The sequence below is a fragment of the Streptomyces sp. NPDC051020 genome (assembly GCF_040683105.1).
In the GTDB taxonomy this organism is placed as follows: Bacteria; Actinomycetota; Actinomycetes; order Streptomycetales; family Streptomycetaceae; genus Streptomyces.
This window is the reverse complement of sequence record NZ_JBFBCG010000012.1, coordinates 55,472-111,478: the sequence shown is the minus strand read 5'-3', so window position 1 is coordinate 111,478 and position 56,007 is coordinate 55,472. Positions and strand designations below refer to the sequence as shown.

At 69.9% G+C, this 56,007-nt stretch carries 53 protein-coding genes and 1 pseudogene (1 of these 54 running past the window's edge); 33 read left to right on the top strand and 21 right to left on the bottom strand.

The genetic code is table 11. The annotated features are described in order from the left end of the window. Positions 1–38: 38 nt before the first annotated feature. Complete coding sequence (locus AB0N06_RS09580) at positions 39–1,049, top strand: EamA family transporter (protein ID WP_366134127.1); 1,011 nt, start codon at positions 39–41, stop codon at positions 1,047–1,049. Between the two features lie 158 nt (positions 1,050–1,207). Further along, the gene (locus AB0N06_RS09575) at positions 1,208–2,164 is read left to right on the top strand and encodes a DMT family transporter (protein WP_366134126.1); all 957 of its coding nucleotides are present in this window, start codon (positions 1,208–1,210) and stop codon (positions 2,162–2,164) included. Between the two features lie 41 nt (positions 2,165–2,205). On the opposite strand, the gene AB0N06_RS09570 is transcribed toward AB0N06_RS09575, so the two are convergent. Beyond that, positions 2,206–2,901 carry a pyridoxamine 5'-phosphate oxidase family protein gene (locus AB0N06_RS09570; protein WP_366134125.1) on the bottom strand — a complete coding sequence of 232 codons (696 nt, stop codon included), beginning with the start codon at positions 2,899–2,901 and terminating at the stop codon, positions 2,206–2,208. A 35-nt stretch (positions 2,902–2,936) separates the two neighbouring features. Between AB0N06_RS09570 and AB0N06_RS09565 the strand changes: the two genes are divergently transcribed. Then, positions 2,937–4,268, top strand: coding sequence for an aminotransferase class I/II-fold pyridoxal phosphate-dependent enzyme (locus AB0N06_RS09565; RefSeq protein WP_366134124.1), 1,332 nt, complete (start codon positions 2,937–2,939; stop codon positions 4,266–4,268). Positions 4,269–4,343: 75 nt separating this feature from the next. Here the strand turns inward: AB0N06_RS09565 and AB0N06_RS09560 are convergent, their stop codons facing one another. Continuing rightward, positions 4,344–5,300, bottom strand: coding sequence for a DMT family transporter (locus tag AB0N06_RS09560; protein ID WP_366134123.1), 957 nt, complete (start codon positions 5,298–5,300; stop codon positions 4,344–4,346). Between the two features lie 74 nt (positions 5,301–5,374). Here AB0N06_RS09560 and AB0N06_RS09555 point away from each other — a divergent pair, with 74 nt between their 5' ends. Beyond that, positions 5,375–6,304 carry a LysR family transcriptional regulator gene (locus AB0N06_RS09555; RefSeq protein WP_366134122.1) on the top strand — a complete coding sequence of 310 codons (930 nt, stop codon included), beginning with the start codon at positions 5,375–5,377 and terminating at the stop codon, positions 6,302–6,304. A gap of 24 nt (positions 6,305–6,328) precedes the next feature. On the opposite strand, the gene AB0N06_RS09550 is transcribed toward AB0N06_RS09555, so the two are convergent. Further along, positions 6,329–6,799, bottom strand: coding sequence for a pyridoxamine 5'-phosphate oxidase family protein (locus AB0N06_RS09550; RefSeq protein WP_366134121.1), 471 nt, complete (start codon positions 6,797–6,799; stop codon positions 6,329–6,331). A 143-nt stretch (positions 6,800–6,942) separates the two neighbouring features. Here AB0N06_RS09550 and AB0N06_RS09545 point away from each other — a divergent pair, with 143 nt between their 5' ends. After that, on the top strand, positions 6,943–7,590 hold the full coding sequence (locus tag AB0N06_RS09545; RefSeq protein ID WP_366134120.1) for a cysteine hydrolase: 648 nt from the start codon (positions 6,943–6,945) through the stop codon (positions 7,588–7,590). 131 nt (positions 7,591–7,721) lie between these two features. Here the strand turns inward: AB0N06_RS09545 and AB0N06_RS09540 are convergent, their stop codons facing one another. Together AB0N06_RS09540 and AB0N06_RS09535 are read right to left on the bottom strand one after the other, a co-directional pair. After that, entirely contained in the window at positions 7,722–8,168 is a 447-nt protein-coding gene (locus AB0N06_RS09540; RefSeq protein WP_366134119.1) for a Rieske (2Fe-2S) protein, read from the bottom strand. A gap of 65 nt (positions 8,169–8,233) precedes the next feature. After that, positions 8,234–10,390 carry a prolyl oligopeptidase family serine peptidase gene (locus AB0N06_RS09535; protein ID WP_366134118.1) on the bottom strand — a complete coding sequence of 719 codons (2,157 nt, stop codon included), beginning with the start codon at positions 10,388–10,390 and terminating at the stop codon, positions 8,234–8,236. Positions 10,391–10,809: 419 nt separating this feature from the next. On the opposite strand from AB0N06_RS09535, the gene AB0N06_RS09530 reads away from it, so the two are divergent. Both AB0N06_RS09530 and AB0N06_RS09525 read left to right on the top strand, forming a co-directional pair. Next, positions 10,810–12,240 (top strand): amino acid permease, encoded by a 1,431-nt coding sequence (locus AB0N06_RS09530; protein WP_366134117.1) that lies wholly within the window; start codon positions 10,810–10,812, stop codon positions 12,238–12,240. Positions 12,241–12,551: 311 nt separating this feature from the next. Beyond that, positions 12,552–14,192 carry a cytochrome bc complex cytochrome b subunit gene (locus AB0N06_RS09525; protein ID WP_366134116.1) on the top strand — a complete coding sequence of 547 codons (1,641 nt, stop codon included), beginning with the start codon at positions 12,552–12,554 and terminating at the stop codon, positions 14,190–14,192. 9 nt (positions 14,193–14,201) lie between these two features. On the opposite strand, the gene AB0N06_RS09520 is transcribed toward AB0N06_RS09525, so the two are convergent. Then, positions 14,202–14,591: a cytochrome c oxidase subunit 4 gene (locus tag AB0N06_RS09520; RefSeq protein WP_366134115.1), complete on the bottom strand. Its 390-nt coding sequence runs from the start codon at positions 14,589–14,591 to the stop codon at positions 14,202–14,204. After that, complete coding sequence (ctaD, locus tag AB0N06_RS09515) at positions 14,588–16,222, bottom strand: cytochrome c oxidase subunit I (RefSeq protein WP_366134152.1); 1,635 nt, start codon at positions 16,220–16,222, stop codon at positions 14,588–14,590. The genes AB0N06_RS09520 and ctaD overlap by 4 nt, the downstream gene beginning before the upstream one ends. 490 nt (positions 16,223–16,712) lie before the next feature. Here ctaD and AB0N06_RS09510 point away from each other — a divergent pair, with 490 nt between their 5' ends. The 7 genes from AB0N06_RS09510 to AB0N06_RS09480 all read left to right on the top strand — a co-directional run bounded on the left by AB0N06_RS09510 (position 16,713) and on the right by AB0N06_RS09480 (position 22,856). Continuing rightward, the gene (locus tag AB0N06_RS09510; protein WP_366134114.1) at positions 16,713–17,612 is read left to right on the top strand and encodes a HipA family kinase; all 900 of its coding nucleotides are present in this window, start codon (positions 16,713–16,715) and stop codon (positions 17,610–17,612) included. Beyond that, on the top strand, positions 17,609–17,992 hold the full coding sequence (locus AB0N06_RS09505; protein ID WP_366134113.1) for a DUF3037 domain-containing protein: 384 nt from the start codon (positions 17,609–17,611) through the stop codon (positions 17,990–17,992). The genes AB0N06_RS09510 and AB0N06_RS09505 overlap by 4 nt, the downstream gene beginning before the upstream one ends. Positions 17,993–18,194: 202 nt before the next feature. After that, entirely contained in the window at positions 18,195–18,956 is a 762-nt protein-coding gene (fabG, locus tag AB0N06_RS09500) for a 3-oxoacyl-ACP reductase FabG (RefSeq protein WP_366134112.1), read from the top strand. Between the two features lie 20 nt (positions 18,957–18,976). Then, a complete protein-coding gene (locus AB0N06_RS09495) occupies positions 18,977–19,732 on the top strand; it encodes an SDR family oxidoreductase (protein ID WP_366134111.1) in 756 nt (251 codons plus the stop codon). Between the two features lie 118 nt (positions 19,733–19,850). Beyond that, on the top strand, positions 19,851–21,431 hold the full coding sequence (locus AB0N06_RS09490) for an ABC transporter substrate-binding protein (RefSeq protein ID WP_366134110.1): 1,581 nt from the start codon (positions 19,851–19,853) through the stop codon (positions 21,429–21,431). 77 nt (positions 21,432–21,508) lie between these two features. After that, positions 21,509–22,192, top strand: a complete 684-nt coding sequence (locus AB0N06_RS09485; protein ID WP_366134109.1) for a uracil-DNA glycosylase — start codon at positions 21,509–21,511, stop codon at positions 22,190–22,192. A 190-nt stretch (positions 22,193–22,382) separates the two neighbouring features. Further along, positions 22,383–22,856 (top strand): hypothetical protein, encoded by a 474-nt coding sequence (locus tag AB0N06_RS09480; protein WP_366134108.1) that lies wholly within the window; start codon positions 22,383–22,385, stop codon positions 22,854–22,856. 100 nt (positions 22,857–22,956) lie between these two features. Here AB0N06_RS09480 and AB0N06_RS09475 read toward each other — a convergent pair whose 3' ends face one another. The 3 genes and pseudogenes from AB0N06_RS09475 to AB0N06_RS09465 all read right to left on the bottom strand — a co-directional run bounded on the left by AB0N06_RS09475 (position 22,957) and on the right by AB0N06_RS09465 (position 24,937). Next, positions 22,957–23,403 carry a hypothetical protein gene (locus tag AB0N06_RS09475; RefSeq protein WP_366134107.1) on the bottom strand — a complete coding sequence of 149 codons (447 nt, stop codon included), beginning with the start codon at positions 23,401–23,403 and terminating at the stop codon, positions 22,957–22,959. 130 nt (positions 23,404–23,533) lie between these two features. Further along, a pseudogene (locus tag AB0N06_RS09470) lies at positions 23,534–24,045 on the bottom strand (DinB family protein). Between the two features lie 235 nt (positions 24,046–24,280). Further along, positions 24,281–24,937, bottom strand: coding sequence for a TetR family transcriptional regulator (locus tag AB0N06_RS09465; protein WP_366134106.1), 657 nt, complete (start codon positions 24,935–24,937; stop codon positions 24,281–24,283). 76 nt (positions 24,938–25,013) lie between these two features. Here AB0N06_RS09465 and AB0N06_RS09460 point away from each other — a divergent pair, with 76 nt between their 5' ends. The 3 genes from AB0N06_RS09460 to AB0N06_RS09450 all read left to right on the top strand — a co-directional run bounded on the left by AB0N06_RS09460 (position 25,014) and on the right by AB0N06_RS09450 (position 27,742). After that, positions 25,014–26,225 carry an FAD-dependent monooxygenase gene (locus tag AB0N06_RS09460; RefSeq protein WP_366134105.1) on the top strand — a complete coding sequence of 404 codons (1,212 nt, stop codon included), beginning with the start codon at positions 25,014–25,016 and terminating at the stop codon, positions 26,223–26,225. 177 nt (positions 26,226–26,402) lie between these two features. After that, positions 26,403–27,302 carry a Gfo/Idh/MocA family oxidoreductase gene (locus AB0N06_RS09455; protein ID WP_366134151.1) on the top strand — a complete coding sequence of 300 codons (900 nt, stop codon included), beginning with the start codon at positions 26,403–26,405 and terminating at the stop codon, positions 27,300–27,302. Between the two features lie 92 nt (positions 27,303–27,394). After that, positions 27,395–27,742: a hypothetical protein gene (locus AB0N06_RS09450; protein WP_366134104.1), complete on the top strand. Its 348-nt coding sequence runs from the start codon at positions 27,395–27,397 to the stop codon at positions 27,740–27,742. Here AB0N06_RS09450 and lnt read toward each other — a convergent pair. From lnt to AB0N06_RS09435, 3 genes are all read right to left on the bottom strand, one after another. Then, entirely contained in the window at positions 27,737–29,359 is a 1,623-nt protein-coding gene (lnt, locus tag AB0N06_RS09445) for an apolipoprotein N-acyltransferase (protein ID WP_366134103.1), read from the bottom strand. The genes AB0N06_RS09450 and lnt overlap by 6 nt on opposite strands. A 108-nt stretch (positions 29,360–29,467) precedes the next feature. Then, a complete protein-coding gene (locus AB0N06_RS09440) occupies positions 29,468–29,968 on the bottom strand; it encodes a nuclear transport factor 2 family protein (RefSeq protein ID WP_366134102.1) in 501 nt (166 codons plus the stop codon). A 102-nt stretch (positions 29,969–30,070) separates the two neighbouring features. Then, entirely contained in the window at positions 30,071–30,934 is an 864-nt protein-coding gene (locus tag AB0N06_RS09435; protein WP_366134101.1) for a universal stress protein, read from the bottom strand. Between the two features lie 480 nt (positions 30,935–31,414). Between AB0N06_RS09435 and AB0N06_RS09430 the strand changes: the two genes are divergently transcribed. Continuing rightward, positions 31,415–32,239, top strand: coding sequence for a hypothetical protein (locus AB0N06_RS09430; protein ID WP_366134100.1), 825 nt, complete (start codon positions 31,415–31,417; stop codon positions 32,237–32,239). Positions 32,240–32,341: 102 nt separating this feature from the next. Further along, on the top strand, positions 32,342–33,178 hold the full coding sequence (locus tag AB0N06_RS09425; protein ID WP_366134099.1) for an SDR family NAD(P)-dependent oxidoreductase: 837 nt from the start codon (positions 32,342–32,344) through the stop codon (positions 33,176–33,178). A 333-nt stretch (positions 33,179–33,511) separates the two neighbouring features. Here AB0N06_RS09425 and AB0N06_RS09420 read toward each other — a convergent pair whose 3' ends face one another. The 3 genes from AB0N06_RS09420 to AB0N06_RS09410 all read right to left on the bottom strand — a co-directional run bounded on the left by AB0N06_RS09420 (position 33,512) and on the right by AB0N06_RS09410 (position 36,247). Next, complete coding sequence (locus AB0N06_RS09420) at positions 33,512–33,820, bottom strand: thioredoxin family protein (RefSeq protein ID WP_366134098.1); 309 nt, start codon at positions 33,818–33,820, stop codon at positions 33,512–33,514. A gap of 606 nt (positions 33,821–34,426) precedes the next feature. Continuing rightward, positions 34,427–35,299, bottom strand: coding sequence for an undecaprenyl-diphosphate phosphatase (locus tag AB0N06_RS09415; RefSeq protein WP_366134097.1), 873 nt, complete (start codon positions 35,297–35,299; stop codon positions 34,427–34,429). A 234-nt stretch (positions 35,300–35,533) separates the two neighbouring features. Further along, positions 35,534–36,247 (bottom strand): TVP38/TMEM64 family protein, encoded by a 714-nt coding sequence (locus AB0N06_RS09410; protein ID WP_366134096.1) that lies wholly within the window; start codon positions 36,245–36,247, stop codon positions 35,534–35,536. A gap of 49 nt (positions 36,248–36,296) precedes the next feature. Here AB0N06_RS09410 and AB0N06_RS09405 point away from each other — a divergent pair, with 49 nt between their 5' ends. The 5 genes from AB0N06_RS09405 to AB0N06_RS09385 all read left to right on the top strand — a co-directional run bounded on the left by AB0N06_RS09405 (position 36,297) and on the right by AB0N06_RS09385 (position 40,309). Then, complete coding sequence (locus tag AB0N06_RS09405) at positions 36,297–37,013, top strand: DNA alkylation repair protein (protein ID WP_366134095.1); 717 nt, start codon at positions 36,297–36,299, stop codon at positions 37,011–37,013. An 83-nt stretch (positions 37,014–37,096) separates the two neighbouring features. Beyond that, positions 37,097–37,264: a hypothetical protein gene (locus AB0N06_RS09400; RefSeq protein WP_366134094.1), complete on the top strand. Its 168-nt coding sequence runs from the start codon at positions 37,097–37,099 to the stop codon at positions 37,262–37,264. Between the two features lie 93 nt (positions 37,265–37,357). Beyond that, on the top strand, positions 37,358–38,527 hold the full coding sequence (tuf, locus tag AB0N06_RS09395; protein WP_366134093.1) for an elongation factor Tu: 1,170 nt from the start codon (positions 37,358–37,360) through the stop codon (positions 38,525–38,527). A 68-nt stretch (positions 38,528–38,595) separates the two neighbouring features. Continuing rightward, positions 38,596–39,441 carry a patatin-like phospholipase family protein gene (locus AB0N06_RS09390; RefSeq protein WP_366134092.1) on the top strand — a complete coding sequence of 282 codons (846 nt, stop codon included), beginning with the start codon at positions 38,596–38,598 and terminating at the stop codon, positions 39,439–39,441. Between the two features lie 22 nt (positions 39,442–39,463). Continuing rightward, entirely contained in the window at positions 39,464–40,309 is an 846-nt protein-coding gene (locus AB0N06_RS09385; protein ID WP_366134091.1) for a fused MFS/spermidine synthase, read from the top strand. Here AB0N06_RS09385 and AB0N06_RS09380 read toward each other — a convergent pair. After that, positions 40,271–41,575 (bottom strand): MFS transporter, encoded by a 1,305-nt coding sequence (locus AB0N06_RS09380; RefSeq protein ID WP_366134090.1) that lies wholly within the window; start codon positions 41,573–41,575, stop codon positions 40,271–40,273. The two genes, AB0N06_RS09385 and AB0N06_RS09380, sit on opposite strands and share 39 nt — an antisense overlap. Before the next feature lie 68 nt (positions 41,576–41,643). Beyond that, the gene (locus AB0N06_RS09375; protein WP_366134089.1) at positions 41,644–42,675 is read right to left on the bottom strand and encodes a hypothetical protein; all 1,032 of its coding nucleotides are present in this window, start codon (positions 42,673–42,675) and stop codon (positions 41,644–41,646) included. Between the two features lie 166 nt (positions 42,676–42,841). On the opposite strand from AB0N06_RS09375, the gene AB0N06_RS09370 reads away from it, so the two are divergent. Both AB0N06_RS09370 and AB0N06_RS09365 read left to right on the top strand, forming a co-directional pair. Beyond that, entirely contained in the window at positions 42,842–43,279 is a 438-nt protein-coding gene (locus AB0N06_RS09370) for a DUF4442 domain-containing protein (protein ID WP_366134150.1), read from the top strand. Positions 43,280–43,434: 155 nt separating this feature from the next. Next, the gene (locus tag AB0N06_RS09365) at positions 43,435–44,094 is read left to right on the top strand and encodes a DedA family protein (RefSeq protein WP_366134088.1); all 660 of its coding nucleotides are present in this window, start codon (positions 43,435–43,437) and stop codon (positions 44,092–44,094) included. A 43-nt stretch (positions 44,095–44,137) separates the two neighbouring features. On the opposite strand, the gene AB0N06_RS09360 is transcribed toward AB0N06_RS09365, so the two are convergent. Next, on the bottom strand, positions 44,138–44,668 hold the full coding sequence (locus AB0N06_RS09360) for a gamma carbonic anhydrase family protein (RefSeq protein ID WP_366134087.1): 531 nt from the start codon (positions 44,666–44,668) through the stop codon (positions 44,138–44,140). Between the two features lie 144 nt (positions 44,669–44,812). On the opposite strand from AB0N06_RS09360, the gene AB0N06_RS09355 reads away from it, so the two are divergent. Beyond that, entirely contained in the window at positions 44,813–45,550 is a 738-nt protein-coding gene (locus AB0N06_RS09355; protein WP_366134086.1) for an acyltransferase, read from the top strand. An 81-nt stretch (positions 45,551–45,631) separates the two neighbouring features. On the opposite strand, the gene AB0N06_RS09350 is transcribed toward AB0N06_RS09355, so the two are convergent. Next, entirely contained in the window at positions 45,632–46,498 is an 867-nt protein-coding gene (locus AB0N06_RS09350; RefSeq protein ID WP_366134085.1) for a DMT family transporter, read from the bottom strand. Positions 46,499–46,590: 92 nt separating this feature from the next. Between AB0N06_RS09350 and AB0N06_RS09345 the strand changes: the two genes are divergently transcribed. The 6 genes from AB0N06_RS09345 (at position 46,591) to fxsT (ending at position 55,857) form a co-directional block, all read left to right on the top strand. Beyond that, positions 46,591–47,163 (top strand): XRE family transcriptional regulator, encoded by a 573-nt coding sequence (locus AB0N06_RS09345; protein ID WP_366134084.1) that lies wholly within the window; start codon positions 46,591–46,593, stop codon positions 47,161–47,163. Positions 47,164–47,266: 103 nt separating this feature from the next. Then, entirely contained in the window at positions 47,267–47,398 is a 132-nt protein-coding gene (locus AB0N06_RS09340; RefSeq protein ID WP_366134154.1) for a hypothetical protein, read from the top strand. Between the two features lie 341 nt (positions 47,399–47,739). Next, positions 47,740–47,934: a hypothetical protein gene (locus tag AB0N06_RS09335; RefSeq protein WP_366134083.1), complete on the top strand. Its 195-nt coding sequence runs from the start codon at positions 47,740–47,742 to the stop codon at positions 47,932–47,934. A gap of 21 nt (positions 47,935–47,955) precedes the next feature. Next, entirely contained in the window at positions 47,956–50,385 is a 2,430-nt protein-coding gene (locus tag AB0N06_RS09330) for an FxsB family cyclophane-forming radical SAM/SPASM peptide maturase (RefSeq protein WP_366134082.1), read from the top strand. Between the two features lie 155 nt (positions 50,386–50,540). After that, the gene (locus AB0N06_RS09325; protein ID WP_366134081.1) at positions 50,541–51,914 is read left to right on the top strand and encodes a TIR-like protein FxsC; all 1,374 of its coding nucleotides are present in this window, start codon (positions 50,541–50,543) and stop codon (positions 51,912–51,914) included. After that, positions 51,898–55,857 (top strand): FxSxx-COOH system tetratricopeptide repeat protein, encoded by a 3,960-nt coding sequence (fxsT, locus tag AB0N06_RS09320; protein ID WP_366134080.1) that lies wholly within the window; start codon positions 51,898–51,900, stop codon positions 55,855–55,857. Before AB0N06_RS09325 ends, fxsT begins: the two co-directional genes overlap by 17 nt. Before the next feature lie 91 nt (positions 55,858–55,948). On the opposite strand, the gene AB0N06_RS09315 is transcribed toward fxsT, so the two are convergent. Then, a protein-coding gene (locus tag AB0N06_RS09315; protein ID WP_366134078.1) for an alpha/beta hydrolase crosses the window boundary here: on the bottom strand, positions 55,949–56,007 show its final stretch. The gene runs 805 nt beyond the window's last position; the window shows 59 of its 864 coding nt (coding positions 806–864); its start codon lies off the right edge, out of view — the gene reads right to left on this strand; the stop codon is at positions 55,949–55,951.

Below are 56,007 nucleotides of genomic sequence, written 5' to 3'. Positions count from 1 at the left end.
GGGGTGACGCTCATGACGGCAGCTGTCATGATGTGCCGATGCACGCGTCTCAGGGGAGAAGCGCCGGCCTGGGACTAGCCCTGGCCTCGGCGTTCGCATTCGGTGGTTCCGGGGTGGCGGCCAAGCCGCTGATCGAGGCAGGGCTCGACCCGCTCCATGTGGTGTGGCTACGGGTGGCGGGCGCCGCCCTCGTCATGCTTCCCGTGGCGTGGCGTCACCGGGATCTCGTACGCAGCCGTCCCGTGCTGCTGCTGGGCTTCGGGCTGCTCGCCGTCGCGGGCGTCCAGGCCTGCTATTTCGCCGCGATCTCCCGTATACCCGTCGGTGTCGCGCTGCTGGTCGAATATCTGGCGCCCGCGCTCGTCCTCGGCTGGGTCCGGTTCGTGCAGCGCCGTCCCGTCACCCGGGCCGCCGCGGTCGGCGTCGTTCTCGCGGTCGGCGGTCTCGCCTGCGTGGTCGAGGTGTGGTCCGGGCTGAGCTTCGATGCGGTCGGGCTGCTGCTTGCCCTCGGTGCCGCCTGCTGCCAGGTCGGCTACTTCGTCCTCTCCGACCCGGGGAGCGGGGACAAGGCGGCGGGCGCGGAGCCTCCGCACCCGGTCGGCGTCATCGCGTACGGACTGTTGATCGGTGCAGCCGTCCTCACGGTGGTGGCACAGCCCTGGGGGATGGACTGGTCGGTCCTCGGCGGCAGCACCGGCATGAACGGCACGGAGGTTCCCGCCTGGTTGCTGCTCGGCTGGATCGTGCTGCTCGCCACCGTGATCGCCTATGTCACCGGCGTGATCTCGGTGCGGCTGCTGTCTCCTGCGGTGGCGGGTGTCGTCGCCTGCCTGGAGGCGGTCATCGCTACCGTGCTCGCCTGGGTGCTGCTCGGGGAACATCTCGCAGCGCCGCAGCTCATCGGCGGCGCCATGGTGCTGATCGGTGCGTTCATCGCCCAGTCGTCGACGCCCAAGGCCCCCTCCGGCCCCGTCGCGTCGGGGGTGGGCGGGGGCAGCGGCCGGGGCGCCGTCGAGGGCGAGTTGTCCGCCCGCCGCGCCGCCACGTAATGTGCCGATCATGCATCTCACTGTGCTTCCGCCGCCTGCCGCCTAGCGCGGGCCGCCACTCCTGACGAAGACCGGGCTCGGGAAGTCCCCGAGCGGATCGTCGCTGCCCGCGTGCCGAGCCGAGCGACCACTATCTGTCTTCCTCAGGAGAAGTGCACGTGCCGAATCCTGCTTCCCGCCTGCCCGTTGGGCGAAGCCTGTTCTATCTGATCGTCGCCGGGGTGGCCTGGGGGACCGCGGGGGCTGCCGCCTCGCTGATCTTCCGGGTCAGCGATCTCGGCCCTCTCGCCCTCTCGTTCTGGCGCTGCGTCGGCGGTCTCGTGCTGCTGCTCGCCGCGCTCGTGCTGCGGCCACGACGCGCGGCCGTCTCCGCCGAGTCGCGGCGGCGCCGCCTGCTGCGCATCCTCGGGACCGGCGTCGGCCTCACCCTGTTCCAGAGCGCCTACTTCGCGGCCGTCGAAGCGACCGGTCTCGCGGTCGGGACCGTCGTCACCCTCGGCGCCGGGCCCGTACTCATCGCCGTCGGCGCGCGGCTGACCATGGGGGAGCGGCTCGGCGGCGGGGGGCTTGCCGCGGTGCTGGGCGCGCTCGCCGGGCTCGCTGTGCTGGTGCTCGGCGGTGAAGGCGCTGTGGTGCGTCCTGCCGGAGTCGCACTGGCGCTGCTCTCCGCCTCCGGATACGCCGCCATCACCTTGCTGACCCGGTGGCTCGGCCGCGACGGCGGCGGCTCGGACCCGCTCGCCACCAGCGCGTGGGCCTTCGGGATCGGTGCGCTCGGGCTGCTGCCGATGGCGGCTGCGGAAGGACTTGTGCCGCACACCGCGGACGCCGCCCAGGTGGTGTGGCTGCTGGTGTACGTGGCGGCCGTCCCTACCGCGCTCGCCTACGCCCTCTACTTCGCGGGCGCTGCGGTGGTGCGGGCCGCTACGGTGTCCGTGATCATGCTGCTCGAACCGGTGAGTGCCGCGGTCATCGCCGTCGTCGTGCTCCGGGAGCAGCTCACCGCGGCCACGGTGGCCGGCACGCTGCTGCTCCTCGCGGCGGTGGCGGGGCTTGCCGTCGCCGAGACGCGCAGTGCGGCTAGTGCCCGCCGCCGGGCGGCCGTTCCCGCCTGACGGTGCCGGGGGCGGCCACCGGTGGTGGCCGCCCCCGGGCATCAGAGAACGGTCAGATAGTCCGGCACCGCGATGGCCGGATCGAGGTCGTCCGACGGCTGCGGCGCGCGGTAGCCGCGGGCCAGCGGAACGACGCCGGCCCAGTGCGGCAGCGCGAGATCGTCCGGATCGTCGTTCGGGCCTCCGGTGCGCACCTTTGCGGACACCTCGTCGAGGTCCAGCCGGATCACGGCCGTCGCGGCGAGTTCCTTGGCGTTCGCCGGGCGGGAGTCCGCGGTCCGGCCCGGGACGACATGGTCGACGATCGCGTCGAGCGCGGTACGCCGCTCCTCGGGGTCGGTCACCGTGCGGGCGATGCCGTGGACCACCACGGAGCGGTAGTTGATCGAGTGGTGGAAGGCGGAGCGGGCCAGCACCAGCCCGTCGACATGCGTCACCGTGAGGCAGACGGGCAGGCCGGGGGCCGTCTCACCGGCCTGCCGAAGCGGCCGCGAGCCGGTCGAGCCGTGTACGTACAGCCGCTCGCCGATCCGGCCGAAGAGTGTGGGCAGGACGACCGGTGCGCCGTCGCGAACGAAGCCGAGATGGCAGAGGTAGGCCTCGTCGAGTATCGAGTGGACCAGCTCCCGGTCGTACGACGCCCGCTCCCTGGAGCGGGTCGGGACGGTGCGCTCGGTCGGTTCGTACGGGGCTGTTGCCTCCGGGCCCGTGGTCTGCGGCGGTGCGGTGTCCGGCATGGCCAACTCCATTGCACTAGTGCATAATCATGTTTGTGCTAGAAGAGTATCGGATCGTCGGGCGGCGCGCCTCGGAGATTGCCGCGAGTGTCGAGCGGGCGGTCGGGTCGGGCGCGCTTGCGCCCGGGCAAGTGCTGCCGCCCATGCGCGAGTTGGCCACCCAATTGGAGGTCAATCCGAATACGGTCGCGGCCGCCTACCGCACCCTTCGCGAGCGCGGGGTGATCGAGACGGCCGGTCGCCGGGGGAGTCGGGTGCGTCCGCGCCCCGCCAGTACGGCGCGTGGCTCGCTCCGGGTCGAGGCGCCGCCCGGGGTACGCGATCTGGGAGAGGGGAACCCTGATCCGGCGTTGCTGCCACCACTGGACGAGGCGTTCGCGGCGGCCACGCGGGCGTATGCGGAGCGGCCGGGGATGTACGGAGAAGCGCCGGTGGACCCGGAGTTCGCCGCACTGGCACGCGCCGCCCTCGACGCCGACGGGGTGCCCGCCGGGCCCGTGGCCGTCACCTCCGGATCCTTGGACGCGATCGAGCGGGTGCTGGTCGCTCATCTCAAGCCCGGTGACGCGGTCGCCGTCGAGGACCCCGGCTGGGGCTCCCTGCTCGATCTCGTGCCGGCGCTGGGTCTGCGTCCCGTGCCGATCCCTGTGGACGACGAGGGGCCATCGCCCGACGCCGTCGAAGGGGCGCTCAGCGCCGGTGCCCGTGCACTCGTGGTGACGGACCGGGCGCAGAACCCGACAGGTGCCGCTGTCGGGGCGGCGCGCGCCGAGGAGTTGCGCCGCGTTCTCGCCGGTCACCGCGGAGTGCTGCTGATCGAGGACGATCACGGGCATGCCATCGTCGATCTGCCGCTGCATCCGCTGGCGGGTGTCACGGACCGGTGGGCGTTCGTGCGGTCGGCCGCCAAGGCGTACGGGCCCGATCTGCGGGTTGCCGTGCTGACCGGGGACGCGGTCACGGTCGACCGGGTCCTGGGGAGGCAGGGGCTGGGGCCCGGCTGGGTCAGCAGGCTCCTGCAGCGGGCGGTGGCGCACCTGCTGACCTCGGGTGCCGTCGACATCGACGCGGTCGCTCGGTCGTACGGGGAGCGGCGGGACGCGCTCGTCCGGGCGCTGAAGAAGCGCGGTGTCGAGGCGTACGGCCGCAGCGGCATGAATGTGTGGGTGCCGGTGAGTGACGAGACGGGGACCGTCGCCCGGCTGCTGGGCGCGGGCTGGGCGGTGGCGCCCGGGGCGCGGTTCCGGGTCGCCGCACCGCAGGGGGTCCGGCTCACCGTGTCACCGCTCACGGCGGCCGACATCGAGCCGCTGGCGGATGCGGTGGCGGCAGCGGCGGGACCGCTCCGCCCGATGAATTACGGCTGAGCCGGGTGGTGTTCGGTGGTGCGGGGGGAGCGGTTCGGACTCGGACGCGGTGGTCCGATGGGGCGGGGCGAGCGGTCAGGGCTTGGGTTTACGGGCTCTGCTCTGGGTCAGGGCGGCGCCCGTCAGGACGATCACGGCGCCGACCGGGGTGTTCCAGGTCAGCTGTTCGCCGAGCAGGGCGACCCCGGCCGCGGTGGCGATGACCGGAATGAAGTACGTGACCATCTGTGCGGTCGTCGGTCCGACCTCCTCGACCAGGCCGTACTGCATCAGCACCGCAAGGCCCGTACCGAGCGCCCCCAGCGCGAGGACGGCGAGCGTCGGCAGCAGGGGAAAGCCCTCCGGGGCCGACGTGAACAGAGGGGTGACCAGGGCGATCTGCACGGTGCCGAGGAAGAGCTGGCTGCCGGTCAGGGCGAGGGTGGACGACCCGCTGCCCGCCAGGGTCCGGCGGACGTAGATCCAGCCGACCGGGTAGCTGAGGGAGGCGAGGAGCGCCATCGCCGTGCCACTGAAGTCCAGCCCGGAGAAGCCCTGCCACGCGCCCAGTACCGTCAGCACGCCGAGGAAGCCGAGGCCGAGTCCTGCCACGCGGCGACGGGTCGGCCGGTCCTCGGAGAGCGCGACGAGGGACAGCGCCATCCCCCACAGCGGCGAGGTGGCGTTGCAGATGCCGGCCAGTGTCGACGGGATGGTCTGTTCGGAGTAGGCGAAGAGCGAGAACGGCAGCGCGTTGAGGAAGAACGCGGCGACGGCGAGGTGGCCCCAGGTGCGGGCGGCGCGCGGCAGCCGCTCACGGCGCACCACCATGGCGACGGCCAGCACCGCCGTCCCCGACAGCAGTCGGCCGAGCGTCACCTGGAACGGGGCGTACGCCTCGGTGCCGACCTTGATCAGGAGAAAGCTGAATCCCCAGATGAGCGACAGTGCCGCGAAGCGGATCCGCCAGTCCAGTGCGGGGCGGCGTGCGGAGGAGGGAGCGGGAGCACCGGTCGCCCGGGTGGGGGCGGCGGTCGCGGTGGGCGCGGTCATGAGGACAACGATGACGAATTCAACCGCGTAGGACAAGTGAGACTTTGTGCCCGTCTTCGCGTAGCATCACTTACATGTTGAACCTCGAGCGCCTGCGCACCCTGGACGCTCTCGCCCGCTTCGGTTCAGTGAGCGGCGCGGCCGAGTTCCTGCATGTCACCACGTCGGCAGTCTCCCAGCAGCTGGCCAAACTGGAGCGCGAAGTGAGGCAGCAGCTCCTCGCCAGGAACGGCCGCGGGGTCCGGCTCACCGACGCGGGGCAACTGCTCGCCGACCATGCCGCGAGGATCCTGTCCCAGGTCGAGCTGGCGCAGTCCGACATCGAGGCCCAGCGCGGAGAGGTGGTGGGTGAGATCCGGCTCGGCGCGTTTCCCACCGCAGCGCGCGGACTGTTCCCGGCGATGCTTGCCACGCTGCGCACGGACCACCCCGAACTGAAGGTGCGCACTGCTGAGTTGGAGCCGGAAGCCGGCATCCGTGCCGTGATGCGGGGTGATATCGACTTGGCGGTGGTGCTCGACTGGAGCAACAAGAGGCTGCCGGTCCCCGGTGGTCTGGCGATGGCCGAACTGCTCGACGACGCAGCGGACATCGCGATGCCGGCCGGTCACCCGCTCGCGGACCGGACGGAAGTGGATCTGGAGGACTTCGCCGAAGACGACTGGATCTCCTGGCCGGAAGGCGAGTTCTGTCACGACTGGCTGATGTTCACGCTGCGCTCCAAGGGAATCGAGCCGCGCATCGCTCATCTCGCGGGCGAACACCACACCCAGCTCGCACTGATCGCCGCCGGGGCGGGCGTCTGCGTGGCGCCCCGGCTGGGGCGGGGGGCTGTGCCGGACGGGGTGCGGCTCGTGCCCGTGCGGCAGAAGATGAGACGGCACGTCCACGCCGTGTGGCGGGCGGATGCGGACCGCCGCCCGTCGATCAGGGCGGCGGTTGCGGCCCTGCGTGCGGCGGGCCGGGATTTCGATGCTCCGTTGAACGGGGACGGTGCGGCCTGACCTCGTGGCGGCGGGGCGGTGGAATCAGGCCGGGTTTGCCAGCTTCCGGAAGTCCCAGGAGGTGATCGCCTCCGGGGTGAGCCGCAGCCACGCGTGCCGCCCGTCGTGCGGCATCACGCCCATTCCGAAGTACTTCGCCGCGAACAGCCGCTCCGGAAGGTCCAGTTCGGGACATGCCTCGCCGGTACGGGGGGCCTCGCCGACGAAGGCTGCCTCGCCCGAGAGCTCGACGCCACGCAGTTCTCCGTACTCCACGCCGTCGTCGACGACCACCGCGATCTTCGGGTCCTGGCGCAGCTGTGACCAGCGCAGGGACCGGGTGATCGAGTACAGCCAGAGCGAGGTGCCGTCCCAGGTGAACCAGAGTGCGCCGATGTGCGGGCGGCCGTCGGCGGAGACGGTGGCGACCCGACAGGTGCGCTGCTCCGCGAGGTACGTGTCGCGTTCCGCGTCCGTCATCATGATTCGACGGCCCCGTCGCTGAATGATGGCCATGGGGCGCCCCTTCCAATGAGCTGACCAGGTGTCAGAAATCATGGATCCTCTTCCCTCCTGGCGCAATGGCCGTTAGCCTCGCGCGCCCGGCCGTCAACAGAAAGACCGCCTGTAGACACCAGGAGCCACCGAGAGGGGCAGCCGTGCCGTCCAGGGAGCAGCTCGCCGAGCAGCTCGATCCGGCCACCACCGTGCTTCTGACGGTCGAGTGCCAGCAGGGCGTCGTGGGCCCCGACAGCGCACTGCCCGAACTCGCCAAGGAGGCAAGCGGATCCGGCGCCCTCCACTGTGTCGCCCGGCTGGTCGCAGCCGCCCACGAGGCCGGTGTCCAGGTGCTGCACGCGGTCGCCGAGAGGCGCCCCGACGGGCGCGGTGCCAACCACAACGCCCGCCTCTTCCGGGCCGCCGGGCGCCTGCCCGTGCAGCAGCACTCCGGTACTCCGGCGGTCCGGATCGCCGCGCCCATCGAGGTGGCCGACGAGGACATCGTCGTACGCAGGCTGCACGGCCTCTCGCCCATCGCCGGCACCGATGTGGACGCGCTGCTGCGCAATCTCGGCTGCCGCACCCTCGTCGTCACCGGCGTCTCGGCCAATGTCGCCATCCCCAACGCCGTCTTCGACGCCGTGAACCTCGGGTACACGGCGGTCGTGCCGTCCGACGCCATCGCGGGGGTGCCCGCCGACTACACCCCCGCGATGATCCGTCACACGCTCGCCCTCGTCGCCACCGTCGCCACCACGCAGGACGTGCTGGGCTGCTGGCAGGGCCCCCGGAAGGCCAGGTCGTGACCCAGGTCCTGTCCCGCCGATCTTCGTGGGCCCGGAACGCCTGGCGCGGCACCTCGCCGCGTTGTCTTCAGTCGCCCACGTACGTCCAGTACGAGGACGATCCTCCGCCGTGAAGATCGACAGGACAGGACCTAGGAGGCGAGCGTGATCGAGTCGCCCTCGACCTTGATCGAAGCGGCGGGCAGCGGTTCGGTGGCCGGGCCCGCCGACACGCTGCCCGTCGCGGCGTCGAACTTGCTGCCATGACACGGGCAGTTGATCGTGCCGCCCGAGACGCTCGACACCGCGCACCCCTGATGCGTGCACTTCGACGAGAACGCCTTGAACTCCCCGGCCTTCGGCTGCGTGACGACGACACCCTTGTCGGCGAAGACCTTCCCGCCGCCCTCGGGGATGTCGGCGGTCTTGGCCAGGACGCCCGCAGCACCCCCGGCACCGGCCTGTCCGACGACAGCCGAGCCGCCCGAGTCCTTCGAGCCGCCGCACGCGGTGAGCACGGCGGCCACTCCGACGGCACCGGCGGCTGCGACGACGGTGCGACGCCCGGGACGGACCTCGTGCTCCTGCGATGCGCTCATGCTGACATTCCCTTCCACGTTGTTCATGGCTTCGACCAGGGATACGCGCGGTCGATGTCCCGTGTTCAACGACTGAGGGATTTCCTCAGGAAGTCGCGCTCCAGGAGCAACAGATGGGCGGCCGTCTCCTCCTGGGTGACCAGGTGGGTCGACCCGGAGAGCGGCAGTACCGTGTGCGGTCGTCCCGCCGCCAGCAGCGCGGCCGAGAACCGCAGCATGTGGGCGACGGTCACATTGTCGTCGGCGAGTCCGTGGACCAGCATGAGCGGCCGCGTCAGCCGGTGCGCCTCGGCCAGCAGCGAATTGCGCTCGTACGTCTCCGGGTCCACCTCCGGATGGCCGAGAAACCGCTCCTCCCAGTGGGTGTCGTACAGCCGCCGGTCGGTCGGTGCGGCGCCCGCGACCGCCGCGTGGAACACGTCCGGGTGACGCAGTACGGCCGCGGCAGCGAGATAGCCGCTGAACGACCAGCCGCGCATCGCCACCCTCCCCGGGTCCAGTTGGGGATACCGCGCGACCGCCGCGTGCAACGCGTCCATCTGATCCCGCAGGACAGCCGTCAGCCGGTCGCCCCGCACGGATTTCTCCCACGCCTCGCCGCGCCCCGGAGTGCCACGCCCGTCCGTGACCAGCACCGCGAACCCCTGCTCGGCGAACCACTGGGCGACAGCGGTCCACCAGCCGCGCGCCTGCAGGACCAACTGCATGCCGTGGCCCGCGTACGGGCTGAGCAGGACGGGCAGACGATCGTCGCCGGGGCGGTGCCAGGACGGCAGGTACAGGTGGCTGCGCAGTTCCCGCTCTCCCAGGCTCAGTGTGAGCGGCCGCGGGGTGACCACGGGAGTCTCGGCGAGGACTCCGATCCGCCCCGCCGGCGCACCGTCGCGCAGCACCGACACCGTCTGCCCGTCCGGGGTCCTGGTGTCCAGTACGAGCGTGGGGCCGGCTGCCGCGGCCGTGTGCACACCCGGTGTCCCACTGATGCGTACGGGACCGTCGCCGGTCGACCCAGCCACGTACGACCAGACATGGATGTCCGTAGGCTCCTCGCTCGCGGTGAAGAACACCCGGTCACCGACGGCGCCGACGACCTCGCGGACCTCCAGTCCCGGCGGTGTCGTACGGCCGTCGATGTCCAGTCCCTGGGTGTCGCCGCCGGGCTGCGCGGAGACGACGAGCGCCCCGGAGGCGAGGCGCAGCGGCGTACCCGGCCGGAGCGCGACCCACGCGGGATCGTGGGCGCGGTGCAGAGTCCGGGTCTCTCCCGTGGCCGGATCCACCGCCAGGACGTACACCGAACGCTGATCACGCGTCTGTACGGAGACCAGCGGACCGTGCCGGTCCCACGCGGCCGTGGCGACATACTCGAACGCCGGGTCCGTCCAGGTCCCCTGCGGGTGGTCCTCGCCCGCGGCCGCGGGCAGCCGCACCGCGACCCGTTCGCCCGACACCCGCACCAGGTGCAGCGACACCTCCGCGTTCGCCGTGCCCGCCGCCGGGTACGCCACAGCGCGTGGCGGACGCTCCGGATTCGCCGGATCGCTGATGTACCTGCGCCGGACCATCGAGGTGTCCACGCGTGCCACCAGCAGCGCATCGCTGTCGGGGGACCACCAGTAGCCGCGTGGGCGCCCGAGCGACTCGGCCGACACATAGTCGGAGAGCCCGTACGTCACGTGTTCCGTCCGCTCCTCCGGTACGGCCACCGGCCGGTCGTCGGTCCCGTCGGTCCGCACCGTCCGCAGTGCGCCCCCGGAGACGTACGCGATCAAGGTGCCATCGGGCGAGGGCCGCGGATCGACCACGGGTCCGGCGGTGGCGACCTGGCGCGGGGTGCCTCCGTCCGTCCGTACCACCCAGAGCTCGCCCTGGAGGGCGAAGGCGACGAGCCGGGCTTCGGCGTCCGTCGCGTACGACACCACTCCGGTCGACGTCTCCCTGGCCCGCTCCCGGCGTGCCAGCTCCTCTGCCGGCACCTCGCCGGGGTCCGCGTCCGCGCGCCGCAGGGCGGGCGGGTCGGCGAGTATCCGCTCGCCTCCGTCCTCATGCAGCCACAGGCGGCTCACCGGGTCGGTGCCGCCCGTCGTCCTGACGAAAAGGACCCGCCCGCCGTCGGGCGACACGGTGAACTGCCGGGGCACCCCGAGCGAGAAACGCCTGGTGCGAGCCGACTGGAGCGGCAGTCCACCGGCGTCGGTCGAGGCGGCTTCGGCCGTGGTCATCTCGGTGTTCCTCTCGGTCGTGATCCGCTGCTGCGACCAGCATCGGGGCAGGTACCGGCTCTCACGCAACGCATTTAGGGCATGGCTGCTGTCCCGGTCGCCCGGGTCGGCCGGCTCTGCACCGCCCCTGGCCCTTCGGACGGGTGACCGCCGGCCGCTGAAGCCTGCGAACCTGCGGAGAAGGATGCGCGGTCACACGGGCCCATTCCGTCCGATTTTCGGTCGCGGCCAGCGCTTCAGTGAACATTTACCGGTGATTTGGTGTGCGGTGTCCGATATCCGACCATGGGATGGACCCCCCGGCGGCTTCCGCAGCAGGCGTGCGCCCGCACGCTGCCGCTGCACGCGGGCCGGGGGCCGTGGCGAGGCCCCGCGGGGCAGGCGACGGTACCGAGCACGATGAAAGGCGCACCATCCCCATGCACGACACCGGAACCGTCTCGCAGTCGGCTCCGACCCCGGGCAGCCCTGCTCCGGCCCCGACCCAAGGCCCCGCCTCCGCCCAGAAGGGGCAGCCCCCGTCCCCTGAGCGCGAAGGGGGCAGCCGGCACGCCCGGCGCTTCGGGCTTCCGGTCGCCACCGCGCTGGTCATGGGCAACATCATCGGCGGCGGCATCTTCCTGCTCCCCGCGTCCGTCGCCCCGTACGGCACCGTCAGCCTCGTCGCCTTCGGCGTGCTCACCATCGGTGCCATCGCGCTCGCGCTCGTCTTCGGGCGGCTCGCGCAGCGCGACCCACGTACCGGCGGGCCGTACGTCTACGTGCGCGAGGCCTTCGGCGATTTCGCGGGCTTCCTGGCCGCCTGGTCGTATTGGATCACCTCCTGGGTGAGCAATGCGGCGCTCGCCGTCACCGCCGTGGGCTACCTGGACGTGCTGCTGCCCCTGCATGATTCGCCGTGGCTGATGATGACCGCCGCACTCGTCGTGCAGTGGCTGCCGGCACTCGCCAACCTCGCCGGGACCCGTTACGTCGGCGTGGTGCAACTCGTCTCCACCGTGCTGAAGTTCGTGCCCTTGCTCCTGGTTGCGATCGGCGGGCTGTTCTTCTTCGACCCGGACAACCTCGGTCCCTTCCAGGCCACCGAAGGCAGCGCCCTCGGCGCGGTCTCGGCGTCCGCCGCGATCCTGCTCTTCAGCTACCTCGGCGTCGAGTCGGCGGCGGTCAGCGCGGGTGAGGTGCGCAACCCGCGGCGCAACGTCGGGCGGGCGACCGTCCTCGGAACGCTCGGCGCGGCGCTGGTGTACCTGCTGGGCACCCTCGCCGTCTTCGGTACCGTCGCGCACGACAAGCTGCTCACCTCCAGCGCCCCCTTCACCGACGCCGTGAACGCCATGTTCGGCGGCACGTGGGGCGGCGCGGCGGTCGCCTGCGCGGCTCTGGTGTCGATCGTGGGCGCGCTCAACGGCTGGACGCTGCTCAGCGCCCAGACCGCGTACGCCGCCGCCCGCGACGGGCTGTTCCCGGCACGCTTCGCGGTGAAGCGGCGGGGTGTGTCGACCTTCGGTGTGATCGTCACTGTCGTCCTCGCCTCGCTGCTGACCGTCTACAACTACATGGCCGGGACGGCCCGGGTGTTCGAGATCCTGGTGCTGGTCACGACCTTCACCGCGACCGTTCCGTACCTCCTGGCGACGGCGGCCCAGCTGTACTTCCTCCTCTCGGGGCAGAGCGACCGGGTCCGCCCGGCTCGCCTCGCCCGCGACGCCGTGCTCGCGCTGGCCGCCTTCGGTTTCTCCATGTGGCTCCTGGCGGGCTCCGGCTATGCCGCCGTCTACCAGGGCGTGCTGTTCCTCTTCGCGGGTGTCCTGGTCTACGCATGGATGTCGGCCCGCAGGGCGCGCGCCTGACGCTTCGGCGGGGGACCGGTCAGCCGACCGGCCCGGTGTGGACGGGTGCGTCGGTAGGTGCTGGCTGGAGGCGTCACCGTAGGGGCGACAGACACGGCATCGACCCTTTGGGTGGCGGGGACCCGCACAGCGCTTGCGGGGTGGGCCGGCGCACCAGCGCGGTCCCACCCGGTACGTCAGGGCCAGGTCGGCCGATCAGGTGCCGATACCGCGATTCTGCGTAATCCCTTCGAGTAATGCGTTACCCGTAAAGGGCGAACCGGAACAATAAGGGACGGGTGACGGAAGGGAGATCGACGGGAGAGTGGTGCATGGCCCTGCGGAAACGTAAGGCGCAGCTGAAGACCCGGGCCGGGAAGGCAGCGGTCAGTGGATACGGTGCGATGGATGCGCGCCTGCCCGTCAGCGAGCTGGCCAGGCAGTTGCTGCGCAAGGCCTTTCCCGACCACTGGTCTTTTCTCCTCGGCGAGATCGCCCTCTACACGTTCGTGGTCCTGGTCCTCACCGGCGTGTACCTCACCCTGTTCTTCGACCCGAGCATGATGGACAGCGTCTACACCGGTTCCTATGCGCCCCTGCACGGCGTGAGGATGACGCAGGCCTACACCACCACCCTCAACATCAGCTTCGACGTGCGCGGAGGCCTGCTGATCCGTCAGATCCACCACTGGGCGGCACTGGTGTTCGTCGCCGCGATCGCCGTCCATATGCTGCGGATCTTCTTCACCGGCGCCTTCCGTAAGCCGCGGGAGGCCAACTGGATCGTGGGCATGACACTGTTCGTACTCGCGCTCCTCGAAGGATTCGCGGGCTACTCGCTGCCCGACGATCTGCTGTCCGGTACGGGCCTGAGGACGGCGGCCACCATTGTGGGGTCGATCCCTGTCGTCGGAACGCGCGTGGAGCTGTTCGTCTTCGGAGGACAGTTCCCGGGCAATGACGTGATCCCTCGGCTGTACGCCGTGCACATCCTGCTCGTGCCCGGTCTGATCGTGGCGCTGATCACCGCTCATCTCATGCTGGTGGTCTACCTCAAACACACCCACTGGGCGGGGCACGGGAAGACCAACAAGAACGCCGTCGGCTCACCGGCGTTCCCACATTTCACCGCGAAGACCACAGGTTTCTTCCTCATGGTGTTCGGCGTACTGGCCCTGCTGGGCGGGCTCGCCCAGATCAACCCCGTATGGAACTACGGCCCCTACCGTGCCGACCAGGTTTCCGGTAACGCACAGCCGGACTGGTATGTCGGGTTCCTGGAGGGCGCGCTGCGGCTGATGCCGCCATGGGAGACCAACATCGCGGGGCACACCATCATGTGGAATGTGTTCATTCCGGCGCTCGTGCTGCCAGGCGTGGTCTTCACGGTGCTGTTTCTCTATCCCTTCTTCGAGAAGTGGGTGACGGGCGACCGCAGGGAACACCATCTGTGCGACCGGCCGCGCAACCGGCCAACCCGTACCGGGCTCGGCGTGGCGGCCATCGTCTTCTACGCCGTTCTCCTGGTCGCCGGCGGCAATGATGTCGTCGCCTTCTCGTTCAGGGTTTCGGTCCAGGTCATGACCTGGATCCTCAGGATCGCGCTGATCGCCGCCCCGCTCCTGGCGTTCGCGCTGACCAAACGCCTCTGCCTCGCCCTTCAGATGCGGGACCGCCGTCGGCTGACCGAGGGCGAGGAGACCGGCCAGGTGATCCAATCGATGAACGGCGACCTCTCGGAGAGCCACCGCGGCCTGAGCCCGACAGCCCGTTACCGCATCCTGATGCGTGATGTCCCGACGCCCCTGGAACTCCCCGTGGAGGGCACGATCTCGCGTCGGCGACGGCTTCGGACCGTATTGAGCGGGTGGTACTACAGGGACCTCGTGGAACTGCCCGCCACGGACGAGCAACGGTCCCGGATCGCCGCGAGGACCGCGTCGCCGGAGCCGGTTCGCGAGCCCGAGGACTGAGAGCCGCCCTCAGCCCCGCACGCGCGCGTACTGGAAGGCCATTCCGAACACCCCCGCCAGGACCAGGCCCAGCCCGATCACGAAGAGCCACAGACCGAACACCACACCGAGAGCGAGCAAGGCCATCCCTGCGGCTGTCAGCGACGGCGCGATGCTGTGCGGAGGAAAGAAGTCCACCGGACCGGACCGCTCATGGATCTGCCCGTCCCTGCGGTCCTCGGGGCGCAGTCCCTTCCTCCGGTAGTTGGTGGCGAAGAAGAACGTGACCAGCAACGCCATGAGGAACGAGATGGTGAGAGCCGCCGTGCCTGTCGGATCCCGGGACCACACGGCGTAGAGAACATCGGTCACGAGAAAGAACCCCGTGACTCCGGCGAAGAGAATGGCCTCGGTCTTCATTCGCCCGACTCCTCCTCAGCGCCCGAAATGGAGTGGGACCCGCCTTGGCCGAGGCCCGGCTTCTCCTTGAGGGGGTGGTGCAGGTCGAAGGCCGGCGAGTCGGAACGTACGCGGGGCAAAGCCCGGAAATTGTGCCTCGGGGGTGGACAGGAGGTCGCCCACTCCAGGGAACGGCCGAACCCCCACGGGTCGTCCACTTCGACCTTCGGTGCGTAACGGCTGGTGCGCCACACGTTGTACAGGAACGGCAGTGTCGACAGGCCCAGCACAAAGGAGCCGACGGACGAGATCGTATTGAGCAAGGTGAAGCCGTCCGCTGCGAGATAGTCGGCGTAACGGCGGGGCATCCCGGCCTCCCCCAGCCAGTGCTGGACCAGGAAGGTCAGCTGAAAGCCGACGAACAAGGTCCAGAAATGGATACGTCCGATGCGTTCATCCAGCATGCGTCCGGTCAACTTGGGCCACCAGAAGTAGAAACCGCCGAACATCGCGAAGACCACTGTGCCGAAGAGCACGTAATGGAGGTGGGCGACGATGAAGTACGAATCGGTGAGGTGGAAGTCCAGCGGGGGCGAGGCGATCAGCACCCCGCTGAGGCCGCCCAGGAGAAATGTCACGAGGAAGCCGATCGCCCAGAGCATGGGTGTCTCGAACGTGATACTGCCGTGCCACATGGTGCCGATCCAGTTGAAGAACTTGACACCGGTGGGCACGGCGATGATGAACGACATGGCGGAGAAGAACGGCAGGAGGACGGCTCCCGTGGCGAACATGTGATGGGCCCAGACAACCGCCGAGAGCATGGTGATGCTGATCGTGGCCATCACCATTCCGAAATACCCGAACATCGGCTTCCGGCTGAACGCGGGAATGATCTCGCTCACCACTCCGAAGAAGGGCAACGCGACGATGTAGACCTCGGGATGGCCGAAGAACCAGAACAGGTGCTGCCACAGCAGTGCCCCGCCGTTGGCGGAGTCGAAAACATGCGCACCGAACTTCCGGTCGGCTTCGAGTACGAGCAGCGTGGCAGCGAGCACCGGAAACGCGAGCAGCGCGAGGATCGAGGTGAACAGAACGTTCCAGGTGAAGATCGGCATCCGGAACATGGTCATACCGGGGGCGCGCAGACAGACGATCGTCGTGATGAAATTGACCGATGCCAGGGTCGTGCTGATCCCCGACAGCACCAGGCCCATCGTCCAGAGGTCTCCGCCGGCGCCGGGCGAGAAGACGGCACTGTTCAGCGGAGCGTAGGCGAACCAGCCGAAGTGTGCCGCGCCGCCGGGCACCACGAATCCGGACACCACGATGATTCCGCCGAAGAGGAAGAGCCAGTAGGTGAGCGCGTTCAGGCGAGGGAAGGCGACGTCGGGCGCGCCGATCTGCAGCGGCATGATGGCGTTCGCGAAGCCGCCGAACATCGGCGTGGCGAACAGCAGCATCATGACGGTGCCGTGAATCGTGAACAGCTGGTTGTACTGTTCCGCGCTGACAATCTGAAGTCCTGGCCGGGCCAGCTCCGCTCGCATGAGCATGGCCAACACTCCGCCCAGCAGGAAGAACCCGAACGCGGTGACCATGTAGAGATTGCCGATGACCTTGTGGTCCGTGGTCGTCAGCCAGCCCATGAGCCTCACACCGGCATTGACGCGCCTGTTGCCCACCGGCTCGGCCGACGCGGCTTCCTGCAGCTCCTGCGCCATCGGTTCTCCGTCCCTCCCAGTTGACTCGATGGTGGAGCCTGCCACCGTCGACGGCCCGTACGACTGGCGGTGACACCTCGAATTTCACCGGTTCACCGGTGCTCCGATCGGGCGTCCCACGGGCCCGCCGGGTCCCGGATGCCCGGCGGTCACGAGCCAGACCGTCATCACTTCCGGTGCGAGCGCCGGGGTCGACCTGGTGACGGCACGTCCGTTCGCGCGGGAATGCGTGACTGTGCTCTGGCAGCGGATCAGCCGATCCGGCCCCGCAGCCGGTCCGTGGACCGGGCGGCACCGAGGACAGACGGGGACTGGCCCGTACCGCAATCGCGCACAGGAGACCCAGGGGCGGGGTCGAGGTCGGCCCGCACCGTTGCTTGTGAAGACCGCATGCGGGACCCGATAGCCTGGGAAAATGCTCACCGAAGTCACCGCGACCCGCTACGTCACCCCCCTGCGGGAGGGCGGCTCGCTCCCCGGGATCGTCGAGGCCGACGATCTCGGTACATACGTCATGAAGTTCACCGGCGCCGGGCAGGGCCGGAAGACCCTCGTCGCGGAGGTCATCTGCGGGGAACTCGGCCGGCGGCTGGGACTGCGGGTCCCGGAGCTCGTCACCATCCAGCTCGACCCGGTCATCGGGCTCGCGGAGCCGGACCAAGAGGTGCAGGAACTGCTCAAGGCGAGCGGTGGGCTGAATCTCGGAATGGACTATCTGCCCGGTTCGATCGGGTTCGATCCGCTCGCCTACCAGGTGGATCCGGCAGAGGCCGGGAAGATCGTGTGGTTCGATGCGTTGATCAACAATGTCGACCGGTCGTGGCGGAACCCCAATATGCTGGTCTGGCACGGGGACGCCTGGCTCATCGATCACGGTGCGACGATGATCTGGCACCACAACTGGCCGGGTGCGCAGGCATCCGCGGCCAAGCCGTACAACGCCTCCGACCATGTGCTCGCGCCCTTCGGCCCGGACATCGCCGCCGCGGCCGCCGAGCTCGCCCCGCTTGTCACCGAGCGGCTGCTGACCGAGGTGACCGCCGAGGTGCCCGACGAGTGGCTGGTCGACGAGCCCGGTTTCGACACGACGGACGCGCTGCGCCGCGCCTATGTGGAGCCGCTGCTGGCGCGCGCCGCCACCATCCACGAGCGGATCTCGATGGACGCGCCCACGAAGGCGGCGCCGTCCCGGGCGCCGGGGTGGCTGACCGAGCACCTCACTCCGTGGCCGCACCCCACGAAGAAGGACCGTGCCGAGAAGGCGGCGGCCGACCGGGCCGACGAGCCGCAGAGCAGCAAGGACGGCAGTCAGTGAGCAAGCGTGAGGTCTTCGAGTACGCGCTGCTGCGCGTCGTGCCCCGGGTCGAGCGCGGTGAGTGCTTCAACGCGGGCGTGCTGGTGTACTGCCGCGCCAAGTCCTTTGTGGCGGCCCGCACCCATCTCGACGAGAGCAAGCTGAGGGCGCTCGACCCGAACGCCGACGTGGTCGGGGTCCGGGCGGCGCTGCGGGCCGTCGAGGGCGTCTGCTGCGGCGGCGACGCGGCCGGCCAGGCCGCCGGTGACGACGCCGGGCGGCGCTTTCGCTGGCTGATCGCCCCGCGCTCCACAGTGGTTCAGCCGAGCGCCGTGCACAGCGGCCTCACCGCCGATCCGGAGGCCGAGGTCGAGCGGCTGCTCGACCTGCTGGTGCGCTGATCCGGCCACCGTCGGCGCCGCGCGCGGACCCTGCGGTCGCGGCGCCGTCCGGTGTGACATGCACTGCTGCGTCCGTGGGCCGTTGACACCGAGTGTCAGGGCTTCTAGCGTCTCGTCTGCTGAAGGTACTAAGCGGTTGCTCAGTCATCGGGAACTTCCTGACGTCCGCTGAGCCGCGATCCAAGGGCGAGGAGAACCAAGCATGTCCACCACCGAGCAGCGTGTCGCCATCGTGACGGGAGCGGCGCGAGGCATTGGCGCCGCCACCGCGGTACGCCTGGCGGCCGAAGGCCGCGTCGTCGCCGTACTCGACCTCGACGAGGCGGCCTGCAAGGACACCGTCGAGAAGATCAGCGCCGCCGGGGGCACCGCCCTCGCCGTCGGCTGCGACGTGTCAAACAACGCTCAGGTGGAGGCCGCCGTGGCGCGGGTCGCCGCCGAGCTCGGTGCGCCGACGATCCTCGTCAACAACGCGGGCGTGCTCCGCGACAATCTGCTCTTCAAGATGAGCGAGTCCGACTGGGACACCGTGATGAACGTGCACCTCAAGGGCGCGTTCCTGATGGCCAAGGCCGTCCAGAAGCACATGGTGGACGCCAAGTTCGGCCGTATCGTCTCGCTGTCCTCGTCCTCGGCGCTCGGCAACCGCGGCCAGGCGAACTACTCCGCCGTCAAGGCCGGTCTGCAGGGCTTCACCAAGACCCTCGCCAAGGAGCTCGGCAAGTTCGGCGTCACCGCCAACGCCGTCGCCCCCGGCTTCATCGTCACCGAGATGACCGCGCAGACCGCGGCCCGGGTCGGCATGGGCTTCGAGGAGTTCCAGGCCGCCGCCGCCACCCAGATCCCCGTGCAGCGCGTCGGCCGCCCGGAGGACGTCGCCAACGCCATCGCCTTCTTCACCGGCGACGACGCGGGCTTCGTCTCCGGCCAGGTCATGTACGTCGCCGGCGGGCCGCTCAACTGACCCGAAGGGCAGCAGACATCATGACTGTGCAGGACAGCGGGAAGGTCGCGCTCATCACGGGCGCGAGCCGGGGGATCGGTTACGGAATCGCGGAGGCGCTCGTCGCCCGCGGCGACCGGGTGTGCATCACCGGGCGCGGCGAGGACGCCCTCAAGGAGGCCGTCGAGAAGCTGGGCTCCGACCGGGTCATCGCCGTCGCGGGCAAGGCGCACGACGAGGCGCATCAGGCGGCGGCGGTCGAGCGCACCATGGAGGCATTCGGCCGCGTGGACTTCCTGGTCAACAACGCCGGTACGAACCCGGTGTTCGGCCCGATCGCCGAGCTCGACCTCAATGTCGTGCGCAAGGTCTACGAGACCAATGTGATCTCGGCGCTCGGCTTCGCCCAGCAGACCTGGAAGGCCTGGCAGAAGGAGAACGGCGGGGCGATCGTCAACATCGCCTCGATCGCCGGTATCTCCGCCTCGCCCTTCGTCGGCGCGTACGGCATGAGCAAGGCGGCCATGGTCAATCTGACCCTGCAGCTGGCGCACGAGTTCGCCCCGGGCGTCCGGGTCAACTCGATCGCTCCGGCCGTGGTCAGGACCAAGTTTGCCAAGGCGCTGTACGAGGGGCGCGAGGCGGAGGCGGCAGCCGCCTATCCGCTCGGCCGGCTCGGTGTCCCCGAGGACATCGGCGGAGCCGCCGCGTTCCTCACGTCGAGCCAGTCCGACTGGATCACCGGACAGACGCTGGTGGTCGATGGAGGCATCTTCCTGAACGCGGGCGTGAGCTGAGCACAGCCTGCTCCGATTTGGCCCTGCTTGACTCAAGTGCCCCGTCGGGCCTGCGGGTTGACCCGACGGGGCGCTGCGGTATGGTCTGCCGATCCATGGCTGATCGAGGAGCGTGCACGTGTTCTACCGGGCCAGGCTGCAGGCCGCTGCAGCCCTTGCTTCCCTTTCTCTGCTGGCCGGCTGCGGTCTGCTTTCCGACAATGGCTCGGAGGCGGAGCAGAAGATAGTCGTCGGTACCACGAGTGAGCCCTCCACCCTCGATCCGGCGGCGGCATGGGACAACTCGTGGGAGCTGATGCGTAATGTCTTCCAGACCCTGGTGAGCTTTCCCACCGGCAGTTCGAGCCCGGAGCCCGACGCCGCGGACTCCTGTGTGTTCACGGACCGGACCAGCACGGCCTACCGCTGCACGCTCAAGAAGGGCCTGAAGTTCTCCAACGGGGACAACCTCGACGCCGAGGCTGTGAAGTACTCCATCGACCGGATCACGACCATCAAGGTCAAGGGCGGGCCCCTTGGCCTGCTCGGCTCGCTCGACCGGGTCGAGACCAAGGGCGACGACACCGTCATCTTCCACCTGAACAGGCCGGACGCCACGTTCCCGTTCATTCTGGCCACCCCCGCGATGTCTCTGGTGGCACCCAGCGACTACCCGAAGGACAAGGTCCGCGAGGACGGCAAGGTCACCGGGTCGGGCCCCTACCTCCTGCACAGCTACGTGCCCGGGGGCAAGGCCGAGCTGGTGAAGAACCAGGGCTACAAGGGCTTCGCCAACCGCAAGAACAACGCCGTGACCATCCGGTACTTCAAGGGGTCCGCCCCCATGGTCGACGCGCTGAAGAAGAACGAGATCGACGCGACCTACCGCGGCCTCACCGCGGAGGAGGTGGTGAACCTCGAGGACAACAAGGACGAGAACAGCAAGCTGCAGCTGATCGAGACCGTCGGCGCCGACATCCGCTTCCTGGTCTTCAACCCCGAGGACCCGGCTGCCGGGAACCCGGCTGTCCGCCGGGCCGTCGCACAGCTCGTCGACCGGGACGCGCTCGTCGCCAAGGTCTACCAGGGCACCGCCGAGCCGCTGTACTCCATGATCCCCAAGGGTATCGCCGGCCACACCACCAGCTTCTTCGACAGCTTCGGCAACCCGAGCAAGGAGAAGGCCAAGCAGATCCTGGTCAAGGCGGGCATCACCGAGCCCGTCGCGATGACGTTCTGGTACACCACCGACCGGTACGGCTCGGCTACGGAATCCGAGTTCGGTGAACTGAAGCGTCAGCTGGAGGCGTCGGGTCTGTTCAAGATCACGCTGAAGGGCCTGCCGTGGAAGAAGTTCCAGGAGGGCTTCACCAAGGGCCAGTACCCGGTCTTCGGCCGCGGCTGGAACCCGGACTTCCCGGACCCGGACAACTTCATCGCCCCCTTCGTGGGCAAGCAGAGTGTCACCGGGATGCCGTACGACAAGACCGAGATCACCCGGCGCCTGCTGCCGCAGACCCGCCAGGAGAGCGACCGGGGCGCGGTCAGCAAGGAGTTCGAGCGGGCTCAGAACATCCTGGTCGACGACGTCCGGCTGCTGCCCCTGTGGCAGGGCAAGCTCTATGTCGAGGCGGGCGAGGACATCGGTGGCGGCGAGCGCGCCCTGGACCCGCAGACGGTCATGCAGATGTGGGAGCTGTACCGCAAGACCAGTTGGTAGGGCTCGCCCGGCCGGTTGTCAGTGGCCCCCGGTAGGTTCTGTGGTCAAGAACCGATTGCGTACCGGAGGTTGTTGAAGTGACCGACACCGACCTGCTGCCCGAGTCCTGGCGCGGCGTCCTCGGCGAAGAGCTGCAGAAGCCGTACTTCAAGGAGCTCACCGAGTTCGTCGAGGAGGAGCGGGCGAAGGGACCGGTCTACCCGCCCCGCGAGCAGGTCTTCGCGGCCCTGGAAGCCACTCCGTACGACAAGGTGAAGGTCCTGGTCCTCGGCCAGGACCCGTACCACGGCGAGGGGCAGGGGCACGGGCTGTGCTTCTCCGTGCGGCCCGGCGTCAGGACACCGCCCTCCTTGCGGAACATCTACAAGGAGATGCATGAGGAGCTCGGCCTGCCGATCCCGGACAACGGGTATCTGATGCCGTGGGCCGAGCAGGGCGTCCTGCTGCTCAACGCCGTGCTGACGGTCCGCGCCGGCGAGGCCAACTCGCACAAGGGCAAGGGCTGGGAGAAGTTCACGGACGCGGTGATCCGCGCGGTGGCCACGCGGCCCGATCCGGCGGTCTTCGTGCTCTGGGGCAACTACGCCCAGAAGAAGCTCCCGCTGATCGACGAGGAGCGCCATGCGGTGGTGAAGGGCGCACATCCGTCACCGCTGTCCGCGAAGAAGTTCTTCGGCTCCCGTCCGTTCACGCAGATCAACGAGGCGGTCGCGGCACAGGGACACCAGGCCATCGACTGGCGCATCCCCGACCTGGGCTGATCCGCCCGGAGCCGCCCGACGGGCCCGGGGGTCTCTGTCGGGATAGAAAGGTCCTAGCCCGAGCCTGAGCGGGATTGCCGGTGCCAGCCGCTAGCGTCGCCGTGACCGGAATCGAACGGGCTCCACCGGGCCCGATCGACGTCGACCGGGGTGAACCGGGAACGGCTGGACACATGCGAGGGAGACCGCGGTGACGGAGCAGCAGGAGACGTCGACGGATGCCGTCATGACCAGGATCGGCCAGGCGATCATGCTGCTCCACGGCGGCGACCGGGAAGAGGCCCGTAACCGCTTCGGGGCGCTCTGGGCTGAGATCGGTGAGGACGGCGATGCCTTGCACCGCTGCACCCTCGCGCACTACATGGCCGACACCCAGGATGATCTCGGTGATGAACTGGCCTGGGACCTAAGGGCGTTGACCGCAGCCGAGGGGATCTGTGACGGGCGCGTCGCGGAACACGGGGACTCGCTCGCGGTGCGGGCCTTCTACCCATCGCTCCACCTCAACCTTGCGGCGGACTATGTGAAGCTCCAGCGCCCCGACGCGGCCCGGGTCCATCTGGACCGGGCCCGGAAGGCGTCCGAGGTTCTCGTGGACGACGGGTACGGGGGAGGGGTGCGCGCGGCGATCGGGCGGCTGGAGCGGCGGCTTCGGGAGCTGTGAGCCGAGGTCTGCCGCGGATCGTCGCGGCCCGCCGGTAACGGCCGGGCCGCAACGATCCGATTCGGCCGGATCCCGGCGGGATCCGCGACCGACGGTGCGTTCAGTGGCCGTAGGTGTCCTCACAGATCCGGGTTTCGGGACTGCCCGCGGACCAGCCCCCGTAGGCCCGGCCGAGCGCGCAGACACTTGTCCCGGTGGTGGGTACAGCGGGCGGATTCGGCACCCGCGCGGCTGCGGGCGGGGCATGACGAGGCCGGGGCAAGCCGACGTGCTCCCGCCGCTGCGGGGCGCGAGGCGCGGTGTGTTGGGTGTCCGAGCGCGCCTTCGCCGGTCGGCCGGACGCCTTCGGCGACGGCTTCGGGTCGGGGATCGCCTCCAGGGTGTCCCGGACCGGCGGCCCCACGATCTGGGGCGCCAGGTCCTGGATGGGCCTGCTGGTCTCGGGCCGGGGCGCAATGCCCGGCCGGGGCTCCACGGACACACAGCCGGTGACGGCAGTGACTGCCACGCCGACCAGGAGCTTCACGGTGATACTGGTTCGCTGCACCTGGGCAACTCTGCTGTGCGGGCAGGGCGCTGCGCGAGCCGGCCGGTGATGATTGGCCCTCACGAGTGACCCCGGTCAGCGCAACGCCCCGGCCGGCGGCGTCTGCCCGCCGGGCGGCGTGGCGTGCCGGTCAGTCACCGGTCGTGCCGTCGATCCGCTCCCGGACCAGATCGGCGTGGCCGTTGTGCCGCGCGTACTCCTCGATCATGTGGGTGTAGATCCAGCGCAGGTTGAACTGCTCGCCCTTGCGGCTGCGGCCGGCCGACAGGTCGTCGAGCCCGTGCTCCGCGGCGATCTCCCGGGCCGCGTCGATCGCCGCCCGCCAGGTGGTCCCGGCCTCCTCCCAGGTGTCCGCCTCGGTGGGATGGAAGTCGCCGTCCTCGTCCTCGTCGGTCCAGTACAGCGACTTCGCTTCCTGGCCGGCCATGACGTTGCGGAACCAGTGACGCTCCACCTCCGCCATGTCCGTACGAGCCCAAGCAGGCTGAGCTGCGACGGCGGTACGGACGCCTCCCGCAGTTAGGCGTCGCTGAGCCCCGCACATTTCAGCGCGAGCGTGTCGCGGTGATAGTCGAGCCAGCCCTCGAGCATCGGGCGTTCGGCAGCGGTGATGGCGCTTTCGGAACGTTCGTCTGTGGTCATGCCGGTCATTGTTTCCCGGCGATCAAGGCCTGGCCAGATGTGAGAGGCCGCGCACAGAGGTGGGGCGGCGTCGCGTGCCGATGGGCGGCGCCTGGCGGCGTTGTCGTCGGTCGACGACTCCCCCATGGCCCGAAAGGCATGGGAGGGGCCCCCTTCGCGTCGCCTCCCTTCTCCGCCTTGCCAGGCTTGCCCCTCGCCCCGCTCCTTCCTCCACCCCACCTCTGTGCGCGGCCTCTTATTCGCCGGGGGGTGCCAGCATGCCGCGCAGCAGTTCGGCGAAGCCGGTACGCAGCTCTTCCTCGGTCGGTACGGACCGGTGGTACGACCCCGCGGCGCACGAGAACATCAGCCCTTCGCACCAGGCCACCAGGGAGAGGCCGTGCCGCTCGGGCTCGGCCGAACCGGCTGCCCCCATCAGCGCCACCAGGGGTTCGCGGAACTGTCCGCCCGTCGCGTCGAAGAACTTCCGGAGCTCCGGCCGCCGGGTGGCCTCCAGCGCGAGTTCGTAGCGGCAGATGAGCAGGTGAGGGTGGCGGGTCAGGTATCGGTGCAGAGCCAGGGCGAGGCTGCCGACGAGCGCGGTGACGTCGTGGGGCGGCCCGGTCCCGGCGTCCGGTTCGCCTTCCGGCCCGCCCCCGGCTGTGGGCATCGGAAGTTCGCTCGGAGCCAGGACCTGCGCCTCGCGCTCCGCCAGTCGCCGCACCGTCGCCTCCAGGAGCGCCTGCCGGGTGCGCGCGTAATTGGACGTCGAGCCCTGGGGGAGTCCGGCGCGTTCGTCGACCGCCCGGTGGGTGAGCCCTCGCATCCCGCGCTCGGCGAGAAGTGCCAGGGCGGCATCGGCGATCAGATCCGCCCGGGAGGCGCCGCCGGTGCGTGTGGTGCTGGTGGCCATGAGGTCACCCTATCGTCGCGACTACAGCTGTAGTGCGTTGGTCCTGTTACTGCAGGTGTAGTTCCGAGGAGGAGTCATGGACAAGCCCCATGCGGTCGTCATCGGCAGCGGAATCGGCGGCCTCACCGCCGCCGTGGCCCTCTGCCGGCGCGGCTGGCAGGTCACCGTCCTGGAGCGGGCCGCTTCGCTGGAGCCCGTCGGTGCAGGTATCGGCCTGGCGCCCAACGCGCAGCGCGCCCTGGACGTCATCGGCCTCGGCGACAGGATCAGATCCCTGGCTGCCTGGCAGGGCGACGGCGGTATGCGCAGTCCGAGCGGCCGGTGGTTGTCCCGGACGGACAGCGCGGCGGCGACCGAGCGGTTCGGCGAAGCGATGGTCCTGCTGCACCGTGCGACCCTGATCGATGCCCTCGTGGCCGAACTGCCCGCATCCGTGATCCGGACCGGAACGGCGGCGGAACTCGTGAACCCGGGCACCGCGGGCGGCGCCCGCGCCGTGGTCAGGACGCCCACCGCGGACCTCGAGGCCGACCTCGTCGTCGCAGCCGACGGCATCAACTCGGCCGTACGCACGCACCTCTTCCCCGATCACCCCGGGCCGTCGTACGCCGGCCTCACCGCCTGGCGCGTCGTCGTCCCCGCGCCCGAGCAGCCCTTCGCCCCGCACGAGACCTGGGGCCGCGGCGCCCTCTGGGGCACCCAGCCGCTCAAGGACGGCCGGATCTACGCGTACGCAGCCGCGGTCGCCCCCGCCGGAGCCCGGGCCGCCGACGACGAGAAGGCCGAGCTGCTGCGCCGCTTCTGCGCGTGGCACGATCCGATTCCGGGGATCATCGCCGCCGTCGAACCCGACCAGGTGCTCCGCAACGATGTGCACCATCTGATCGACCCGCTGCCCGCGTTCCACCGGGGCCGGACCGTCCTGGTCGGCGACAGTGCCCACGCCATGACACCCACCCTCGCACAGGGCGGCAATCAGGCCATCGAGGACGGAATCGTGCTCGCCCACCACGCGGCGCCCGACGCCGACCTCGGGACGGCGCTCGCCGCATACAGCGCGGACCGGCTCCCCAGGACGAGCGCCATCGTCCGCAGGGCCGCCAGGGTGGCCCGTCTGATGCGGGTGACCAGCGCCCCCGCCGTCGCGGTGCGCGACATGCTGATGTCCGCCGTGTCCCGACTCGGGCCGGCCCTGGTGCTGCGTACCTTCGACGGCATCGCGGACTGGCAGCCGCCGCAGCACACGTATGCTGCCCGGGCGAAGGGCATGCATATGACACAGCGTTAGACCGACCGGCACATGGGGGGTGGGGGAAGGAGCGGGGCTGGGTGCGTGCAGCTGCAAGGCGGAGGATTGAGCCATGGCGGAGCCATGGTGATTGACGACAACGCAGCAGATGTGCGTGCCCAGCCCCGCGACGCCGCCCCCCATGTGCCGGTCGGTCTTAGTCAGAGGGAGACCCCAGTGAAGGTCGGCTGCATCGGGCTCGGCGACATCGCGCAGAAGGCGTATCTGCCGGTCCTCACCACCCTGCCCGGGGTCGAACTGCATCTGCAGACCCGCACTCCCACCACCCTCGCCGCCGTCGCCGCGTCCCACCGGATCCCGCCGGAGCAGTGCCACTCCGAGCTCGACTCGCTGATCGCCCAGGACCTGGACGCCGCCTTCGTCCATGCCCCGACCTCCGTACACCCGGAGATCACCGACCGGCTGCTCCGGGCCGGAGTGCCCACGTACGTGGACAAGCCGCTCGCCTACGAACTCGCCGATTCCGAGCGGCTGGTCGACCTTGCGGAGGAGCGCGGTGTCAGCCTGGCCGTCGGCTTCAACCGGCGGTTCGCGCCCGGCTATGCCCAGTGCATCGAGCACCCGCGCGAGCTCATTCTCATGCAGAAGAACCGGGTGGGCCTGCCCGAGGAACCGCGCGCCATGGTGCTCGACGACTTCATCCATGTCGTCGACACCCTGCGCTTCCTGGTGCCGGGGCCGGTCGAGCACACCGTCGTACGGGCGCGGATCCGCGAAGGCCTGATGCACCATGTCGTGCTGCAGCTGTCCGGAGACGGATTCACCGCCATCGGCGCGATGAACCGGCTCAGCGGTTCGACGGAGGAGCGGCTCGAAGTCTCCGGACAGGACTCCAAGCGGGAGGTCGTCAACCTTGCCGAGGTGATCGACCACAAGGGGCAGCCGAGCCTGCGGCGACGTGGTGACTGGGTGCCGGTGGCCCGTCAGCGCGGCATCGAGCAGTGCGTGCTGTCCTTCCTGGACGCTGTGCGTGCCGGGAAGCTGCTGAGCGCCCGGGACGCGCTGGAGACACACGAACTGTGCGAGCGCATTCTGCTGGACCTGGACTGCGCGTAGCGGAAACCGCTGGTCAGGGCGGGTCCGGATGCGTCCCGCACGGGCCGGATGCAGGCTGGGGGGATGGACCGCCAGCCCGTGGAGGTGACCTGGTGAAGCCCCACGACGAGCCACGGGGCTGGGTTGCTCTCCAGCCACCGCCCGGCTACTACTCGGCGGAAGGGCGGCCACCCGACGCGATGCAGCGCGCCCTGATCCTGGACTGGGCGGTCAATCAGCGGATCGCGAGCGGCTGGCGGGTGGAGTCGCGCGCCGAGACGCAGGTCGTCATGGTCCGCGGGCAACCGCTGAACCATGTGCTGCACGCCCTGCTCATGGTGTTCAGCTGCTTTCTGTGGGGCGCCGTGTGGGTGGCGCTGGCCGTGACGAACAAGGTCGAGCGGGTTGCCCTCACCGTTGATGCACAGGGGCACATCGTCTCGGTCAACGCCCCGTCATAGCCGTGCCGCCGGAGCGGCCGCACCGACCGGCTCCGAGCTCCGCCGCCGGAGGGACCGTGCACCCTCATAGGCACAGAACCCGGCCAGCACCCCGAGCGCAACCTGCGCCGGCCAGTCGCCCAGCCGGACGTAGAGCGTGCTGCCAGTGGCCAGCGGTACGTCGAACACGGCGGCCGCGCTGGTGTCCGTACCGAGCGGGGTGCCGATGCGACGCCCCTGCGCGTCGTACACCGTACTGATCCCGGTGAGCGTGGCGTGCACCATCGGACGGCCGGTCTCCGCCGCCCGGAGGGCGCCGAGCGAGGCATGCTGGGCCGGCGCCCAGCTGTGCTGGAACGTGGACGTCGACGACTGGGCGATCAGCACCTGGGCCCCGTCCTGGGCAAGCCGCCTGCTCATGTCGGGGAACGCCGACTCGAAGCAGATCAGCGGACCTATACGCAGCCTCTCCGCTCCGCCCGGGGACCCTGAGGAATACACGGGGGACGGCGGCTCGGGAACGGACATCAGCACCTGCCGGGTCCCGCGCAGCCGGTCCTCGCCCGCCGCCTTGCCCAGCGACGTCACCCAGCCGAGCACCGAACGAGCCGGAATGTACTCGCCGAACGGCACCAGACGCATCTTGTCGTAGCGGTCCCCGGTCGGGCCGTCCGGCCCCACCAGCACCGCACTCTTGAAGATCCCCGACCGGCCCGAGGCGTGGGCCTGCCGGGCATCCATATTGACCAGCACATCCGCGCCGACCTCGCGTGACACCTTCGCGATCCGGTCTGCGAGCTCCGGGTGCTGTGACAGGTCCTCGCCGACGCTGCTCTCGCCCCAGACGACCAGGTCGAGCTGCCGGCCCGCCAGCGTGCGGGTCAGTTGCTCGCTGCGTGCGAAACGCAGCTCCACGCTGTTCGGCCCCTCGACCACGCCGGGTTGTACGACGGCGATCCGGGCCGCTCCCGCGGGCTCCGGCTGCGGCGCCCACCTCCATATCGCGCCTACTGCTAGCGCGCCCACCACGATGCCGGCCGCCGCGGCCGTCCGGGCGGCAGACGTCACGAGCAGCAGAGTGACCGCGATGTTCACCGCCACCACCAGGAGGCTCACCAGCCACACCCCTCCGACCGACGCCACCCGGAGTGCCACGGGCACCTGCCACTGGCTCGCGCCGAGCAGCCCCCAGGGACCGCCGAGCGCATCCCAGGAGCGGGCCAGTTCGATCATCAGCCAGCCGGACGGGACCACGATCAAGGCCGCCCCGACCCTCGCGACGGACGGCGATCCGCCCAGCAGCCGGGAGACCAGCAGCCCCCATGGCGCCCAGAGCAGACCGAGGAACGCCGCCAGTATCACGAGGAACACGTGCAGGCTCGGCAGCAGCCAGTTGTGCACCGCGATCAGGTAGCCCGTACCGCCGAGCCAGCCATCGAGTGCGGCCCGCCGACCCGTACCTGCCGACCGGATCAGCAGCAGCCACGGCACCAGCGCGACGTACGCGAACCACCACAGAGCCGGGGCGGGAAAGGCGAGCGCGGGCAGTGCACCCGCGAGCAGCGCAGCACCACCGCGCCACCAGGGCGACCGGAGCAGGCGCTCCCCCTGCTCACGCCGAACGGCCGGAATTCGCATGCCGCGCCTCCTCGTCCTGCCCGGTGAGCAGTCTCCCCCGCCTCCTTCCCCAGTGTGGGGGGAGGGGAACGGCCGTGGCCAGAGGGAGAGTGGGGCCCGAGGTGCGGATCAGCCGGGGGCGAGATTCCCGGTGAGGCTGCGCCACTTCTCATGGACGGCGACGGTACGGATCCGCCAGCCGGTCTCCGTGCGCAACAGCCCGAACGCGTACCGGCCGCCGGAGACGAAGTTCGGCGCCGTGGTGGTGTCCGCGGCCCCGGTGGCGCCGTCGTCCGGCGCGCCGCGCAACCGCATCGGGTTGAGATAGTCGGCCTGCACCTCGGCCCGGTCGCCGGGATAGCCCCCCAGGTCCTGGAGGTCCAGCCGGCGGTTGACGATCAGATGCTGTCGTACGGGGAAGAGGCGCATGGTTTCCGCCAGCCACTGCGCGACCTCGGCGGCGGTCCCCTCGATGCCGCCCGCACTGCGGTAGTCGGCGCGGCCGTCCGGGGTGAACAGCTCCCCGTAGTCCTGCCAGGCGCTGTCGTCCACCGCCACCGCATAGCCGGTGATCACTGCATCGATGGACAACTGGTCCATCACGGTTGCGAGAGCCACGCGCTGCGTCATGCGGTCAGTGTGTGCCCGTCGACCGCCGAGGCCAAGGGCCGTGCACGCGCGGCGGTGGTCCAGTCCTGATCCGGATGCCCGGTGCCCGGCTCGGTGCGTGCCTCAGCAGGGGACCACGGCCACCGGCCCGAGCGCGTGCGTGAGCGTTGTCTGCGCGACCGGGGACAGCCCGAACCCCAGCTCCTCGCCGCCCTTGCGCCGCCCGATCACCGTGAGCGCGGCGGTCGCCGACGCCGTGACCAGGGTGCGCGACGCGGAGCCATGGATCGGCTCCAGCACGAGCTCGACCTGCGGGTACTTCTCGCCCCGGCCTGCGGTGAGCTCCCCGAGAGTCCGCTCGGCGGCGCCCGCCGCCGCGTCCCGGTCGAAGACGGGTCCGCCGGAGAGCATCGACGAGAACATCGTCCAGCCGTGCACAATCCGCAGCCGCGCGCCGGGCCGGGCTGCTGCCGCCTCGAACGCGAAATCCAGTACCGCTTCGCTGCTCTCGTCGGCGGCCACTCCCGCAACGATGTCCGGAAATGTCTCCGCCGCGTCCACCGCGTCGTCGTCCCCCCGACCGCTGTGGATGACGACGACCGGGCACGTGGCCATCGAAGCCGTCGCAAGGCTGTTTGAGCCGATCAGCAGGGACCGGAATCCGCCCAGACCGCGGGAGCCCAGCACCAGCAGTGATGCGTTCTGGCCGAGCGAGGTCAGTGCGGACACGGGGAAGTCGAGCGGGCTGAGCGTGGCCGGGTGCAGGTCCGGCGCGATCAGCGACACCCGCCGTACGGACTCCGTGAGCAACTCCTCGGCCTGTCGCTGCTGAGCCTCCTGGACGGTACGCCGGGTGGGGATCCGGACATGCACGATCGTCAGCGGAAGTCCTCGCCGGACGGCTTCGCGCGCCGCCCAGTCGAGGGCCTCATAGCTGGGCGACGAGCCGTCGACGGCGGCGATCACGGGAAGCTCGGTGGTGGTCATGGAGTCCTCCAGAGTCCGGCGGTGCATGTCCCAGGCTGGTATGCGAACGCAGCTTCCGGCAGGGACTTTCGGCCCCTTTTTCTACCCTGTGTGTCCGAGGGCCGGCCCGGCGGGGGCAGGACCGGCTGCTTTCCGGTGCCGAGCGGAGGGCGGTCCCGGATTACTGCCGGGACCTGTTCCGTACGCTATGGCCGGTTGCCGTCCGGCGCTCCGGCGCGAGATTGCGCGGCGGCTCAGGGCGCCGGGGACTTCTATGCCCTCCTGGCACAGGATTTCGGGCCGGGGGCGGTCACACGTGCCACGTGATGGGCAGCGACAGGTCGGCGCCCCGGCAGCAGGTCGCCCAGCCCGAGGTCGCTCGTCGTTGTGCTCAAGGCGCGCCACCCACGGGTGGGTTGACGACGGGTACTCCGAGGGGCGTACGTCAGCCGCCTTCGGATGTACGACGACGCCGGGCGCTTTCCGAGGGATGCTCCGGGCATGAAGAACCACCTTGCACGGGCCACCACGACAGAGCCGGTTCGCGGTAGCGCACCGGGCTCCTTTCCGACCGCGCCCGGGTGGCGGAATGTGCGCCCGGTGGAGCGCCTCTGCTATGGGACCGGCGCGCTCCTCGTCGTCTCCGGGCTGCTGCATCTGATCGTCTTCGCCGTCGACGGCGGCTCCTGGGACGGCCCGGTGTCCTGGCGCAAGCCCGTCACCTTCGGGGTCTCGTTCGGACTGACGCTCATCGTGCTCTGCTGGGTGGCGTCCTACCTGCGCATACGCCCCCGCACGCGTACCGTGCTGCTTGCGCTGTTCGCTGTCGACTGCGTGCTGGAGGTCGGCGGCATCACGCTCCAGGCGTGGCGCGGCGTACCGTCCCACTTCAACATGGAGACCCCCTTCGACACGGCGGTCTCCATGACGCTGGCCGTCGGCGGGGGGGTGCTGGTCGTCATCCTCACCGCCCTCGCGGTCGCCTCGTTCCTCCGGCGCCCGGACGGACCGACAGGCATGGCGCTCGCCCTGCGGACCGGTTTCGCGATCCTGGTCGTCGGGCTGCTGTCCGGAGCGGCGATGATCGCCCGTGGCGTCTATCTGACACGCACCGGCCATCAACTGGCCGGCTACGACTCCACGGCCTCGGTGAAGCCACTGCACGGAGTGAGCCTGCACGCGATTCTGGTGCTGCCCCTGCTGGCCGGAGTGCTGGCCAGAACCTCGTGGAGCGCCCGCACCCGTCGTACCGTCGTCCGCGCTGCCGTGGGGTGTTATGCGGCCGCCGTGGGCGGGGCGCTGGTGTGGGCGGTTGTCTCTTACTGACGAACGCGGCGCAGGCAGCCGGGCAGTGAGGAGGCGGACTCCGAGCACCTGATGCAAGCTGCGGACAAGGCAACGGACGGGGGCGAACCGAGAAAGGCGATCATGAGCACGAGGGATGCGAACGCCCGAAATGCCGGGGCCGCGGCTTCGGCCGGCGAAAAGGCAGCCACCGGTGCGGCCGAACCGGCCGACGCGGCGCTGTCCGGTTGCGCGGCGCTGGTGACCGGCGCCTCCAGCGGCATCGGGGCGGCCACCGCCCTGGCACTGGCCCGGCAGGGCGCGGCCCTCGCGTTGGTCGCCCGTCGAGCCGACCGGCTGGAGGAACTGGCCACCGTGATCCGGGACCAGGGCGGCACGTGCGTCGCTCTCACCGCCGACCTCAGCGAGGCGACACAGGCCCGTCGCGCAGTCGAGGACGCCGTGGACCGGTTCGCACGGCTGGACGTGCTGGTGAACAACGCCGGATACGTGGCGACCGGCGCCGTGGAGGAAGGCGACCCTGAGGAATGGGACCGGATGGTCGACCTCAATCTCAAGGCCGTCCTGCACATGTCGCAGGCGGCGCTGCCACACCTGCTGCGCGCGGCCACTGACGGCCCGCGCCGGGTCGCCGACCTGGTGAACGTCAGCTCGGTCGCGGGCCGGGTGGCCCGTAAGAACAACAGCGTCTATTCGGCGACGAAACACGCGGTCGGAGCGTTCAGCGAGGCCCTGCGCCAGGAAGCCACGGGGCGCGGTGTCCGGGTGGGCCTCGTCGAGCCGGGGATGACCACGACGGAGATGTCGACTGGCGCCGGGTTCGCGGCCGCGCGTGGTCTGCCGCAGAGCACCTGGCTGGACGCCGAGGACATCGCCCGGGCCATCGCCTTCATGGTCACGCAGCCGCCGCACGCGGCGGTCAACGAGATCATGATGCGCCCGACGGCCCAGGAACGCTGACCCTGGGATCCGTCGACCTCGCTGATGTCCGGGGGACGGCCCATTGCGGGGCCGCCGCCCATCCCGCCAGGTCCTGCCGTCTGACTGCCACCATCGTCCGGCGGCTGGTGTGCGTGCCAGACGCCGTGCGGCAGTCGGACGACAGGACCTGGCCCGTCGACCCGTCGGCGTCCGGGCTCAGCACGCCGGCCGCTACCAAGGCGACCCCCGATGCCGTCGATCCATCCGGTTCGACAGGCGCCCCGGGGCCGGACGGTCTGTTGTCTGCAGTGGGACCCGTTGGCGCGAGTGGATTCCAGGGATCGTCGCAACACAGGGAGTGCTGCGACGATCTCAGGGTTCGCCGTTGAGTGCCCGCACGAGTTCATCGACTGCAGGTGCGCCGGCGAGCCCCTGGGGCGTGGTGTAGACGCGGCAGGTCAGCCCGTAGGTTTCAGTTGCGGCCGGGAAGGGATCGCGGCCGTTGACGCGGATGGTTGGCGATCCGGGAAAACGTAGGGCCTGGGCCTGTTCGTCGGTTTCCACGGCGAGCAGGCTGACATGGTGCCCGGGGTTCCCGGTGATCGCCAGAGCCTGGGCGAGGTGCTCCTGGGCGAGGTGCCAGTTCGGGCAGCCGCCGAAGTACAGCAGTTCGATGTCCATCTCTTCATGATGCTCCAGGCTCCAGGGGTGTTCAGCATGCACCGCTGAGGACCTGAGCGAGACGCTGGGCCGGGGCTTCCCGGCCCAGCGTCTCGCGTGTGCCGGTACGGCGGTTGATGCCGACGACCTGGCACGTTTCCCGACGTGCGGATCTCGAAGGCCATCGGGTCCCCGACGCGCGGATCTCGAAGGCCATCGGGTCCCCGGAGGTCGGGCGTCGCGATGACGGCGGGAACTCGAGCCGGCGGGGGCATCTGGTTGTGCAGGAGTGCGCATGCCGTCGCAGCCCCGTTGTCATACCGGCCCCGTACTGTGAAGGCATCACATTCGCGCCTATGGCTGGGCGCAGCTACCGAGCCGCCCCGCCCCCGGAACAGCGCCTGGGAGCGGGGCGGACGCACGTCAGTCCTCGGGCGCGGGCTCCTTCCGGCGGATTCGCAGCGAAAGACCGCTCCCGGAAGCCCGGTTAGTGCCGTGACCGGCAATGTTTGCCCGACGGGGCAAAGCTTGCCGGGAGGGGCACCTAGGACGTGTTTCGAAAGTCCCGCCTGCCGGGCGACGCCTGGCCCGCCCTACGGGCGGACGACGCCACTTTCGAAAGACGCCCTAGCCCGTCGGCTCACCCGCGTGCGGGCTCAGCGCACCGGTCGCCACCAGGGCGAACAGCACCAGGCCCAGCAGTACGCGGTAGATGACGAACGGCATGAAGCTCTTGGTCGTGATGAACTTCATGAACCAGGCGATGACCGCGTATCCGACGCCGAAGGCGATGAACGTCGCGAAGATCGTCGGCCCCCACGACACATGCCCCTCGCCCGCGTCCTTCAGCTCGAAGACACCCGAGGCGAGCACCGCCGGGATCGCGAGCAGGAACGAGTAGCGGGCCGCGGCCTCGCGGGTGTAGCCCATCAGCAGGCCGCCGCTGATCGTGGCGCCCGAGCGGGAGACGCCGGGGATGAGGGCCATCGCCTGGCAGAAGCCGAAGATCAGGCCGTCCTTGACGCCGAGTTCCTTGAGGGACTTGCGCTCCCTGATCGCCCGGTGCTTGCCACCTATCTCGTCGCGGGCGGCGAGGCGGTCGGCGATACCGAGGACGATGCCCATCACGATCAGGGTGGTGGCGATGAGTCGCAGGTCGCGGAACGGGCCCTCGACCTGGTCCTTGAGGGTCACGCCGAGGACGCCGATCGGGATGGAGCCGACGATGACGAGCCAGCCCATCTGCGCGTCGTGGTCGCCGCGCATCGACCGGTTGGTCAGCGAGCGGAACCAGGCCGAGACGATCCGGACGATGTCCTTCCGGAAGTAGATGAGGACTGCGGCCTCCGTGCCGATCTGGGTGATGGCGGTGAATGCCGCCCCCGGGTCTTGCCAGCCGGCGAACGCTGCGGTGAGCCGCAGATGCGCGCTGGAGGAGATCGGCAGGAACTCGGTCAGTCCCTGAACGAGGCCCAGGACGAACGATTCGAACCAGCTCATGGGGCTTTGGCCATCCCGGAAGTGATCGTGCATCGGTCGACGGCCTCCAGGGCCGTCGACAGCGTGCGGATTGCGGTCATATGAGGGACGGGCCACGTCGGGCCCGTCCGTGATCGTCTGTGGTGCGCGGGCAGCGTATCGCCCTTGGGTGAACAGGGGTACGACTGCCCCCGCACCCACCGCGAACCCCCGGTGATGTCAGGGGGGAACTGGACCGCAGACCGGCTCACGGGCTCAGTCCGCGGCGAGGCGGTGCCGCTTGCGCCAGGCGACGACAGCCGCGCCGACGCCCGTCAGCACGATGAAGCCCATCGCCGCCAGGAACGCGGGCGATGTCGGGGACGAGGCCTCGCTGCCCGCGACGACGTAGGCGGCGGTGTTCGGGATCGAGCCGAGCCCGGTGGCCACCAGGAACGGCGAATACCCCATCCGTGAGACCGCGGCGCAGTAGTTGGCGGCGGCGAACGGAACCCCCGGGAAGAGCCGCAGCGCCAGCATCGAACGGAAGCCGTGCCGGCTCAGCTGCCCGTCCGCAGCCGTCAGCCAGCGCCCGCGCACCAGCGTACGGAGAGCGTCCTGCCCCAGCACCCTGCCCAGCCCGAACGAGATGCCCGCGCCGAGCACCGTGCCCGCCAGGGCGGCTGCCAGACCGGCCTGCGACCCGAACAGCGCACCCGCGGCGAGGTTGAGCAGCGGTCGAGGCACGAATGCCACAGTGGACAGGCCGTACGCGAGGCCGAACAGCAGGACTGCTGCGCCGCCACCGCTCAGCTGCGACGGCCAGCCATGGGCCAGGAGGCGCTGTGGATCGAGGAGCAGCGTGGTCGCCGCAGCGGCCAGCAGCATGGCCATGAGCAGCGAGAACCGGGACCAGGGCGAGAGCAGCGCCCTCGTGCAGCGCGCGGCGAGGCCGGTGGCGGGCCGGGCGGCGGGGACGGGGTCGAGCATTCGGGGAGAGTAACCGACATCTGCTGGTGATCGCCGTAATGTGCACCGTATGAGCCCCGCAGCCGAAGCCGCTCCCGGCGTGCCGCCGAGCGAGCTCGCCGATACCGTGCTGGCGCGTCTGACGCTCCTCTATCCCACGGCCGCCGATCGTGGGCGGGCCGCCTCCGCCGCCGCGTACATGAAGCACGTCGCCCCGTTCCTCGGCATCCCCACCCCGCAGCGCCGGGCCCTGTCACGCACGGTCCTGGACGGCACCGGGCGTCCCGACGAGGTGGACTGCGCGGCCGTCGCCCTGCGCTGCTGGCAGCTGCCCGAGCGGGAGTACCAGTACTTCGCCGCCGACTATCTGCGCCGCCACGTGCCCCGTTGCTCCTCCCGGTTCCTGCCCGTCGTACGGCACCTCGTCTCCACCGTCCCCTGGTGGGACACCGTCGATGTGCTCTCCGCGCATGTCGCAGGACCGCTCGTCGCCGCCGACCCGGAGCTGAAGACGGTGATGGACGAGTGGATCGAGGACGACAACCTGTGGATCGCCCGCACCGCCCTGTTGCACCAGCTGCGCTACCGGGACGCCACCGACACCGAACGGCTCTTCGGCTACTGCCTGCGCCGGGCGGATCATCCCGACTTCTTCATCCGCAAGGCGATCGGCTGGTGTCTGCGCGAGTACGCCAAGACGGATCCGTGGGCTGTACGGGATTTCGTCGACGGCGCCCGGGACCGGCTCTCGCCGCTGTCCGTACGCGAGGCCGTGAAGCACCTCTGAGGCGTGGTGGGCGCCGAACTTCCTTTCAGGGCCCGGCGGAAAACCATTCGACGGGGCCGCGGCCGTCGGCCATGATCGGACCCATGTTCCGGTACGCCTTCCTCGCAGCGCGGTCCGCAGTCGCGGACGCGCCGAAGGCTGCCGTCATCCCTTCCTTCCTCGCTGCCACGGCAATCACCGCGGCAGCAGCCGCAGTCGACGCAGCAGCGTTCACCGCTGCCGCAGCGCCCATCGGCGGCGCCCGAAGCTGACCCTCCTCCGACAGTCCGGCGGACCCCGTAAGGGGAGGGTCGGCGGGGCCCTGGGGTCTTCTCTCTCAGCTTCGAGTTTCCAAGGAATGAGCCATGCCCAAGACGGCATACGTGCGCACCAAGCCGCACCTCAACATCGGCACCATGGGCCACGTCGACCACGGCAAGACCACCCTGACAGCCGCCATCACCAAGGTCCTCAGTGACCGCGGCACCGGCACGTTCGTCCCGTTCGACCGCATCGACCGGGCGCCGGAGGAGGCACAGCGCGGCATCACCATCAACATCGCGCACGTCGAGTACGAGACCGACACCCGGCACTACGCGCACGTCGACATGCCCGGTCACGCCGACTATGTCAAGAACATGGTCACCGGCGCCGCGCAGCTCGACGGGGCGATTCTCGTCGTGTCCGCGCTCGACGGGATCATGCCGCAGACCGCCGAGCACGTCCTGCTCGCCCGCCAGGTCGGCGTCGACCACATCGTCGTCGCCCTCAACAAGGCCGACGCGGGTGACCCGGAGCTGACCGACCTGGTCGAGCTGGAGGTCCGGGAGCTGCTCTCCGCGCACGGCTACGGCGGCGACACCGTCCCCGTCGTCCGCGTCTCGGGACTGAAGGCGCTGGCCGGCGACCCGCGCTGGACCGCGTCCGTCGAGGCATTGCTGGACGCCGTCGACACCTACGTACCGATGCCGGTGCGCTACACCGACGCGCCGTTCCTGCTGCCGGTGGAGAACGTCCTGACCATCACCGGCCGGGGCACGGTCGTCACCGGAGCCGTCGAGCGCGGCACCGTACGCGTCGGCGACCGGGTCTCCGTGCTCGGCGCGGACATCGAGACGGTCGTGACCGGCCTGGAGACCTTCGGCAAGCCGATGGAGTCCGCGCAGGCCGGTGACAACGTGGCGCTGCTCGTACGCGGGGTGGAGCGCGACCGGGTCCGCCGCGGCCACGTGGTGGCGGCGCCCGGCAGCGTGACGCCGAGCCGTCGTTTCACCGCGCAGGTGTACGTCCTGTCGGCGCGGGAAGGCGGCCGGACCACACCGGTCACCACCGGCTACCGGCCGCAGTTCTACATCCGTACGGCGGACGTCGTCGGGGACGTCGACCTCGGCGAAGCGGCGGTGGCGCGCCCCGGCGACACGGTCACCATGACCGTCGAACTGGGCCGCGACACCCCGCTGGAGTCCGGGCTCGGCTTCGCGATCCGCGAGGGCGGCCGCACGGTCGGCGCGGGCACCGTCACCGGCCTGCTCTGATCCGGGCGCCGGGTCCGCATCCCAACCCCACGGGACGCGGGCCCGGCGCCATGCGCGAGACTGACGGTATGGCAGACATTGCACTGGTACTCGGAGCAGGCGGCGGCACCGGCGGCGCCTGGGAGACCGGAATCCTGCACGGGCTCGCCGAGGCGGGCATGGACCTGTCCACCGCGGATCTCATCATCGGAAGCTCTGCCGGGGCCCTCGTCGGCGCCCAGCTCGCCTCCGGCCTGCTCGGCCTCCCGGAACTGTACGCACGTCAGCTGGCCGATCCGCAGGGCGAGACCGGCGGGAAGCTCGGCACTGCCGCCCTCATGCGCTACGCCCGGGCGGTGCTGACCTCGCGTACCCCGGAGGCGTACGGGCAGAAGCTGGCCCGGATGGCGCGGGAGACCCGGACCGCCATCACCGCAGCCGAACGGCAGGAGCTGATCGCGAGCCGGCTCCTGTCGCCCGACTGGCCCGAGCGGCAGCTGCGGATCACCGCCGTCCGCGCGGACACGGGTGAACTCCACATTTTCGACAAGGACAGCGGTGTCCCGCTGGCCGACGCCGTTACCGCCAGCTGCGCCGTCCCCGCCGTCTGGCCGGTCGCCACCATCGACGGGCAGGACTGGATCGACGGCGGGGTGCACTCCCCGGCCAACGTTCATCTGGCCGCAGGATATGAGCGCGTCGTCGTCATCGCACCGACGGCCAGTGGCAACAAGGTGATCATCTCTCCCCGGTCCCAGGCCACCGACCTCGAAGCGAAGGGTGCCCGGGTCGCGGTCATCACGCCGGACGCGGCCGCCAAGAAGGCGTTCGGCCGCAATCCGCTCGACCCGAGCCGCCGGGCGGACGCCGCCCGCGCCGGACTCGCGCAGTCCGCGGCGCACACCGAAGCGGTCGCCGCGGTCGTCGGCAGCTGAACCGGCACCCCACAATGGGGGAGTGAACGAGCCGATACCCGTGATCCGAGACGTGGACCAGGGCACCGCCAGACTCCTTCCCGACGTGGACCGGGACCGGGCCTGGCTGCTCACGGTCGACGGCGCACCCCAGTCGTACGTCGACCTCGACGATCCGGTCCACCTGGAGTTCGAGTACGCCCGACGGCTCGCCCATGTCCTGGACTGTGCCGCGGAACCGGACGCGCCTCTCGACGTACTCCACCTCGGCGGCGGCGCCCTCACCCTGCCCCGCTATGTCACCGCGACCCGGCCGGGTTCCCGGCAGGTCGTCGCTGAGGCAGACCTGGGTCTGCTCGCCCTGGTCGCCGAGCAGCTGCCGCTCCCCGACGGCAGCGGCATCACCGTGCACGGCACCGACGCCCGCGGACTGCTGGAACAGACGCCGCCCGGCACCGTCGACGTCCTGATCGCGGACGTGTTCGGCGGATCGCGCGTGCCCGCGCACCTCACCTCCGTGGAGTACGCGCAGGCGGCCGGGCGGGCTCTGCGGGACGACGGCATCTATGCCGCCAACCTCGCCGACGGCGCGCCCTTCGCATTCCTCCGCTCGCAACTGGCCAATTTCGCCGCCGTCTTCGACGAGCTCGCGCTGATCGCCGAACCGGCGGTACTGCGCGGCCGGCGCTTCGGTAACCACGTCCTGGTCGCCTCCCGCAGCCCCCTCGACACCGCGGCCCTGGCCCGCCGCTGCGCCGCAGACGTCTTCCCCGCCCGGGTCGAGCACGGCGCCGGTCTGGCCCGGCTCATCGGCGCGGCACGGCCGGTCGGGGACGCCGACGCGGTCGCCTCACCCGAGCCGCCCGGCGGCTCCTTCGGTATCGGCTGACAGCGTCTTCCCCGAAGCAACCTCGATGGTTGCCGTCCGGCGGGTCAGGTTGCGTACGTCGGGTACGAACAGCACAGCCGCCGTGCAGAGCACGACCAGCGCCGCGCAGCCCCACAACGCCTGACCGCGCCCGACCAGGTTCTCCACCGGACCGGCTACCGCGGTGGCCAGCGGCAGCATCGCCACCGATCCGAACCAGTCGTACGCCGATACCCGCGACAACTTCTCCTCCGGGATCTCCTGATGCAGGGCCGTCATCCAGGAGACGCCGAACACCTCGATGGTCACGCCGCTGACGAACATCACCGCACTGAGTCCGGCCACCGGCAGCGGCACCGCCAGCGCCGCCGACGGCAGGGCCAGCGGGAAGACGCAGAGCGTCCCGGCGAGCAGGAGCCGCCGGGGTTTCCAGCGCATCATCAGCAGCGCCCCGCACAGCGTGCCGACCCCGAACGCGGCGAGCGCGAATCCCCAGGGGCGGGCGCCGCCGAGCTCGTCCCGGGCGACCAGCGGCCCGTACACCGACTCGGCGGCACCGACCACGGCGACCACCACCGAGAACTGCGCCACGATCGACCACAGCCAGGGGCGGCCGATGAACTCCTGCCAGCCCTCGCGCAGATCGGAGAGGAGTCCGCCGCCCGGCTCCCGCGCCGGGATGTGGGCGACATCCAGGAAGGCGCGCAGCGCACCGGCCACCGCGAAGGCCGCCGCGTCGACGGCCAGCACCCAGCCCGGATTCATCGCCGCGATCATGGCACCGCCGAGCGCGGCACCACCGATGGCGGCCCCGTGCATCGACATCCGGAAGAGTGCGAAGGCGCGGCCGGCCTGTTCGCCACTGACGCTGGACATCAGCATGCCCTCGGCCGCCGGGTTGAAGAACGCCTGCCCGGTACCGCACAACGCGGTGAGCAACATCATCTGCCACAGCTTCGGGTCGCCGGCCAGGACCAGCCAGGCGAACGCGGCCTGCGAGACACAGTTGAGCGCGTTCGCCGCCACCATCACCCGGTGGCGCGGCACCCGGTCCGCGATGGCGCCGCCGATGAGCAGGAACAGCACCAGCGGCGCGGTACGGGCGGCTGCCACCAGGCCGACGTCGCCGCCGTCGCCACCGGACTGCAGAACGGCGAACGCCGCCGCGATCAACGCACCGTGGGTACCCAGGCCGGTGATGATCGCGGCGGCGGTCAGCAGACTGTAGTTGCGGCCGGCCCAGGCGGGACGGCGGATGTGGGGACGGGGGATGCCGGCAGGAGTCACCGGGGAACTATCGCTGCCGGGCCCCCGCCCTGCCAAGTGGTTTGCCGGAGCAGGGGGAGCACGTCAGGTCAGGAGGCGGTGACCTCGGTCAGCCGCACCGTGCTGAGGATCTTCATGATCGTGGCGTCCGGGAGCTCGTCCTTGACGGAGTCGGCTCCGTAGAGGACCCAGGAGGAGAAGTCACCGTTCTTGTTCTTGAAGGTGAAGGCGAAGGTCTTGCCGTCGGAGTCGCACTTCTTCTTCTTCGTGACATTGGGGGCGGTGGCCGTCACGAGGCTCCCGGTCAGGCCCGACCGGGTGGTGTACTTCTTCGCCTTGCTGATCTTGATCGTCTTCTGCGGCATGTGCTGCGCGTAGGCGGCCCATGCCCATGTCCCGGCCTCGCTGTGGGCGTTGGCGTCGGCGTCCGTGGCGCCCTCGGCGCCGCGGGTGCCCGCACTGGCCAGGCTGTACTCCTCCTTGTTGCCGTCCTTGTCCTCGTCGTCGACGCACCACTTTCTCTGGAAGTACGTCGGCGCGGAGAAGCCGATGAGCGGCGAGCCGTCGCCCTTCTTGTCGTCCTCGAAGTACGAGAACGTCCCGGGCGCCCCGACCTCCCAGTCACCGGGTACGTCGAACTGGGTGCCCCACTTGGGGTTGGTGACGACCTTCCAGCCGGCGACGAGAGGCTTGGCGTCCCCATCGGTGCCCCGAGGGTTCGGCGCTGCGGAGGACGTGTCGGCGGACGGCTTCGCGGGGGACGACGACGGCCCGTCGTCGGCGACGTCGCTGCCGTCCTTGTTCATCACCACGACGCCGGTGACCGCGGCGGCCACGACCACAGCGGTGGCTGCGACGATCGCGACGACGGTTGTCTTCTTCTTGTTGTCGCCCCCGGGCTGCGGTGCACCGGGCGGGCCCGAGACCGCGTACTGCGGCACGGTGGGCTGCTGGTACGGGTTCGGCTGCTGGTATCCCGGATGCTGCCCCGGCTGGCCGTGCTGCTGATATCCCGGCTGCTGATAGGGGTTCGGCTGCTGGTATCCCGGCTGCTGGTAAGGGTTCTGATTCTGGTTCTGCGGGTTTTGCTCGCCCCCGGGCGGCTGCTGTCCTGGCCACATGGCGAGTAACCATAGAGGGACGGTGGCCGGTCGACTACGCCCGCCCCCGTGAAGGGACGGTCAAGGCGGTGGCCACACGGATGCCGAGGGGGGCGTGCGGGCGTGATCCGGGGATGGCCAAACAGTCCTACTCGTAAGTAACCTTTGGCTCATGAGTACTGAACAGATGACAGTCGGAGACATGCTCCTCGCGACGGTTCCGATGGCCAGGACCCTCAACCTCGAGTTCATCGAGACGACTTCGGAGCGCGCGGTTGTCCGGATGCCGGATCAGGCCGACTACCACAACCACGTCGGCGGACCGCACGCCGGTGCGATGTTCACGCTTGCGGAGTCGGCCAGCGGCGCGATCGTCATCGCCGCCTTCGGGGACCAGATGTCCCGCGCCGTACCGCTCGCCGTGAAGGCGGAGATCGGCTACAAGAAGCTCGCGATGGGCGTCGTCACCGCCACCGCGACCCTCGGCCGGCCGGTGGCGGACGTCGTCGCCGAACTCGACGCGGGCAAGCGGCCCGAATTTCCTGTCGCCATCGAGATCCGGCGTGCGGACGGCGCGGTCACCGGTGAGATGACCGTCGTGTGGACGCTCCGCCCGAACGCCTGAGCGGCCTGCCTCCCCAGCTGGGCCGTCCCACCCCATCGGGGGTGCGGGGCGGCCCATCGCACTGTCCGGGCAGACGGCACGACAGGTAGGCTGCCCGCCGTGCGCCGAGGAGTTGCCCGGCGGGCGACGGCACATCAGCACGGGAGGAACCGGCGTTGCACATCCAGGAGTGGCTGGAGACAGTCCCCGCGGTCAGCGTGTACGTCCTGGTGGGCGTCGTCATCGGTCTGGAGAGCCTGGGCATTCCGCTGCCGGGCGAGATCGTCCTGGTGAGCGCGGCGCTGCTGGCCGCCGGACACAGCGGCATCAACCCGGTGATCCTCGGTGCCTGTGCGACCGCCGGGGCGGTCATCGGGGACTCGATCGGATACGCCATCGGCCACAAGGGCGGCCGGCCGCTCCTCGCCCGGCTCGGCGGGAAGTTCCCCAAGCACTTCGGCGTGGACCAGATCGCCACGGCGGAGCGGTCGTTCCAGAAGTGGGGCATGTGGGCGGTGTTCTTCGGCCGCTTCGTCGCGCTGCTGCGTATCTTCGCCGGACCGCTGGCCGGCGTCCTGCGCATGCCGTACTGGAAGTTCCTGATCGCCAATGTGCTCGGCGGCATCGTCTGGGCGGGCGGGACCACGGCGGTCGTCTACTCGGTCGGAGTCGTCGCCGAGGCCTGGCTCAAGCGCTTCTCCTGGCTCGGCCTGGTGGTCGCCGTACTGGTCGGGCTGACCTCGATGCTGGTCCTCCGGAACCGGGCCAAGAAGGCGGCGGCCCAGTCCGCCGAACGTATCGCGGCCGAGCCGGGGACGGTACCGGCAGCGGACTGAGCCCCGGCGGCCCGGCTCACCGGGCCGACCGCTCGTCCGTCACTCAGCCCTCGTGCGCCTGGCGGTGCGCCTTGGCCAGCTCCACGTACCCGACGGCATTGAACGTGATGCCCTCGAGCTCCTCCTCGGTCAGCTCGCGCTTGACCTTGGCGGGCACGCCCGCGACGAGCGAGCCCGGCGGCACCCTCATCCCCTGCGGGACCAGTGCCTGGGCCGCGATCAGCGAACCGGCGCCGATGTGCGCGCCGTTGAGGACCGTGGCCCCCATGCCCACGAGAACATCGTCCTCGACGGTGCAGCCGTGCAGTACGGCGTTGTGTCCGACCGAGACGCGCTCGCCGACCGTGACGGGGAACCCGGGGTCGGTATGGACGCTGCAGTTGTCCTGGATGTTGCTGCCGGCACCGATGGTGATGGGAGCGCAGTCGGCCCGCAGCACCGCCTGGTACCAGACGCTGGAGCCCGCTGCCAGGGTCACCTCGCCGATCACGACCGACGTCGGCGCGGTGAACGCGTCCGCGTCGATGTCCGGCTCGTGGCCGCCGATGCCCGTGATCAACGCCTGCTCTGCCATCGCCCGTTCCTCCGTGTCTGCGACCATGGTTGTCCGTTCGCGCCAGGGGAACCGTATGTGACAGCCGGGCGGCCGCCGGTGAGTGGGGTGAACATCACAAGGGGCCACGGTGACCGGCCCAGGTGCGCCGACTACGGTGAGCGAGTGCCCAAGAACAGCAACACGTTCTCCTCCCTCACCGCCTGGCGACGGCGCCTCCTGTCCCGAGCCGTCCACCGTGGCTGGCGTGCGGTACAGGAGGCCGGCGCGATCACCGCGGAACACCCGGGCGGGCTGCGGTTCGGCCGTATCGGCGAAGGGACCCGGCTGGCCTTCCCCCAAGGCACGGTCTTCGGAGAGCCGTGGATCGAGCTCGGCGACCACTGCATCATCGGCGAACAGGTCACCCTGACCGCCGGACTCATGCCGGACCTGGACCTCGGCTCGGAACCCATCCTGACCCTGGGGGACGGCGTGGTGCTCGGCCGGGGCAGCCACGTCGTCGCCGACACCACGGTGGCCATCGGGTCGAACACGTACTGCGGACCGTACGTCTACATCACGTCGACGAACCACAGCTACGACGATCCGCACGAGCCGGTCGGCCGGCAGTGGCCGCGTATGGAGCCGGTCACCATCGGACCCGGCTGCTGGATAGGCACGGGTGCGGTGGTTCTGCCGGGAGCCAGGCTCGGGCGCAACGTGGTGGTCGCGGCGGGTGCGGTGGTCCGTGGCGAGGTGCCCGACCATGCGGTCGTAGCCGGTGCGCCCGCACGCGTCGTACGGAGCTGGGACCCGGAGAAGGGCTGGCAGCCGCCCCTGCGCACACCCGCCCCGGTGCCGATCCCGGCGGGCGTGACGCCCGAGCAGCTGCTGGCCGTCGCGGAACTGGAAGACAGCTAGGGCGTGTTTCGTCTGGATCAGGCTGGATCGGGAGCCGGGTCCGGCCAGACCCGCCGGACACCCCTGGCAGGAGTCCGCCGCCTATCCGGTGGCGAGCAGCACCGTTCCCATCAGAGCCAGACCGGCCCCCGCCGCCTGCACTGTGCGCAGCCGCTCACCCAGCACCCCGCGCGCGGCCAGGGCTGTGACCACGGGATAGAGCGAGGCGAGTACCGCGGCCACGGTGACCGGGCCGTGCTGCGCGGCGATCGAGTACGTGCCGTTGGCCGCGACGTCGGCGAGGCCGACGAACGCCAGGGCGGGCAGCGAGGCCCGGATTACGGCCGCCCCTCCCACCTCGGGCAGCGCACGCCCTCCGCGGCGCACCGATACGTACAGGGCCGTACCGCCGACCGCGATATTGGTGAGGCGCTGCACGAAGAGTGCCAGGAACAGCCCGGAGACCGTCGCGGAAGCCTCCGCGATCAGCGACATCACCGTCCCGAAGCCGAACGCCGCTACCAGGGTCAGCATCACCGCCCGACGCCGGACCGGTGCCCCGCGCAGCTCCGGCCCGCCCGCCAGCACAATGCCCACGACCGCCACGGCAACGCCCGCGAACTGCAGCAGACCGGGACGCTCGCCGACGATCAGTCCGACACTCACCGGCACGGCGACGCCCAGCGATCCGAGCGGGGAGACGACCCCCATCGGACCGAGCGCCAGCGCCTTGTAGAAGCTCAGCATCGCGACCGGCCCGACCGCGCCCGCCGCGACGGCGAACCAGAGTTGCGGTCCTGCCTCGCTCCAGCCGCCGGTCGCGACCACGACGACGCCCAGCACGAGGGCCGCCACGGTCTGCGAGACGACGACCACCGTGAGCGCGGGTACACGTCGCGTGAGCAGCCCGCCGCCGAAGTCGGCCAGCCCCCACAGCAGGCTGGTGGCCAGGGCGAACAGTGCTGTCATGGATACCTCGCAGTACAGTGCGATGAACGAGTGGGTGCACCACACCGTAGTGCAGTATTTTTGACTCTGTCATCCAGAATATTGGACGGAATGTGTCTGACCTCGACCAGCTCACGCAGTCGCTCGCGCGCAACCTCAAGCGCTGGCGCGGCGAACGCGGCTTCACCCTGGATGCCCTCGCCGCCCGCGCGGGCGTCAGCCGAGGCATGATCATCCAGATCGAGCAGGCGCGCACCAACCCGAGTGTCGGCACCACCGTCAAGCTCGCCGACGCGCTGGGTGTCAGCATCACCACCCTGCTCGACTACGAACAGGGTTCCCCTGTGCGGCTGGTGCCCGAGAGTCAGGCGGTGCGCATGTGGTCCACCGAGGCGGGCAGCTCCACGACCCTCCTCGTCGGTACGGAGGCCAGGGGTCCCCTCGAACTCTGGTCCTGGCGCCTGATGCCCGGCGAGGGCAGCACCTCCGACCCGCATCCCGAAGGTGCCGTCGAACTCCTGCACGTCACCACGGGCGTACTCACCCTGGTCGTCGACGGCGAGGCGCACTCCGTACCCGCAGGCACCTCCGCCACCTTCGAGGCACACCACCCGCACGCCTACCGCAACGACGGCGCCGAGCCCACCGAGCTCACCATGGCGGTCTCCATCCCTCCGGCACGCTGAGTTCGCCGACGAGACGGCCAACCGGGCCCCGCACAGGCCTTGTTGAGACCGGCCGACAATTCGGGGGGCGGCGTCACGGGGCTGGGGCGCCCACCTTGCGGCGTTGGTGGTCGATCGGGAGTGGGTCCTGATCGGCAGCGGGAGCCGCCGGGGCAAGCTGATCGTCCCGGGCAAGGCCCTGGCGTCGCTGCCGAACGCGGTGCTTGTCGAGGGGCTCGGCGTCCCGGTGGGCTGAGCCCGAAGGCCTTCGGTGATTTGGTTCAACGTTTTTGGTTGAACCGGCTGACCCGGCCCGCGCTCTGCGGGAGGCTTGGCCGAGTCGTGTGCCGTGTCCGGGTCCGGGTCCCTGTGGGCCGAACGGTGGCTGACCGCTAGCTCGAAAGGGTGCGATGTGTTCTCGGCCGAAACCCGGGAGTCCAACGGGAAGTTTCAGTGGCCGGAGACATGCGTGCACGCCTATCGATGCGCCATTTGCCCGCCTTTAATCATATTTACCCCGGCAATGGGGAATGGAGATCTGCACCCATCGGTGACATGCGTGTCACCGATGGGTCTCCATCGACATGAGAGGTTTAGATGAACACTAAACTCGTCTCGGCGGCCGTCAGGCCGGGACTCACCCCGCGGCTTCCGGCCGCGCCTCGGGTGCCGCTCGCCAAGCGGGCGGCCGTCCAGAGCGGCGGGGCCCTGCCCGCATCGCTCAGTCGGCTGCTGTCGACCGACGCCGGGGCGAGCCCGCTGGTGATCGCAGCCTTTCAGTCGTCGGTCTGAGTAGCCGGACAGAATTCCGCCATGGACCGGCCGTCGCCCTCACTGAGCCAATTCGTACTGAAGATGCACAGCCGCTGTGATCTCGCGTGCGACCACTGCTATGTGTACGAACATGCGGACACGAGTTGGCGCGGCCGGCCCAAGGTGGTGTCCGAGGACACCCTGGTCAGGGTGGCGGACCGGATCGCCGAGCACGCCCGGACCCACCGACTGCCGGCCGTCCACGTGGTGCTGCACGGCGGGGAGCCGCTGCTGGCCGGCCCGGACCGACTGCGCCGCGCGGCCGACGAGCTGTCCCGCGCACTGGACGGCGTCAGCGCACTCGATCTGCGCATCCACACCAACGGTGTGCTGCTCGACGAGAACTTCTGCGAGCTGTTCGCCGAGCTCGGCATCAAGGTCGGCGTCTCGCTGGACGGCGACAAGGCCTCCAACGACCGTCACCGCCGCTACGCCGACGGTCGCAGCAGCCATCCCCAGGTGTTGCGTGCCGTCGAACTGCTCAACCGTCCCGCCTACCGGCGGCTTTTCGCCGGTCTGCTCTGCACCATCGATGTGCGCAATGACCCGATCGCCGTCTACGACGCACTGGTCGCCCTCGACCCACCACGCATCGACTTCCTTCTGCCGCACGCGACGTGGGACGTGCCGCCGCTCCGCCCCGGGGACTCGGCAACGCCCTACGCGGACTGGCTGGTCACCGTCTACCGGCGCTGGGACGCAGCGGGCCGGCCGGTCCCTGTACGGATCTTCGACTCCGTTCTGCGTACCCTGCGCGGCGAGAGCAGCCTTACCGAATCCCTCGGCCTGGCACCGGCTGATCTCGTCGTCATCGAGACCGACGGCACGTTCGAGCAGGCGGACAGCCTGAAGACGGCCTATGACGCCGCGCCCGCCACAGGCATGGATGTCGTCGCCAACACGCTCGACGACGTGCTCCGTCACCCCGGCATGCTTGCTCGGCAACAAGGCCTCCAGCAGCTGAGCAAGGAGTGCCGCGCCTGTCCGGTCGTCAACTCCTGTGGCGGCGGCCTCTATGCCCACCGCTACCGGACCGGCAGAGGCTTCGACAACCCGTCCGTGTTCTGTCCCGATCTGATGGAACTGATCATGAATATCCGCGACCGGGAGACCTCGGCGCTCACTCCGTCGGCCGGTCGTGCCGAGCCCCTCGACGTCGTCCAACTGGACGATCTGGCCACTGGTTTCGGTAGCGCGGAGACGGTGAGCCGGCTGGCCGCCGCCCAGCTGGAGCTCAACTGGGACCTGCTGGCCGCCGTGAGTGAGCGCGCCCCGCGGACCGACCGGACAGCCACGACAGCATGGCAGCTGATGGTCGACCTGGACGTCAGAGCACCCGAGGCGCTGGACGCGGCGGTGGCTCACCCGTACACGCGGCCCTGGGCCCTGCGCATTCTGGAGGGCCGAGCTCCGCAGACCATCGCGTCCGGCCTCGCGGAGATCGCAGCTGTCGGTGCGATGCGGGCGCGCCAGGGGGACACGGTCGCGGTGCCCGTGCGGGGCGGGCTGCTTCGGCTTCCGAGCCTCGGTTCGGTGATTCTCCCCGACGAGGCATCCGTCGCCGAGGTGACGGCGGACCCGCAGGGCTTCACGGTCCGGGCGATCGGCCGCGAGATGCGCGTCGGCTGGGACGAAGGTCTGGACGGCATCCCCCCGCACTGGCAGCCCGTCCGGATCGTGGAACGGCCCGGCTGGTCCGTCGCTCTGGAGGACACGGATCCCTTGCGCGACAGCCACCAGTGGCCGGTGTCCGATCGGCTCTTTGTGGGCGAGGCGAAGGCGTGGGCGGAGGACCTGTCCGAGGCCTGGTCACTGATCCAGCGTGAACTGCCTGGTTACGCGCCGGGCGTGGCAGCAGGACTCCGGGTCCTTACCCCTCTGCACGCGCCGGACGGCAGCGATGTCAGTGCCGCCTCCAAGGAGGCGTTCGGGGCGGTTGCGGCGGCGCGGCCCGAGACGCCCGATCTGCTGGCCCTGCTGATCGTCCACGAGTTCCAGCACGTCAAGCTGGGAGCGGTCCTGGACAGCTTCGACCTGCATGAGCCCGTCGGCGACCGTCGGTTGTTCTACGCCCCCTGGCGCGACGATCCTCGACCGCTGGACGGTCTGCTCCAGGGGGCGTACGCGCATATCGCGGTGACGGACTTCTGGCGCGTAAGGAGACTGACCACGCAGGGACAGGCGGCGCGCGCGGCCGAGGCTCGGTTCGCCCGGTGGCGGGAGCAGACCGTCGGCGCCGTGGAGGTGCTTGCCGGATCCGGCCTCCTGACGCCGCTCGGCGACCGCTTCGTCGCCGGGATGGCCCGCACGGTCGAGAAATGGTCGGCGGAGGACGTCTCACCCGCCGCGTCGGCGGAGGCCAGACGCTCCGCCGCACGACACCGCGCCGACTGGGAGGCGCGCAATCCGGCACATGCCACGCACCCCTGACCGCACCCAGGTTCAAAAATGACAGATATGGCGGTAATTGATTGATCGACAGCGACATTCGCCTGTCTGGATCAACAATTAGGCGCGTTAGTGCTGTTCCGTCGATGATTCTCTACTTCCTAGACTGAGGTCCCACACGTGGACCGGGGGAGACGTTGGATCTTGAGACAGCAGGGGTGCGGGGAGCTGAGCCAAGACCGTACTTCTTTCTCAGTTACGCCCATACGCCCAGGAACGATCCAAAGGACAAGGACCCGAATCTGTGGGTCGAGCGGTTCTACCGGGACCTGTGCGCCCATGTTCTTCAACTGACATCGCTGCCCGCCGGGGTGCCCGCCGGCTTTCTGGATCAACAGATGCAGCCGGGCGAAGGATGGCAGGAGCGGCTCTCCGAATCCCTTGCGTACTGCAGGGTCTTCGTGCCGCTCTACTCGCCGCGCTATTTCCTGAGCGAACAGTGCGGACGTGAGTGGTACGCATTCTCCAGCCGCGCGGTCCATAACCAGGCGGCGCGGAGCAATGGCAGTCAGATGTCCGGAATCGTACCGGCGCTCTGGGTCCCCGTACCGCCGCGCCAACTGCCGCAACCTGCCGAGCGGCTCCAGTTCAACCATGCGACCTTCGGCGACGATTACGCCGACGAGGGGTTCTACGGACTGATCAAGCTGCGCTATCTGCGCGACCAGTACGAACGCGCCGTCTATCTCCTGGCCAAACGCATAGTCAAGGTGGCGGAACAGATCCGGATGCCCGAGGGTGATCCCCACCAGGACTACGCCTCCGTGCCCAGTGCATTCGGGCCACCGGGGCGGGCGCGGCAGATGGAGATCTCGGTCCTTGCCTGCTCCCATTCCGATCTGCCGGCGGACCGCGCCCCCGACTGCTACGGACCGGCCCAGCGCGACTGGAACCCCTACCACCCCAAGTTGTCCAGGCCGCTGGCCGACCACGCCGTCGACCTCGTCCGCAATCTCGACTACCAGGTAAGGGTGGGGGACTTCGAGACCGAGGCGGAACGGCTGCTGGGAAGTGACCGCCCGATGGCCCCCGGGCTGCTCCTCCTGGACCGCTGGGCCCTCGACGCGCCCCACCGCAGGGAGCTGGTGCGGCGGTTGGGCGAAGTGGCACGGCCCTGGATCAGCGTCATGGTGCCCTGGAACCGTGACGATCCCGACTCCGGCCGTCGCGAGTCCGAACTGCGTGCCGTGACCGAAGAGGCGCTCGAACCGCGTTCCGAAGAGGAGAGCGGTCACCGGTCCCACGGCGGAGGTGTTCCCACGCTTGAGGCGTTCAGCCAGGAACTGCCCGGCGCGGTGAGGGCCGCCGAACGGCACTACGCGGCCCACGCGGAGACCTTCCCTCCGGCGGGTGGGAGCGGAAGGATCCCCAGACTCCTGTTGGACGGCGTCGGTTATGGCTCAACGAGCGATTTCGTTCCACCTGTTCACGGCAAGGTCCACGACAAGGGCGGCGCCGACGACGGCGAAGCCTCCGAGGGGGAGGATCCATCGAATGACCGAGAACCGTGACGGGACCGTCGTCACCTTCTACTCGTACAAGGGCGGTACCGGCCGCACCATGGCACTCGCCAATACCGCCTGGATCCTCGCGGCGAACGGCTATCGAGTCCTGGCCGTCGACTGGGACCTCGAAGCGCCCGGGCTGCACCGGTTCTTCCACCCCTTTCTCGATCTTTCCGATCTGGCCGCCACACCCGGACTGATCAATCTGATCACCGAATACCAGGAAGAGGCCCGCAGGCCCGCACCGCGTGATCCGGACTGGCACCGTGAATATGCCCGGGTCAGACCGCATGCGACCTCGCTCAACTGGGCATTCCAGCACGGTGGAAGCCTCGACTTCCTCTCTGCGGGCCGTCGCAACCGGGACTATTCGTCGACCGTCGGCAGGATGGACTGGGACGATTTCTACGAGCGTTACGGCGGCGGCCAGTTCTTCGATGCCATGCGCGCCGACATGCAGAAGCACTACGACTTCACCTTGATCGACAGTCGGACCGGCCTCAGTGATATCGCCGACATCTGCACCGTTCAGATGCCTCAGGTACTCGTGGTCTGTTTCACCCTGAGTGACCAGAGCATCGAGGGTGCGTCCGCCGTGGCCCGCGACATCGAGGAACGATTCCACGACAAGCACATCCGCATCCTTCCCGTGCCGATGCGGATCGACGACGGGGAGAAGGAGAAGGCCGACGCCGGACGGGCACTTGCGAAGGACAGCTTTCCCGGCTTCCCCAGCGGACTCGGCAAAGAGGAACTCGCCAACTACTGGGGAACGGTGGAGATCCCCTACCGGCCCTTCTACGCGTACGAGGAGATCCTGGCCACCTTCGGGGACGCCCCCAACATCACCAGCTCCATGCTCACGGCCTGCGAGCGGCTCACCTCGGTGCTCACCGAGGGGCGGGTGAACACATTGCCGCCCATCGACGAGGCGGAACGGCTGGCCTATGTGTCCGCCTACACCCGTCGCAGGCCGGTGCCGCCGTCGAACATCGTCCTCACCTATGCGGCGGAGGACCAGATGTGGGCGGACTGGCTGGAAGCCGTCCTGCTTCGCGCAGGGTTCAATGTCATGCCCGTCGATGTCCGTACCCCCCATACGGCGTGGACCGAAGCGGAGTGGGCGTCGTCCGGCGCCTACCGCATCGTCCCGGTCGTCTCGCAGGCGTACCAGAGTTCGAGTCTTGCCCGGAGCCTGTGGGAGTCGGTCCTGGGCTTCGACCCCTCGGACAGCCGACGCCAGCTCGTCCCGGTCCGGATCAGTGACGTACGGCTGACGCTTCCGCTCAACAGCCGGGGCATCGTCGATGTGGCCCGGCTGGACGAACGCGAAGCGGCCACCGCGGTGCTCACCGCCCTGGACCGGACCGAATCCGCCGACGGGCCTCCGGTCGCGCCCGGCGGGCCCCGGTTTCCCGGAGCCGTCCCCGGGGTGTGGAACGTGCGGCCCCGGCACGCCTGGTTCACCGGACGCGGCTCGGTCCTGGAACGGCTGCGCGACCAATTACGCGGCAGCCGCCACTCGAACCAGCACCTTCCGCAGGTCCTGTACGGGCTCGGCGGCGTCGGCAAGACGCAGGTTGCGCGGGAGTACGCGCACCGGTTCCGGGCCGACTACGACCTGGTGTGGTGGGTCGAGGCCGAGCAGCCCGACCGGGTGGTGTCGTCACTGGCGGAACTGGCCGAGCGGATGGGCCTGCGGGCCGGTGAAGTGGTCGCCGAAGCGGCCAGGGCGGCGCTGAACGCTCTGCGCAGTGGAGTGCCGTACGCCCGCTGGCTGCTGGTCTTGGACAATGTCGAGGACCTCGACCAGGCACTCGCACTCTTTCCGGACGAGACCGGTCCGCTCTCCTCGGGTCTCTACGGTCATATTCTCGCCACCTGCCGCAACAAGCCGATATCCAGCCGGGTGGAGGCGGTGGAGGTCGAGGTCTTCACCCGCGCCGAGTCCGTGGAACACCTCTGTCGAAGGGTCCGAAAGCTGCCCCCGCGCGACGCGGACCGGGTGGCCGAAGCAGTCGGCGACCTGCCCCTGGCGGTGGAGGTGGCGGCAGCCTGGCTCGCCGAGACAGCGACCCCGGTCGACGCCTACGTCGAACAGCTCAAGGAGCAGAGCACCAAAGTGCTCTCGCTCGGCAGGCCCGAGGACTACGCGCAGAAGATCGGAGCGACCTGGAACATCTCGATCGCCCGGCTGCGCGAGGAGTCCAGAGCGGCGGCCCGCCTGCTGGAACTGTGCTCGTTCTTCTCCGCCGAGCCGATCTCGATGACGCTCATCGGCAGCGACTCGATGTTCCGGTCCTTGCTGCCGTACGACCCCGATCTCCGGGAGCGGTACATGCTCGGCAGGGTCATCCAGGCACTCAACCGCTTCGCCCTGGCCAAGGTCGACCCGGCGGACAGCAGTATTCAGATCCACCGCCTCGTACAGGCCGCCGTCCGGGCCGGGCTGAGCGCCGAGGAGCGCAAAACGGCGGTGCACGAGGTGCACCGCATCCTGGCGGAGGCCCGCCCCGCCCAGGGAGCGGACCAGGACAACCCGGTCAACGATCCGCAGAGCTGGCCGGCCTTCGAGCTGATCTGGCCGCACCTCGGCCCGTCGGGGATCGCCGACTGCGACGAGGCGGAGGCCCGGCAGCTCATGGTCGACCGGATCCGGTACCTCCTCAAGCGAGGGGATCTGGAGAGCGCCCGGGTGCTGGGCACCCAGCTCAACACTGCCTGGACCCAGGAGCTGGGCGAGGACGACCTGCAGACCCTGAATCTCCGCTTCGAACTGGCCAACGCCCTCCGTGCCCAGGGCCGTTACCAGGAAGCGCGGACGATGGACGAGGACACCCTCGCCCGGCAGACCCGGCTGCTGCGCGAGGACCACCCCAGCCTGCTGATCACCACCGGCAGCCTGGCCGCCGACCTCCGGGCACTCGGCCGGTTCGACGAGGCGCTGGCCCGGGACCGGAAGATCCATCACGTCATGGGCGAGACGTTCGGGGACATTCACCCGCGCACCCTCGTCGCCGCCCACAACCTGGCCATCGACTACCGCCTGACCGGCGACAGCGAAGCCGCGCGCAGGCTCGACGAACTCACGGTGGAGCGCCGCAGCACGCTGCTCGGAGTGGACCATCCGTACACGCTGACCACCAAGGGACACCTGGGCCGGGATCTGCGGGAGACCGGGGAGTACGTGTCCTCGGTACAGATCCTGCGCGAGGTCAAAGCCGCATTCGAGCGGGTCCTCAACGCGGATGTGCCGGAGGCGCTGCGTACCGCGAAGAGCCTGGCCGTGTCGCTCCGCAAGGCCGGACAGCCGCACGAGGCGAAGCGGCTGACGGAGGAGACGTACAACCGCTACCGCGAGCGGTACGGAACGAAGGTTCCGGACGCTCTGGCCTGCGGGCTGAATCTCGCGGCCGACTTCTCCGCCCTCGGTGACAGGCAGGCGGCGCTCGATCTTGCCAACCAGGCGCTCGAGGGTTACCGCAACACGCTCGGGGACGAGCACCCGTTCACCCTGGCCTGCCGCAACAACGTCGCCATCTACCTGCGCGGCATGGGCGCGGCCGGGAAGGCGGCGAAATGGGGCGAGGAGGTCCGGGCTGCTCTGGAGGAGAGCCTGGGCGCGCAGCATCCCTTCACCCTCTGCGCCGCGATCAACCTGGCCAACGCCTATGGCGACCTGAACCGGCCCGAACCGGCCGAGAGGTGGGAACGAGCGGCCCTCGAAGGGCTGTTGGGCCGATACGGACCGAACCACCCGGACGTGCTGGCCTGCCGCTCCAACCTGGCGAACACCCTGCGCGCGCTGGACAGGGAGAGCGAAGCCGAGCAGCTGCGCGCCGAAGTTGTGTCCCTGGCCGTCGAACACCTGGGTGTGGACCATCCCATCGCGGTGGCGGCCCGCACCTGGCGGCGCATCAACCGGGATCTGGAGCCGCAGCCTGTGTGAGCGCGGGGCAGGGGGCGGGATCCGCGAGGACGGCCGGTCTGTGCGTGCGGTACGGACCGGGTCGTCCTGGGAGCCGGCGCGGCGGCCGCGGTCACCCGGTGGCCCAGCTGAGCACGCGCGTCAGCACGCGCAACGAGCCGAAGTGCGCCG

Bases quoted from the DNA above. Each gene is read 5' to 3' on its own strand.
- AB0N06_RS09580 (WP_366134127.1), top strand. From the start codon at position 39: ATGCACGCGTCTCAGGGGAGAAGCGCCGGCCTGGGACTAGCCCTGGCC.
- AB0N06_RS09570 (WP_366134125.1), bottom strand. From the start codon at position 2,901: ATGCCGGACACCGCACCGCCGCAGACCACGGGCCCGGAGGCAACAGCC.
- AB0N06_RS09560 (WP_366134123.1), bottom strand. From the start codon at position 5,300: ATGACCGCGCCCACCGCGACCGCCGCCCCCACCCGGGCGACCGGTGCT.
- AB0N06_RS09555 (WP_366134122.1), top strand. From the start codon at position 5,375: ATGTTGAACCTCGAGCGCCTGCGCACCCTGGACGCTCTCGCCCGCTTC.
- AB0N06_RS09550 (WP_366134121.1), bottom strand. From the start codon at position 6,799: ATGGCCATCATTCAGCGACGGGGCCGTCGAATCATGATGACGGACGCG.
- AB0N06_RS09540 (WP_366134119.1), bottom strand. From the start codon at position 8,168: ATGAGCGCATCGCAGGAGCACGAGGTCCGTCCCGGGCGTCGCACCGTC.
- AB0N06_RS09535 (WP_366134118.1), bottom strand. From the start codon at position 10,390: ATGACCACGGCCGAAGCCGCCTCGACCGACGCCGGTGGACTGCCGCTC.
- AB0N06_RS09530 (WP_366134117.1), top strand. From the start codon at position 10,810: ATGCACGACACCGGAACCGTCTCGCAGTCGGCTCCGACCCCGGGCAGC.
- AB0N06_RS09525 (WP_366134116.1), top strand. From the start codon at position 12,552: ATGGCCCTGCGGAAACGTAAGGCGCAGCTGAAGACCCGGGCCGGGAAG.
- AB0N06_RS09520 (WP_366134115.1), bottom strand. From the start codon at position 14,591: ATGAAGACCGAGGCCATTCTCTTCGCCGGAGTCACGGGGTTCTTTCTC.
- ctaD (WP_366134152.1), bottom strand. From the start codon at position 16,222: ATGGGCTGGCTGACGACCACGGACCACAAGGTCATCGGCAATCTCTAC.
- AB0N06_RS09510 (WP_366134114.1), top strand. From the start codon at position 16,713: ATGCTCACCGAAGTCACCGCGACCCGCTACGTCACCCCCCTGCGGGAG.
- fabG (WP_366134112.1), top strand. From the start codon at position 18,195: ATGTCCACCACCGAGCAGCGTGTCGCCATCGTGACGGGAGCGGCGCGA.
- AB0N06_RS09495 (WP_366134111.1), top strand. From the start codon at position 18,977: ATGACTGTGCAGGACAGCGGGAAGGTCGCGCTCATCACGGGCGCGAGC.
- AB0N06_RS09465 (WP_366134106.1), bottom strand. From the start codon at position 24,937: ATGGCCACCAGCACCACACGCACCGGCGGCGCCTCCCGGGCGGATCTG.
- AB0N06_RS09460 (WP_366134105.1), top strand. From the start codon at position 25,014: ATGGACAAGCCCCATGCGGTCGTCATCGGCAGCGGAATCGGCGGCCTC.
- lnt (WP_366134103.1), bottom strand. From the start codon at position 29,359: ATGCGAATTCCGGCCGTTCGGCGTGAGCAGGGGGAGCGCCTGCTCCGG.
- AB0N06_RS09440 (WP_366134102.1), bottom strand. From the start codon at position 29,968: ATGACGCAGCGCGTGGCTCTCGCAACCGTGATGGACCAGTTGTCCATC.
- AB0N06_RS09435 (WP_366134101.1), bottom strand. From the start codon at position 30,934: ATGACCACCACCGAGCTTCCCGTGATCGCCGCCGTCGACGGCTCGTCG.
- AB0N06_RS09430 (WP_366134100.1), top strand. From the start codon at position 31,415: ATGAAGAACCACCTTGCACGGGCCACCACGACAGAGCCGGTTCGCGGT.
- AB0N06_RS09425 (WP_366134099.1), top strand. From the start codon at position 32,342: ATGAGCACGAGGGATGCGAACGCCCGAAATGCCGGGGCCGCGGCTTCG.
- AB0N06_RS09420 (WP_366134098.1), bottom strand. From the start codon at position 33,820: ATGGACATCGAACTGCTGTACTTCGGCGGCTGCCCGAACTGGCACCTC.
- AB0N06_RS09415 (WP_366134097.1), bottom strand. From the start codon at position 35,299: ATGAGCTGGTTCGAATCGTTCGTCCTGGGCCTCGTTCAGGGACTGACC.
- AB0N06_RS09410 (WP_366134096.1), bottom strand. From the start codon at position 36,247: ATGCTCGACCCCGTCCCCGCCGCCCGGCCCGCCACCGGCCTCGCCGCG.
- AB0N06_RS09405 (WP_366134095.1), top strand. From the start codon at position 36,297: ATGAGCCCCGCAGCCGAAGCCGCTCCCGGCGTGCCGCCGAGCGAGCTC.
- AB0N06_RS09400 (WP_366134094.1), top strand. From the start codon at position 37,097: ATGTTCCGGTACGCCTTCCTCGCAGCGCGGTCCGCAGTCGCGGACGCG.
- tuf (WP_366134093.1), top strand. From the start codon at position 37,358: ATGCCCAAGACGGCATACGTGCGCACCAAGCCGCACCTCAACATCGGC.
- AB0N06_RS09390 (WP_366134092.1), top strand. From the start codon at position 38,596: ATGGCAGACATTGCACTGGTACTCGGAGCAGGCGGCGGCACCGGCGGC.
- AB0N06_RS09375 (WP_366134089.1), bottom strand. From the start codon at position 42,675: ATGTGGCCAGGACAGCAGCCGCCCGGGGGCGAGCAAAACCCGCAGAAC.
- AB0N06_RS09370 (WP_366134150.1), top strand. From the start codon at position 42,842: ATGACAGTCGGAGACATGCTCCTCGCGACGGTTCCGATGGCCAGGACC.
- AB0N06_RS09360 (WP_366134087.1), bottom strand. From the start codon at position 44,668: ATGGCAGAGCAGGCGTTGATCACGGGCATCGGCGGCCACGAGCCGGAC.
- AB0N06_RS09350 (WP_366134085.1), bottom strand. From the start codon at position 46,498: ATGACAGCACTGTTCGCCCTGGCCACCAGCCTGCTGTGGGGGCTGGCC.
- AB0N06_RS09335 (WP_366134083.1), top strand. From the start codon at position 47,740: ATGAACACTAAACTCGTCTCGGCGGCCGTCAGGCCGGGACTCACCCCG.
- AB0N06_RS09330 (WP_366134082.1), top strand. From the start codon at position 47,956: ATGGACCGGCCGTCGCCCTCACTGAGCCAATTCGTACTGAAGATGCAC.
- fxsT (WP_366134080.1), top strand. From the start codon at position 51,898: ATGACCGAGAACCGTGACGGGACCGTCGTCACCTTCTACTCGTACAAG.